This window comes from Mesocricetibacter intestinalis, from assembly GCF_004363295.1.
Classification (GTDB): domain Bacteria; phylum Pseudomonadota; class Gammaproteobacteria; order Enterobacterales; family Pasteurellaceae; genus Mesocricetibacter; species Mesocricetibacter intestinalis.
Genome location: NZ_SNYQ01000003.1, coordinates 1 through 57,671 on the forward strand (window position 1 = coordinate 1; position 57,671 = coordinate 57,671).

A 57,671-nucleotide genomic window follows, 5' to 3' on the forward strand; every position below is an offset into this window, starting at 1 on the left:
TATTAGCTACAGTTTCCCGTAGTTATCCCCCTCCATAAGCCAGATTCCCAAGCATTACTCACCCGTCCGCCACTCGTCAGCAAAGAAAGCAAGCTCTCTTCCTGCTACCGTTCGACTTGCATGTGTTAAGCCTGCCGCCAGCGTTCAATCTGAGCCATGATCAAACTCTTCAATTCAAAAAGTTTGTGCTCAAAAGTCCTGACTTCATCTGTAAGGCCTAAGCCTTACTCTTATAATGAATTTTCGTGCACTTTTAAGTCTTTTAAATGTTTTTTCACTTAAACTTAACAAGTGCCCACACAGATTGTCTGATAAGTTGTTAAAGAGCAAAAAATAACGACGCACCGGATGTTTTGTTGTTTCACAACAGCGCGTCGTTGTGTGGGGCGTATTATAGGGCTTTCGATGACCTTTGCAAGTATTTTTTAAAATTTTTTTTAAATTTTAATTCTTTTGTCGATTTTTGCACCGAAGTTAGTTTAATACGCTCAGAGAATCGAACCCCCACTGCCGAATTAATTCCTGCTGTATCTTGAAATTTTCACTTGCCTTGGTACAGAACGCTCGATAAATCATTTTTTCAGCGGCGGAAAACGCAGCATTCTTCCTGCCATCCAACAGATTCGCCACTCGTTGTGCAATGGCATAGCCGGAGTCCACAAAAAATTTTACCTGAGGCAATACCTGTCGCAATTCTTCTTTAACCAGCGGAAAATGCGTGCAGCCTAAAATAACGGTATCCAGTTTGGCGTTATCTATCCAGGGTGCCACAACCTGTCGTAATCTTGGCATATCTACATACTGAGTTCGCATTTTTTCTTCGACGATATTGACCAAATCCGTGCTACCTATTTTCTCTACTATGCAGTCTTTTGCATATTTAGCTATTAATTCCGATACATAAGGCCGCGTGATGGTGCCTTTGGTTGCCAGTAAACCGATCGTTTTAGTCTGAGAAACTGATGCTGCGGGCTTGATGGCCGGCACCGTACCTACAATCGGGAAGGAAAAATGCGCACGTAAAGCAGGTAATACTACCGTACTTGCAGTATTGCAGGCCACAACGGCCAAGTCTAAAGAGTAAAGAGCGGTTATTTTAGTAAGAATTTTTATTGCTTGTGCGATTAATTCATCCGTGGATTTTTCCGAGTAAGGAAATAATTCGTTATCAAAACAATAGAGGTAATGGGCATGTGGCAAAACCCGTCGCACATTATCATAAACGGTAAGCCCGCCTATACCTGAATCAAAAAGCAAAATCGTCGGTTGATACATATAAAGAATTCTAAAACCCACTAAGAAAAAACTGGAGGAAATAATACGCCATTAGACAGGTTAAACAAGCATTAAATGAAATTCTTCATTTTTCATTTCATTTCTCTGTTGTTCGGTGAGGTTATTATCGCCACATTCATAGCTAAAGAAAATGCTAAAAAGATATATTTAGGCATTAGAATAAATCTCGCGCTGATTTAACCAGCGACGGATAAGGCTTTCCGCAAGTTGAGGATATTGGATAATCAGTTTGGCGGCATAGTGCTGCACCATTGGGATCATTTTTCTGTCGCGCATTAAATCGGCCACTTTAAATTCCGCCATGCCCGTTTGCCGGGTTCCCAGTACTTCGCCCGGGCCACGAATTTGTAAATCTTTTTCGGCAATCACGAATCCGTCTTGGCTGTCGCGCAGAACGCTCAGGCGCTGTTGAGAAATTTTGCCCAAGGGCGGTTTATACATTAACACGCAGTAAGAAGCGGTACTGCCGCGCCCGACCCTTCCTCGCAATTGGTGCAGTTGCGACAACCCAAGTCGTTCCGCATTTTCGATAATCATTAAACTGGCGTTAGGAACATCAACTCCCACTTCGATTACCGTGGTCGCTACTAACAGATCCAACTCGGCTGCTTTAAAACTCGCCATAATCTGTTGTTTTTCTTCGGCTTTCATTCGGCCGTGCACTAAGCCGATACGCAGCTGCGGCAAAGCCCTGCGCAGATCTTCTGCGGTAGCTTCCGCAGCCTGCGCTTCCAATACTTCGCTTTCCTCAATCAGGGTACAAACCCAGTAAGCCTGACGCTTTTCCTGTAGGCAGGCACGCTGTACGCGAGCGACGATTTCAGCCCGCCGTTCTTCGGATAGTACGACCGTGGTTATCGGCGTACGTCCCGGCGGTAGCTGATCGATAATCGAAGTATCCAGATCCGCATACACCGTCATCGCTAGGGTACGTGGAATCGGGGTGGCGGTCATAATCAGCTGATGCGGGTAAAAACCCGCTTGTTCGCCCTTTTCCCGCAGCATTAAGCGCTGATGCACGCCGAAGCGGTGCTGCTCGTCAATAATTACCAGTGCCAGGCTGGCGAATTCAACCTCTTGCTGAAACAAAGCATGAGTACCGACAATCATTTGGAACTCACCGCTGCGGATATTATCCAGCGCCGACTTACGCGCTTTACCTTTCACTTTACCCGCCAGCCAACCTACTCGAATCCCCAACGGGGTAAACCAGCGGCTGAAATTCTCGGCATGCTGTTCTGCCAGAATTTCCGTCGGCGCCATCAGTGCCACTTGCTTACCGCTGTCGATTGCCGCCAGCGCCGCCAGTGCCGCCACCAGGGTTTTACCGGAACCCACATCGCCCTGTACCAATCGCATCATCGGGTAGTTGTGTTGCAGATCCGCTTCGATTTCCAGACTTACCCGCTGTTGAGCATCGGTGGGTCTAAATGGCAGAGAAGCGAGAAAGCGCTGTTTTAAATTGCTTTGCACGGATAACGGCAGGGCGGAAAAGTTGCGACTATTTAAGCGCACTTTCTGCATCGTCAGATTATGCGCCAATAATTCTTCAAAAATAAGCCGTTGTTGAGCGGGATGCTGCCCTTTTTCCAATACTTCCGGATTAACATCCGGCGGCGGACGATGTAAAAAACGCAGCGCCTGCTTCAGTTCAAAATGATGGGGATTAAACTCCGGCGGTAGCAACTCCGGCAATGGAAGGCTATCTAGCAACGCAAGCGCCTGATCCACCAGTTTACGCAGAGAGGTTTGCTTAAGCCCTTCCGTAGTGGAATAGATAGGCGTCAGCATTTCTTCCATTACCAGAGGGGCGTTATCGCGAATAAGCTGATATTCGGGATGGTGAATTTCCGCCATAAAGCGTCCGCGTTTAATTTCGCCGAAAGCCTTCACCCGTACGCCGATCTGAAAACCATTTTTCATACCCGCATTAAAATTAAAAAAACGCAGGCTAATTTTGGCGCTGCCGTCGGATAAAACCACATTGAGTACCGGCCGACGCCCGAAGCTGACTTCGCATAATTGTACGCGTCCCTCAATGCTGGCGTATTGCTCCGGTCTTAAATCCGCAATGGCGGTGATGCGGGTTCGGTCTTCATAGCGAATGGGTAAATGAAACAGCAGATCCTGAAGGTTATAAATACCGAGGCGGCTCAGTTTCGCCGCAACGGCGGCACCGACCCCGGATAATGCGGTCAGAGGTACGGCGTCCGCAAATTGTTCCTTCATAGCTGCTCGTTAATATTGCGTTTAATGGAAATTACATCGGATATGGCTTCGATTTTACGAATAATGGCGGCCAAATGTTTGGTATTTTTCGCTGTCAGCAACAGAGTAACATAATACGAGCGATTGTCGCCCTCTTCGGTCCAGATGCTGTGGATATTACTCTGCGCCGAAGAAATCGCCGCGGTGAGCGCTGCCAAAGCCCCCTGCTGGGTTAACATAACGATATGTAACTCGGTTTCAAAATCAATGCTGTTTTCACTCTGTTCCCATTGCACCGGAATATAGGTATTCTGGCGGTGGCGCTGTTTTTTCACGTTATCGCAGTTTTCATGGTGAATGACCAAGCCCTTGCCTGGACTACTGTAAGCAAGAATAGGATCGCCGGGAATCGGATGACAGCATTTGGCAAAGTCGGTCAACAGGCTGTTCATGCCTTTAATCGGCAGACTGTTGCGGTTGTTTTCTCTATCTCCGTCCGTATCTATCTCAATGGCTTCACCCAACAGACGATGGGCGATAACCGTACTCAACTGATTGCCCAAACCGATTTCCACCAGTAATTCTTGCACCGAATGCAGCTTTAACTCCGCCAGCAGATCCTTCACCAAGGCCGGATCCAAATCTTCCAAGCGATGTTCGCCCAGTGCATAACTCAGCTGAGATTTTCCTAAGATGCCCGCTTCCTCGATCCGCAGATTTTTTAGGGTTTGACGAATTTTCGCACGCGCCTTACCTGTTACCACAAAATTCAGCCAGTTTCCGTTCGGATGGCTGGTAGCGGAGGTAATTATATCCACCGTCTGACCGGAACGCAGAGATTTAAATAACGGATAAGGTTCGCGATCCACACGCGCACCGATACAATGATTACCGATATCGCTATGTACCGCATAAGCAAAATCGATCGGCGTTGCGCTCGCAGGCAGCTCGACGATCCGCCCTTTCGGAGTAAACACATAAATTTCGTCGGAAAACAGATCGGATTTTACGCTTTCGATAAATTCAAAGGAATTACCCGCACTTTGCTGTAATTCAATAATATTCTGCAACCAGCGCTGGGCTTTAATCTGAGCCGTAGTACTGTCGTTTTTACCGCCCTGCTTATAAACCCAATGTGCGGTAACCCCCATTTCGGCGATCAGGTTCATTTCTTCGGTTCGGATCTGAACTTCTACCGGTACCCCGTGCGGCCCGATCATTGAAGTATGCAATGCCTGGTAGCCGTTGGCCTTAGGCACGGCGATATAATCCTTAATCTGCTGCGGACGGGGTTTATACAGACTGTGCAGCTGTCCCAGCACCCGATAACAATTATCCACATTTTCGACAATCACGCGAAAATCGTAAATATCCATAATCGAATGGAATTGCTGCTCTCTTAAACGCAGGTTCTGATAAATATAGAACAACGGCTTTTCCCTGCCCGAAACCGTCGCTTTAATCCCCACTTCTTCCAAACGTCGATGAATATCTTCAATAATAGGTTGAATCATTTCCTGCCGGGTATTGCGCGCCATGCGAATCACTTTCTGCAATACGGCGTAGCGATGCGGGTGCATGGCCTGAAAGCAAAGATCTTCCAGCTCGTTTTTTAAATGTTCAATCCCCAGACGGTGAGCTAACGGGCTGTAAATTTCGAGGGTTTCTTTAGCGATGCGGCGACGTTTATCAGGGCGCAGAGAACCCAGGGTGCGCATATTATGCGTGCGGTCCGCCAGTTTAATCAGTACCACTCGAATATCCCGAGTCATGGCCAGAATCATTTTGCGGAAGCTTTCCGCTTGGGCTTCCTGGCGGGTACGGAATTTTAATTTATCCAGTTTAGAAACACCGTCCACAATTTCGGCGACGCTTTGCCCGAATTCTTCGGTGAGTTGGGCTTCGGTATAGGGGGTATCTTCGATAACATCATGCAACAACGCCGCCATGACCGCTTCATGATCCAAACGCATTTCGGCAATAATGGAAGCTACGGCGACGGGATGGGTAATATAGGGTTCGCCGCTGGAACGAAACTGGCCTTGGTGCGCCTGTTCGGCAATCACAAAGGCCCGTTTGATAAGTTCGATTTTTTCAACGGGTAAATAGCCCTGAATAATTTTGTCTAAAGGTTCAAAAAGAGACAAGGGACACCTACCTTCTTAGCTAAAAAAAGAAATACTGCGATACCGAACCTACAAAAAACTTTATAAAAAATGACCGCTCTTTTAACCGCCGATTACTCGGACAGCAAAGAAACCGCGCTGATTTCCGCTCTTTCCTGCTCAAGGGCGTCATGGCGTTCCTGAGCATTCATAATATCGTTGGTAATCAGTCCCATTTCGATTTCGCGCAGCGCAATCACCGTCGGTTTATCGTTTTCTTCCGGCACCAGAGGTTCGCGTACATGCAGCTGTAGTTGTCTTGCACGACGCGCCGCCGTTAAAATCAAATCAAAACGGTTACCAATTTTTTCAACAGCATCCTGCACTGTTACACGAGCCATATTTTACTCCAAGATTTCAATCAAAAATAAAAGGGTTGTTTATAATACTAAAGCCCGGGCTATTTTGCCAGTAATTGATGAATTAAGTCCGCATTTTGCCGCTGCTGATAAGCCAAACTCAGTCTTTCCGCCGCCAGAATATGCTGTAGATCCCCCAACGCCCGTTCGAAATCATCATTAATCACCACATAATCATATTCATCGTAGTGGGATATTTCGGCCATCGCCTTTGACATACGTTCGGCGATAATCTGTGCGCTATCCTGGCCGCGGCCGATTAAACGGCGCTCCAATTCGGTCAGAGACGGCGGCAGGATAAAAATGCTTTTCACCCCCGGGATACGGCGCCGGATCTGCTGCGCCCCCTGCCAATCGATATCCAAAAATACATCAATCCCGCGCGCTAAATTCTGCTCGATAGCCGGCAGCGAGGTACCATAATAATGCCCGCCGAATACGCGCGCATATTCAAGAAAAGCGCCCTGCTCGATCAGGCTTTCGAATGCCTGCTCCGAAACGAAATAATAATGCACGCCGTCCTCCTCTCCGGGACGCGGCGCTCTGGTGGTATGGGAGACGGATACCATCATCTCCTGTCCCTGACTGCGTTGCAGCAAGGCCGAGATTAAAGAGGACTTACCCGCCCCGCTCGGCGCCGAAAGGATATATAAATTGCCCTGCTTCATGAACTTTCCTTTATCGCTGATTCAAAAACCTTTATTATGCCGAGAAGCCGCTGCAAAATCAGCAAAAAACATTGATTTTTTTCTTTCAATGCGCGTTTAATAGCAAAAACGAACATTTTATCAGCGTAGAGCTTCCTTTTTATTTTATTTTCCTTTCCGTTTCAATAGCAATTTCAATAACTACTGCGGCTAAAGCCCGGAGCATAACCGTTTCCGCTTATCTCTAAAAGCGAATTTTGGCGAAAATAACGTCGAAACATAAAATGATGAACGCTGTCGGTTTCGTTATAAAAAGAAACCATGCTATAATCGCGACGGTGACGGTAAGTCGGAAAGATGAAAATCCGCCCGGCGACCCGTGATAATTTTGTTTAACTTAAATATAGGTGAAAATCTTATGGCAATTAAAATTGGTATCAATGGTTTTGGTCGTATCGGACGTATCGTATTCCGTGCCGCACAGCAGCGTGATGACATTGAAGTTGTAGGTATTAACGATCTGATCGACGTTGAATACATGGCCTACATGCTGAAATACGATTCAACCCACGGCCGTTTCGACGGTACCGTTGAAGTGAAAGACGGTAATCTGGTGGTTAACGGTAAATCTATCCGTGTAACTTCCGAACGTGATCCTGCCAACCTGAACTGGGGCGCAATCGGTGTTGAAGTTGCCGTAGAAGCGACAGGCTTATTCTTAACTGACGAAACCGCACGCAAACATATCACTGCGGGCGCGAAAAAAGTGGTATTAACCGGTCCTTCCAAAGACAGCACACCTATGTTCGTTAAAGGTGTAAACTTCGACAGCTATGCCGGTCAGGACATCGTATCCAACGCTTCATGCACCACCAACTGCTTAGCGCCGTTGGCAAAAGTAATCAACGACAAATTCGGTATTAAAGACGGTTTAATGACCACCGTTCACGCCACCACTGCAACTCAGAAAACCGTTGACGGCCCTTCTGCTAAAGACTGGCGCGGCGGTCGCGGTGCGGCTCAGAACATTATCCCTTCATCAACAGGTGCGGCTAAAGCGGTAGGTAAAGTTATCCCTGCGCTAAACGGCAAATTAACCGGTATGGCATTCCGCGTTCCTACTCCGAACGTATCCGTTGTTGACTTAACCGTAAACTTAGAAAAAGCGGCGACTTACGCTGAAATCTGTGCCGAAATCAAACGCGCTTCCGAAAACGAATTAAAAGGCGTGTTAGGCTACACTGAAGATGCGGTTGTTTCTACCGACTTCAACGGTTGCGCATTAACATCCGTATTCGACGCGGCAGCAGGTATCGCATTAACGGATACTTTCGTTAAACTGGTTTCCTGGTACGATAACGAAACCGGTTATTCCAACAAAGTATTGGATTTAGTAGCTCACGTTTACAACTACAAAGCTTAATCCTCTACTAAAACACTAATCACAAAATCAGGAAAACGCCCGTGGTTTTCCTGATTTTTTATGCCCTAAAACAGTCTAGGCAAGGCATCGCCTTGCCATAAGCCGATTAAACGCCCGTTTTATACCCTCCGTTTAATCGTAAAAAAACTTTGATTTTTTGACCGCACTTTTCCGAGTAGGCAAAATAGATTACGGAGTTCGGCTGATAAATCCGAAAAAAAATGCCTATCCGCACGGGATAGGCATTTAATTTGATATAAATTAAATTAAGAACGTTTCATAATCTCGAAGAATTCTTCGTTGGTTTTGGCTACCATCAGTTTATCGATTAAGAATTCCATGGCTTCCACTTCACCCATAGGATTAAGAATCTTACGCAGAATCCACATTTTCTGCAGTTCGTCAGGGGTGGTAAGCAAGTCTTCTTTACGCGTACCGGAGCGGTTGAAGTCAATGGCCGGGAATACGCGTTTTTCTGCAATTTTACGGGACAGATGCAATTCCATATTACCGGTACCTTTAAATTCTTCGAAGATTACCTCGTCCATTTTCGAACCGGTATCCACCAAGGCGGTTGCGATAATAGTCAGGCTGCCGCCCTCTTCAACATTACGTGCCGCACCGAAGAAGCGTTTCGGACGGTGTAAGGCATTGGCATCCACACCACCGGATAAAATTTTACCCGATGCCGGAGTTACCGTGTTATAGGCGCGCGCCAGACGGGTAATGGAATCCAGCAGGATAACTACGTCTTTTTTATGTTCTACCGAGCGTTTGGCTTTTTCGATAACCATTTCCGCTACCTGAACATGGCGTGAGGCCGGTTCGTCGAAAGTAGAAGCGATAACTTCCCCTTTCACCGAACGCTGCATTTCCGTTACCTCTTCCGGACGCTCGTCAATCAACAGCACGATCAGTTCGCATTCCGGATAGTTATGGGTAATGCTCTGGGCGATATTCTGCAACAACATAGTTTTACCGGCTTTCGGCGGTGCGACAATCAGACCGCGCTGCCCCTTACCAATAGGCGAAGCCAGATCCAGAATACGTGCGGTTAAATCTTCGGTGGAACCGTTACCGCGTTCCATTCTTAAGCGTGAATTAGCATGTAGTGGGGTGAGGTTTTCGAAAAGAATTTTGCTGCGGGAGACTTCCGGTTTGTCGTCGTTGACCTGATCGACTTTGAGTAAAGCGAAATAACGTTCGCCCTCTTTCGGCGGTCTGATTTTTCCTTCAATTTTATCACCGGTTTGTAAATTAAAACGGCGAATCTGACTTGGCGACACATAGATATCGTCCGGGCCCGCTAGGTAGGAACTGTCGGCGGAACGCAGAAAACCGAAACCGTCCGGTAAAATTTCCAGTACGCCGCCGCCGAAAATATCTTCACCACTTTTAGCGTGCTGTTTAAGAATGGCAAAAACGATATCCTGTTTACGCAGACGCGCTAAATTTTCCAGCCCCATCTGACCTTCGCCAAGGGCAACCAGTTCAGAAACAGGCGTATTTTTAAGTTCTGTTAAATGCATAATAATTGAGAATTTTAATTAAATAAGATTGGGTAATGAGTTTTGTTGAATGATGACTGAATAATCAATGAGAATGGGCGTTAGATTATCACTAAATCGGCGTCCTGTCTAGGGTTTGAAAGAAATTCATCGCCCCTCGCAACGAGCCGATTTACCACCATAAATCCCTCTGTAAGCAGAAGAATAAAAGCTATTATATTTTGGAATTGATGCGCTTCATGATATGCTTACAGGCATTTTTATCCCACTGATATTTTTCTATGTCAACAAATCATTTAACTCAGCGGCGCTTTGCCGATTTACCTTTACATCCCCACGTGTTGCAGGCGCTGCAGCACAAGGGATTCGATTATTGCACGCCGATTCAGGCGCTGACCCTGCCCATTACCCTGGCGGGTAAAGATGTGGCCGGTCAGGCTCAAACCGGTACAGGAAAAACCATGGCGTTTTTGACCGCCGTTTTCCATCATTTATTAACCCCTTCCGCCCATCACAGCGACGGGCAACCGCGCGCATTAATTCTGGCACCCACCCGTGAACTGGCGGTGCAAATCGCAACGGATGCGGAAGTGTTGGTGGAGCATAGCGGGCTGAAAACCGCGCTCGCTTACGGTGGCGACGGATACGATAAGCAGCTGAAAGCCATTGAAAACGGGGTGGATATTCTGATCGGTACCACCGGGCGTATTATTGATTATGTCAAACAGCGTATTATCAGCCTGCAACATATCGAGGTTATCGTATTGGATGAAGCGGATCGAATGTTCGATCTCGGCTTTATTAAAGATATCCGCTATTTGCTGCGTAAATCTCCGCCACCAGCACAACGGCTGACCATGCTGTTTTCAGCCACCCTGTCTTACAAGGTGCGCGAACTCGCCTTTGAAGATATGAATAATCCGGAATATGTGGAAATCGAACCCTTGCAGAAAACCGGACATCGAATTAAAGAGGAGTTATTTTATCCTTCCGAACAGGATAAGATGCCTCTACTGTTGACCCTGCTGGAAGAGGAATGGCCGGAACGCTGCATTATTTTTGCCAATACCAAGCATAAATGCGAAAGCATCTGGGGTTATCTGGCCGCCGACGGCCATCGCGTCGCCCTACTAACCGGCGATGTGGCGCAGAAAAAACGCCTCTCCCTGCTGAAACAGTTTACCGAGGGCAGTCTGGATATTCTGGTCGCCACCGATGTCGCCGCGCGCGGTTTGCATATTCCTGATGTAACTCATGTATTCAACTATGATCTGCCGGACGATCGCGAAGACTATGTGCATCGTATCGGGCGTACCGGGCGAGCGGGCGAAAGCGGTATTTCCATCAGTTTTGCCTGCGAACAATATGCGATGAATTTACCGGCCATTGAAGAATATATCGGTCATAGCATTCCGGTCAGTCAGTATGATGCCGATGCGCTGATTCGGGATTTCCCGAAACCTCTGCGCTTTAAAACCTCCAGCGCCACCAATCGCACAACACCGACAAAACGTTTTAAAAAACGTTATTAAAAATACAAAGGCCTTTCCGCTGACTTTAAACGGAAAGGCCTTTATCTTTATTCATCGTTATAGGCTGGGATTTATTCCCTTGTAGGGTTTTGTTCCCGTGCCGTCGCAATAGCATCGGCGCAGGCATAGGCGGAACTCCATGCCCACTGGAAATTATAACCGCCGAGCCAACCGGCAACATCCACCACTTCGCCGATAAAATGCAGCCCCGCCACCTTACGGCTTTCCATTGTTTTCGAAGATAGCTCGCGGGTATCCACCCCGCCCTGAGTAACTTCAGCGCTGCGGTACCCTTCCGTACCGTTCGGTTTAAAGCACCAATGATGAATAAACTCCTCCAGTCGATGTAACTGAAAATTACTCAGCTCGGCTAAGCTTATGTCCTCAATCCATTGCCGTTCCAACCATAACTCCGTCAGTTTTTTCGGAAACAGTCGGCTGAGTGCGTTTTTCAGATGTAATTTCGGCGCTTCCCGACGCAAGTGCTGAAGATATTCACTGATATTCTGCTGCGGCAGTAAATCGATAGCCAAACTTTCATTCGGCTGCCAATAATTGGAAATCTGCAGAATTGCCGGCCCGGACAAGCCGCGATGGGTAAATAATAAGGCATTAGTAAAACTTTGTCCGCAGCTCGCCGTTACCTGCACTGGTAATGAGATGCCGGATAACAGACTTAATCCCTTATCCGCCTCACAATAAGTAAAGGGTACCAATGCGGCGCGCGGTGCAATCACCTCCATGCCGAATTGCTGTGCAATCTGATAACCGAAAGCGGTCGCCCCAAGCCCCGGCATAGATAAACCGCCCGTTGCAATAACTAAATCACGGCAGTAACGTACGCTGCCATTCAACTCAAGCTTAAAGCGATTACCGTCAGCTTCGTGCATGGATTCAACGGCGCTAATATGCTGACGTAAAGCTATCTCTACTCCGTATTTTTTACATTCCGCCAGCAGCATATCCACAATATCCTGCGCACCGCGCTGACAGAACAGCTGCCCCGCCTCTTTTTCATAATAAGGAATGCCGTATTCCGCTACCAGGGCAATAAAATCCCATTGATTGAACCTCGCCAATGCGGACTTCACAAAATGCGGATTACGGGAAAGATAATGCTGCGGCCCGACCTCTAAATTGGTGAAATTACAGAAGCCGCCGCCCGACATTAGAATTTTTCGCCCCGCTTTCTTACCGTTATCTAGCAGGCTAACCCTAATCCCCCGCTTGGCAAGCTGTGCGGCGCAAAATAAGCCGGCAGCACCGGCACCGATAATAATGACATCTGAAAAATTAGCTTCCGACATAGTGGTTATTTTGGTTTCCATTATTTTGAATCCCGAGCCTGTTGCAGCATCTCCGCCATTTGCATGGCACGGATAATATCGCGGCGGTTAATTTCGCTGCGTTGAGAATCCAGCAACTGTTGCCAGAGCTTCAGGGCGGCGGCGTAATCCGTCCGTAGAAAAGCGTCGGAAGCCAGCAAGGATAAACTGGAACTTTCCGCTTGATCCTGAGCTAATGCTTCCTCGGTCAAACGACGCACTTCCGGGGTAATTTTCTGCCCGGCACGATAATAAAGCGCCGTTGCCGCCAGTCCCAGTATCGCAGGACGGGCGCCGAGTAATTTTTCCGCATTAGCATAGGCGGTCAGCGCATTCTCGAATTCATTATTCAACATATAGGCTCTGCCCAGTTCTATCCAGTCTTCGCCCTTATTCGGATCGGCGCGCAGCCTATTCTGAACCGAGAGAATATAATCGTCGTTGCGTTCCGTAACCGCCGCATCATGCAATTTCTGCTGCTGCGCCTGAAAGGAGCGCATTCCCTCTTGAACCTGTTCGAAACGGGGTAATAAAAAATAACCTGATACGACGCTGATACATAATCCCAGCCATAACCAGAACGAAAATTTAAGCGGAAAAACTACCGCACTTGGCAGCGCCAACGCTGTTTTAGCCGTTGCCTGTTCGTCATCAAGCAGGCGTTGTGCCGCTTCGGCGGCAAATTCCGGCTCCCGATAGGATTGCAGTTGGCGCTGATATAAAGCGATATTTTGCTGCTGCCGGTAATTTTTATGCCAACTCGGAGAGCCGTGCAGAGGTATACAGATCAATGCGGCAATCAGCAGCAAAACGGCGAGTAATATCCAAAATAGCACCATTATTCCTCCTCCCTTTTCTTCAGTAAGGCTTGTAGCGCTTTCTGCTGCTCGTCGTCCAGTCTGCCGGCAGAGGGGCTTTTTGCCCGTTGTTTAATATGCCGTAGCATCAATAATAATGCGATACCGAACAATAATAGCGGCCCAGCCCAGAGTATGGCGGTAGTAAGACGAAAAGGCGGGCGATAGGAAACAAAATCGCCGAAACGGGCAACCATAGCCTGTACAATCTGCTCGTCCGTTTTTCCTTCGTCTACCATGCGGTAGACCTCTAAACGCAACTCGTACGCAACGGGAGAATTAGACTCCACCAAGTTCTGATTCTGGCACTGCGGACAACGCAATGACTTGGCTAATGCCGTAGCACGGATACGATCTTCTGTCTGACGGAAAGGGTAAGTATCCACGATTTCCGCCTGCAAACAAAAGCTACAAAGGAGCAAGAAAACAGAAATAATTACTTTCATCATCACTTCCGCAATTTATCCAATTCCGGTTTTAGCACATCCCGCCAAATTCTTTCATCCATAGCGCCAGAGTAACGGTAACGGATTACCCCTTGTCCATCGATAACATAGGTTTCCGGTGCGCCTTCAATCCCCAGCGCAGGTGCCAGGCTGCCTTTGCTGTCATCAATCACCAGAGAAAAAGGGTTGCCGCTCTTATTCAGCATTTCCAATGCGCCCTTGCGACTGTCGCGATAAGCCACGCCGACAATATTTACCCCCTGGGCGGCAATTTCCATCAGCAGCGGATGCTCAAAACGGCAGTAATAACACCAGCTGCCCCATACATTCAGCAAATAAGGTTGCGAGGGTAAGTCTTTGCGGCTAATGACCCGCTCCGGCTCAAACAAATCCTGTAAATAAAAATCCGGTAGGCTTTTTTGCCCTGAGGGAGCGGATGCGCGCAATAAGTCGAACAATAATATACCTATGCCTACCGCCAGTATTAATGGCGTAAAAAAAAGCAGTTTTTTCTTCATGTTCAATTACCTGTGAAAATCTTGGTTAGCGCCCTGCCTATCATAGCATTAACGGGGCTTCTCAGCGCTCAGTTTAAAAGCAGCCAAAAAGGCGCCCGCCGCCATCATTAGCGCCCCTATCCATAACCAACGAATAAAGGGTTTATAATGCAGACGGAAAGTAAATTCATCGCTGCTCGGTTTATCTCCCATGACGATATAAATATCGCCCAGAAGTCCCCAGGCAATGCCGACCTCGGACATATTCATAGCTCTCACCTCATAATGGCGGCGTTCGGGATAAAGTGAGGTCAAAATTTGCTGATTTTTTAGAATTTCAAAATGAGCTTTTTCCGAGGTGTAGTTAGGTCCGATTTCATTACGGAATCCCAGATAGCGGAATTCGTAACCGCTTAAACTAACGCTTTGATTCGGCGCCAGACGTACGCCGATTTCAGAGCCGAAATAACCGGACATCACCGCACCGATAACCGTAACCGCCAGCCCGCAATGGGCCATCAACATAGCCAAACCACTCATGCCGCCGCTACGGCGAAAGCGGTACAGGCTGCCGAGCAATACCCAGATAGCCAAGCTTAACAATATAAACGCAAGCAGGTTAAATTCCAGCCCTTCCGTATCCTTTAAGGTCAGCCGGATCAATAGGTAAGCGAGCAATGCCGAAGGTAACAATAGCAACAGCGGTTTACCCAGCGTTGAGAGGCGATTTTTTTTCCATTTTATCAGGGCAAAAAGCGCCATCGCCACCAGCATAATAAGAATTAACGGTCGAAAAATCAGGTTAAAATAAGGCGCGCCGACGGAAATCTCTCCCAATCCCGCTGCGGCAAACAGCATCGGATAAAAAGTCCCTAATAATACGCTGGCGGTGGCCACGGCAATAAGAATATTCATTAATAAAGCGGCGCTTTCCCGGGAAAACAGGGAGAAGCGAACGGTTGTTTGCCACAATCGCCCCTTAAAGGCAAACAAACTGAAGGCGGACAGACTCAGTAATAAAAATAGCGCCAACAACGCAGTACCGCGTTGAGTATCTATCGCAAAAGCATGTACGGAAGTTAAGATTCCGGAACGCACGATAAAGGTACCGAGTAAACTGAAAATAAAGCTAAGCAGGGAAAACAACAGGCTCCAGTAAGCAAAAATACCCCGTTGTTCGCTCACCGCCAGGCTGTGCAATAAGCCTAAACCTAGCAGCCAAGGCATCAGCGAGGCGTTTTCCACCGGATCCCAAAACCACCAGCCGCCCCAACCCAGCTCATAATATGCCCACCATGAGCCGAGCATAATTCCTATGGTCAGAAAAGCCCATGACAATAGTACCCAGGGCCTCATCCAGCGTGCCAGCGCAGCATCCAGACGCCCGTCCATAAATGCGCTGACCGTTAAGGCAAAATTCAGGGCGAAGCCCACATAGCCTAGATACAGCAAGGGCGGATGAATGATCAGTCCGATATCCTGCAGCATCGGATTTAAGTCGCGACCTTCCGGCGGTAGCGGAAATTGGCGCAGAAAGGGGTTGGAATATAGGATCACAAACAGAGCGAAGGCGAAAAAAATCATACCCAGCACCGCTTGGGTCCGTGCTGCAATCAAGGGATCGATACGGCGGCTGAAAAAGGCGAAAAAAGCACTCCATAAGGCCAGAGCAAACAGCCAGAACAGCATGGAACCTTCATGTCCGCCCCAGGTTGCGGCCAATTTAAAAAATAAAGGCAAATGGGAATTAGAATGGGCGGCCACATATTGCAGAGAGAAATCGTCCGCGGCAAAACTATATGCCAGCAGGGCCAGAGAAATAAAGGTAAAAACGGCGATCAGATAACTGAAATTCCATGCCAATCCGATTAAGGCCGGCCGCCGTCCTAGGATTCCGACGGAAGGGACCAGCGCCAGCAGAAACGAACAGGCGCAGGCAAATAATAACGCAATAAAACCAAGTTCCGGAAACATAAATTACCAGTAAAAATAACCGCACTTAAATTTGCAGTACGAAAAAAGAATGCCCGCTTTACCTCTTTTGCCGCTAATCCTCTTCGGATAAAAGGGAATTATAGCGGCTTTGCCGAATAAACAGACGAACAGGGGCGATAAGAACCTTTAAACGAATAAAAGGCGTAATCCGATACGCCTTTATTGTATAGAATCCCTCGGGCTTAAGCGACGGTTAATTGCCCCGCATACAAAATAAAATAGCGCAGGCATAAAACGCCGATTAAATCGAATACGGAAACCCAGATAATAAAAGTACGGTTATATTTCAGGCTGTCTTTCGCCATCATATTGGCAAACAGCGGGATCAAAATCCCGATTAACATTACGCCAATCCAGAAAACAACGCCCCAGAATCCGCTTAACGCATTTTGTAGGGCCAGGGTTTTCTGTCCGCCGCCAAAATAAAGTCCCACAAAGAAGCAAACGATCAACCCCAGTTCGGTAACCATAATCGGCACTTCAAATTTATGGATATAATGGACTTCCTCACTATCGCCGCGCAGTTTACCCGCCAATAAAATAATCAGGAAGGTGGCGGCAATTCCGGAAGAAGTACCGGAAGCCAAAAACAGCGCCGGCAATACCGGGTTATTCAGCATCGGATAACTAATCAATGCCGAGAGTAAAAAACCGGTATATGCCCCCAGTACTGCAGCGAAAATAAACAACAATACTTCCACCGGGGTAATAATACGTTCGGCAAAGCGAATCCCTTGCATAATAAAACGCAGAGGCGGTGCAAATTTTTCAATTAAAGCTTCCAGTTGTTTTTTGAACAAAACGGCAATCCAGATAAATATCAAGGCCATATAAACCTGGAAGAGTATCACCCCCATGGACATTACGGAATTTAACTGATAATTGAACATTAATTTCCAGAATGTCCAGGGTCTGGCCAGATGGAAAATAAGCAATAACAGACCGATAATTACCGTACTCGGCCCGAGGATCGCCGCACTGCGCACTATCCAGTTAGCACTGGGTTCCGCCAACTTGTGGGTACGTTTATAAGCAATCCCCAACTGTACCGCCCCCGAGGAAATACCGAGCAGGAACAAATAGATGGCGATACTGGAATCCCACACCAGATTCGGCGTATGGAACGGAATATAGTCATTCATTATCGATGCTCTCCCTTGCCGAACGGAATATGATATAAATTCGGTTGTGTGCCCAGTTCGAGCTTGGTGCGGTAAACCGGATTTTGCCGTACTTTACGCGATACTTCGCTGTTAGGATCATTCATATCACCAAAGGTTAAGGCCTTGGTCGGACAAGACTCAACACAGGCCGGTTGTTTCCCCTGAGCCAGATTGGTATCACGACAGAAATTACATTTGTCGGCAGTTTTATGTAGCGGATGAATAAAGCGCACCCGATACGGGCAAACCGCGATGCAATACTGACAACCGACGCAAAGATCCTTATGCACGTCCACAATGCCCGTATCGGGATCCACAAAAGAGGCGCCGGTAGGGCAAACGGCGACACAAGGCGCATTGGAACAATGCTGACAAGATTGACGGAAAAATTCATATTCCGTATCCGGAAATTCTCCGTAAGGCCGGCTGCGGATAATTTCCAGTCGGGAAACCCCTTGCGGCACGCTATTAACTTCGCGGCAGGCGTCCATACAGGCGGTACAGCCGATACAGGCGGTTTCATCATGCACCATGGCATAACGGATGCTTTTTTTCTGTTCCGCAGGAATAGCTTGTGCCGATAATTTTACTGATGTTCCCGTCGTTAGGATCAAGGCTCCCATTGCGGAAACAAAGTTTCGGCGTGAGCAGGCTGTCATTTTTTATCCTTAGCTTCGGTTAGGGGTTGCATATCCTGCCCGGACTGAGCTTGTTTGCGTTTTTGCTGCTCGCCGTGGCAATCGACACAAAGTTTTACCCGTTGTTTCGGCTGAATCTCCGCCATGGCATCTTTTTTCGGATGCAGAGTATGGCAGCTGGCACAAGGGAGTTTCATGGCATGAACATCATGCGCCCAGAATTTCTCGCGTAAGTCCTGCGGTTTATGGCAGGAAAAACACACTTGGTTCTGCTCCTGAACGGAATACATAGGTTTTTCATCGCTGAAAATATTCCCCTGGAAACGCATGACGTCTTTCACACCGCGACGGTGATTTTCACTGATATTGCCATGACAGCTAACGCAATTAATAGGTTTTCCCGTGGCCGGATTATTTTTTCCCAGATGTATGCCGTGGAAACGTCCGGCATGGAATTCCCCTTTGGCCTGATCGGCTTCGGTATCAAGACTATGGCATTTAGCACAGTATTGATTAGGATCGCGTTCATTTTCCAGAGCAGGTTGATATTCTGCCGCGGCGCCGCTTTGCGCTGTCTGGGCAGGAGCCGTTAATGCTTGTGGTGCAAACATCAATAGCCCCGAAAGTGCGGTCAGTTTTAGCAGTATTTTTACTACGGAATTCATTTCGGTTACCTCAATTCTTAATTCAAAGAGACCGCACTTTGGCTTATTACATTTCTTAAAAGTGCGGTAACTTTTTTATTATTTTGCAGGCGGTATATCGTTCAGGATTAAACCTTTTTCCTTCGCTTCCTTATTCCATTGAGGAATCACCGTATTCAGGAACTCCGCTTTTGCCTTACGTTCTTTCTCAATATCAATGCCCATCACTTTCCAGGCTTGCTCCGCAGTGGAAATATCCGGGTAGGCGATCGGCTGCTGAACGCCTCGTTTAGTCAGAATTACGGCCAGTTTCTGACGGGCGTCGGCCACTCGATCCAAACCGCTGGCGATAATTTTCAGGGTAATATCCGGCGCATGCATATGGCTGCCGTGTCCTGCTGCCGAATAATCCCAGCGCCACTGAGCATGACGAATCGCCTGCAGAGCATCCTGCATTTCTTCTTTAGTCGCACCGGCATCCCAAGCCGCTTTCGCTTCAAAGTGGGCTTTCACCAGTTGATCTTCCAGTTTCAGCATCACGTCTTTAATGTCTTTTTTATGATCAGCAACGACTTTCTGTAAGGTTTCCTTGCTTTGGTCATGACATTTGGCACAGGTACTTTCAAACTGATCGAAAGGATTGCCGATCTGGTGATCCGTATAGACTTTACCGCTGGCATCCTGAACTTTCGGCATATGGCAGTCGATACAGGTTACGCCGTTTTTACCGTGGGTACCTTGCATCCAGATTTCATAGTCGGGGTGCTGCGCTTTTAGCATAGGCGCTTTGGAGATCGAATGCTCCCAGTCCTTAAATTCCAATTCGTCATAGTATTTTTCGATACTGTCTACATCCACACCTTTATACCAAGGGAATACCACATTATTCGCAACATTCTTATCAAAGTAATATTCCACATGACAGTTGGCACAAATCGCCGCCCGTTTATCGGTTCTGTCCAGCCCATCGAATTCTTTATCAATAGCTTCCAGAGCACGTAATACGTGCGGACGGGCAATGCGCAGGGCCGGTTTACCTGCGGCAAAATCCTGTGAAGCGGTATCATGGCAGTCGGCACAACCGATGGAATTCACTACTTCGGCGCCGCCTTTCGCCCATTTTCCGCTAAAATAGCCTTCTTCTCCCCATTCTGCGATCAAACGAGGAACGTCAGTCCCCTTACAACTCCAGCAGGCCATCGGTTGCGGGCCGGAATTAGCATCCATAGGCGCTCCCGTACGCAGAATATTGCGCACATCGGTTACCGCATAAAAATGGCCGCGCGGCTTATTATATTCTTTAGCAAAAGCATAACCGCCCCAGAGAACAATCATGCGTGGATCCGCTTCTACAGCGGGCGCTACTTCGGTGGAATTTTCGGTAGCTTTCCAGCTTTTATATTGCAGCGGGTACTGCTTAGCAAAGCTTTCGTTAACCGACTGAATTTTTATATCGGAATTAGGCTTCGCCAATTCCTCTTTAGTCGGCGCATAATGGCGGGCGGCCATTTCCTTGCCGTCGGTTGCAGCTACAGACGAGGTTTCGGCGGCCGTCAGATTCTGTGTCATAGCCAAACCGAATCCAAGCAGTGCCAGCGAAGAGAATGTACGTTTGAATATGTTCACGATAATCACTCCATTACAGGTTCTACCAAAAGTTAATTGTCATTACATCGGGGATGCCGAGCGTTTATCCGATGCTAATAAGAATCGTTATTAAAACAACGAGATAAACATAAAAAAAGAAGAGATTCCGGGGCAAGATTAGCAAATACATACAGTTTTTCTACGCCTATCTGAAGATTTGTTGCGTTTGATCAAGTTTATTTTGCAAAATACCTTTTTAGGGGTATGTGCAACATGGGGGTCTAAGGCGGGAGCCTATAATCCGCCGCTATTTCAGTAGGTTAATAAGGAGGACGAGGGGGTATTGAATAGCATAGAAAATACCTATTTATAGGTATTTAAATAAAATATGCTACATTGGATAAAAACAAAATGCGATCCCATAGGATCGCATTCTAGCAGAGCAGAAAACTTAGCGACCTTACTTCACTAAGCCGCCGCTGGCCTGTAAATCAGCATGATAGGAAGAACGAACGAAAGGACCGCAGGCGGCGTGTTCAAAGCCCATATCCTGTGCTTTAACCCGGAAATCGTCAAATTCTTCGGGCGGTACGTAACGGGCAACCGATAAATGATGACGACTCGGTTGTAAATACTGCCCTAAGGTCAGCATGGTTACTCCGTTTGTGCGTAGATCACGCATCACTTCCAGAATTTCTTCATTGCTTTCGCCCAAACCGACCATCAGACCGGATTTGGTCGGAATATGCGGGAACATCGCTTTGAATTCCCTTAATAATTTTAATGACCACTGATAATCCGCCCCCGGCCGAATTTCCCGGTAAAGGCGGGGAACATTTTCCAGATTATGGTTGAACACATCCGGCGGGTTATCCTTTAATTTATCCAGTGCCTGCTCAATACGGCCGCGAAAATCCGGTACCAGAATTTCGATCTTGGTATGCGGGTTTAGACGGCGGATTTCCTTAATACATTCGGCGAAATGACCGGCGCCGCGATCGGGTAGATCATCACGATCCACCGAAGTAATCACTACATAGCGCAGTTTCATATCTTGAATGGTTTCCGCCAGTTTTTTCGGTTCGTCCGCATCGGGCGGCAGAGGTTTTCCGTGCGCCACATCACAGAAAGGACAGCGCCGGGTACAGATGGCGCCTAAAATCATAAAGGTGGCGGTTCCGTGATTAAAGCATTCGTGCAGGTTCGGGCAGGAGGCCTCCTCACATACGGAATGTAATCCGTGTCTGCGCATACCGTTTTTAATACTTTCGATTTTAGCCGAATTTGCCGGTAACTTAATTTTCATCCATTCGGGCTTTTTCAGTAATTCCTGATTCGGATCAATATTTTTTACCTGAATAATCGAGGTTTTCGCCGCATCGCGATATTTAACCCCGCGTTCCATTTTAAATGCTGTTGTCACGCTAGCGTTCCTATTTTTGCCAAACTATTTTTTAATTATTAAAAAATTGTTACAAATTATACCCTAAAAATTCGGCAAAGTATTTCACTAATTTCACTGAAACCAGATCGCACTTCGCTTGCTCGGCCGGCACAAAATCCGCCAGCTGGCACATTTCCAGCCCGGCGTAACCGCAGGGATTGATATTTCGAAAGGGGTCGAGATCCATATTGATATTTAACGCCAGCCCGTGGAAAGAACAACCGCGCCGAATACGCAAACCTAAGGAGCAGATTTTTTTGCCATCTACATATACCCCCGGTGCGTCCGCTTTTGGATAAGCGCTAATTCCGTAATCCGCCAGAGTTTTCACTACCGTCTGTTCAAGGGCGGTAACCAAACGGCGTACGTTGAGCTCCCCCACCTCCGCTTTGTAACGCTTAATATCGATTAACACATACATCACCTGCTGGCCGGGACCATGGTAAGTAATCTGTCCTCCTCTATCCGATTGGACTACCGGAATCGAAGAGGGATACAGCAAATGTTCCGCCTTTCCCGCCTGCCCCTGGGTAAACACCGCAGGATGCTGAACCAGCCAGATTTCATCCGAATCCTCTTGGCTGCGGCCGTCGGTAAACTCCTGCATTTTATGCCAGATTCGTTCATAATCCTGCAGTCCTAACTGCCGCACTATCAGACGTGGTTTTGTCATAATATATCTTCTCTTAATATATGCAGCGGGAAAGCCGCGCGAATCGAATTTTATCTGCGCCCGAAAGGCTTACAGTACCATTCTGACCCCTTCGATTTTGGCCAGCTCCACATAAAGGGTTTCCACCTGCTCAATATTTTCCGCAATAATATCCACCGAAACGGAATTATAGGTTCCCTTGCTGCTGATATGTTCACGCGGATTATAATCACCCGGCGCATAACGCTGAATAACCACGAGGGTATCTTCCACCAGACCGGGACGATTTTTTCCGACGACCTTAAAGGTAAAGGGACAAGGAAATTCCAGCAAATCCTTTAATTGTTTTTGCGGAATATCGGTTAAGTTCATGGTTTTAATTTCTGTCATTATTATTCCCTAAAATTATTGAAAAAATTACCGCACTTTTCACAAAGTGCGGTCAGATTTTTAGGATTTCAACCTCGGCTGCAGCCCTTGATCAATCGAATAAGCTTTTTACCGTCAATACCAGCCAGTCCCAAGCTTTTCCGAATATGCCGCCTTCTTCTACATCCTGCATTACCTGTAGATTTACCGCCGCAATATCCTTACCGTCCAACTGATAAATCACTTTACCGACCTTTTGCCCTTTAGTTAAAGGGGCATACAGGTACTTATCATCTAACTGGAAGCGCGCTTTCACATCCGCATTCCGCCCTTTAGGTACGGTAATAAATGCGTCCTGCAACACACCGAGCGGTACTTCACCGCTGCTGCCGTAATAGACAGTCTGATTGGATACCGCTTTACCGCCTTCAATGGTTTTAAAAGTATCGAAGTTATTAAAGCCCCATTGGAGTAATTTTTTACTTTCGATTTCCCGTCCTTTAAAACTGGAAACCCCCATGACCACCGAAATCAGGCGCATATTATCGGCATTGGTGGCGGAGGCGACTAAATTATACCCCGCTTGGCTGGTATGTCCGGTTTTCATACCGTCCACATTCATACTTTTGTCCCAAAGTAGGCCGTTACGGTTCTGTTGCTTAATTTTATTAAAGGTAAATTCCTTTTCCGCATAAATTTTATATTCTTCCGGCAAGTCCCGGATAATATGTGCGCCGATAATCGCCATATCCCGTGCCGATGAATACTGATTCGCATCGTCCAGACCATGCACCGTGGTGAAATGGGTATTTTTCAAACCGAATTGGGCAACATATTTATTCATCGTATCAATAAAATTCTGCGTGCTGCCGGATAGGTGTTCCGCCATCGCCACACAGGCGTCATTACCGGACACAATAATAATGCCACGGTTTAAATCGGCCACTGAAACCTGCTGATTGAGATTCAGGAACATTTTCGAGGAATCAGGGAAATTTCTGCCCCAAGCACTATCGGTGATGGTAACCTTATCCGTGGTACGGATACGCCCCTGTTTAATAGCGTCGCCGATAACATAGCTGGTCATCATTTTAGTCAAAGAAGCGGGGTACTGGCGCTGATCCGGATTTAAAGCGGCTAATACCGCTCCCGAATTATAATCCATCAGAATAAAGGTTTGCGCGTTCAGTTGTGGCGGCGCAAGATTAAAGGGAGTTTCCTCGCCGAAAGCAGTGAAAGGGAGGGATAAAGCGAAAGCCAACCCGGCAATTACGCTCTTTTTAATTGCTTTAGGTAACATCTAAGCATCCTTTATTTAAGTCATTAATGATAAGTATAGACAATAAGCTGTTGTTTTCTGTCGAGTTTACTCAATGCTATTTTTAACTGATTAACATCCGATTTTGTCGCCAGATTTTCAAAATGAAGTTCAAATTTATTGCCGTTCCGTTTAATTTTACTTTTTATATCTTTATTTTGTACCAGCTTTTGCTGTAATTCATTCGCTTGTTTTTCTGTTTCCACATTTACGATGCGCATACTGTAAGGCATGCTCTTATCCGTTAAGGATGAGGTCAGAATACGCTTCTGAGCGGCATCGGTTCTCGCCGCCTTTGCCAATGCCGGTGCGGCGGCGCCGGAAATAGCGCCGTTGCGATCCACATGCAGCGCCTCCACTCTGACCTGGCCCACCCCGGCGCGAATCATGCCGATTTCACTTGCCGCCGCACGAGATAAATCCATAATCCGAGTTTTGGCAAAGGGGCCGCGATCATTAATTCGTACAATCACTTTTTTATTATTGGCCAGATTGGTAATCAGCGCATAGGAACCTAAAGGCAAGGTTTTATGTGCCGCGGTAAAAGCGGAAGCGTCATATTTCTCACCGCTGGCGGTACGGCGACCGTTAAACCTGCTGTGGTAATAACTTGCCGCACCTTCCTTGGAATAATGTTTTCCATGTTTATGGGTTTTGGTGGTATAGGATTTTCCTTTCACCACATAGCTGGTTGATTTGGTTACCGTCCCCTGATAAGTCAGCTTCGGACCGTTAATACCGTATTGTTTGTGCGTTTCTGCCTGGCTAAAAAAACTCACCAGTAACGTCAACAACGCTAAGAACGTTTTAAATTTCATAATAGTGTAACTCTGGTTTTCCTAACTCATCTTAAATAATACTTATCATAAGAATATCAAATTTGAAATTAGTTCCCTTTATGATAAAGGGTGCGCTTATGCGTATGCACGGACATAATCAGTCCGAACCCGGCCATAAGTGAAACGAAAGAAGTTCCGCCATAACTGATTAAAGGTAAAGGTACGCCGACAACCGGCAGAATACCGCTTACCATACCAATGTTTACAAAAATGTAAACAAAAAAGATTAGGGTCAGTGCGCCGACCAGGATACGCCCGAATGCAGTCTGAGCCTTTGCTCCTATAATCAAACCGCGCACAATAATAAAGAAATACAACATCATAAGCAGGGCGATTCCCACCATGCCGTACTCTTCGCTTAATACCGCAAAAATAAAATCCGTATGCGGCTCGGGCAAAAACTCCAGCTGCGACTGCGTCCCCAGCATCCAGCCTTTGCCCCATAATCCGCCGGAACCTATGGCAATCTTAGACTGCAGAATATGATATCCCGCCCCGAGCGGATCCTTTTCCGGGTCCAACAGCATTAATACACGCATACGCTGATAATCATGCATCAGATAAAGCCACATAATCGGAATAAATGCCGCCAAGCCGACCAATGCGGATAAAATCAGCCACCAGCTCATGCCCGCCAAGAATACAACAAATATCCCCGAAGCACTAACTAAAATTGAGGTGCCCAGATCCGGCTGAATCGCCACTAACAATGTGGGAAAGATAATAATCAGCAAGGCGATTAAGGTTTCCGAAATTTTCGAGGGCATACTGCGGTTCCCCAAATATACCGCAACCATCAGCGGTACCGCCAGTTTAACGATTTCCGAAGGCTGAAAACGCAAAACCCCGAGATCCAGCCAGCGTTGAGCGCCTTTACTGGTCGCCCCGATCATATCAACCAGAATTAGCATAATAATACCGGCGATAAACAAATAAGGAGCGACTTTCTGATAAAAGCGCGGCGGAAACTGCGCCATCACAATCATGACGATAAAGCCTAATATCACTTGGATCAGACGATTGCGAAACATGACTTCGCTGCCGCCGGCGGCACTGTATAATACGATTAAGCCGTAGCCTGAAATCAGAATAAGTCCGAGCAACAACCAAAAATCCAGATGCAGGCGCGGCCATAAATTAGAAAGTAAAGACTTTTTTTCTGTCATTCCGTTATATCCTGTCTTTCCGGCTCCGCCGCTGATTCATCTACCTTTTCCTGCGCCGCGGCGGTTAATTTAGGCAGGCGCTGATTCAGATAATAATCCATAATCCGGCGCACTACCGGTGCGGCATTACTGGAACCGCCGCCGGCGTTTTCCAAAATAATCGCCACTACGACTTTCGGCTGCTGATAAGGCGCATAAGCGGTAAACCAAGCATGATCGTGCAATTCTTTTCTTAACTGACCGGCATTATAGGTCTGATTTTCTTTCAGACTGAAAACCTGCGCCGTACCGGATTTCCCCGCCGCATCATAGGCGGCACCGGCAAAAGCCTTACGTCCGGTACCGGCCGCCGAATTAATGACGTTATACATTCCCCGCTTCGCCGCTTCCCAGTATTCTTTCTTAGGTTCGCGAATATCCTCATACAACAATGGATCATGATAATACTCAATATCGGCGCCGTGCATTTCTTTCATCAGGTGCGGCGTATTAACCTTACCGTTATTGATCAGCACCGCCGTAGCCTTGGCCAGTTGCAGCGGAGTGGCAATCCAATACCCCTGCCCGATTCCGACGGGAATGGTATCGCCGATCACCCAGGGCTTTTTATATTTCTTTTGCTTCCATTCTCTGGTAGGCATAATCCCTGCGGTTTCTTCATGCAAATCAATGCCGGTCGGCATCCCAAAACCGAAGCGCTTCATCCATTCCGCCATGCGATCTATTCCCATTTTGTAGGCAACCTGGTAAAAAAAGGTATCGGAGGATTCGGTAATAGCTTTTTGTAAATCCGTATTACCATGGCCGCTTTTCTTCCAATCGCGAAAGCGCTTAGTGCTGTTCGGCAACATCCAATACCCCGGATCGAATATGCTGGTGCTCTGGGTGATTACCCCTTCGGTCAGTGCCGCCACCGCCATAAAAGGCTTCACCGTAGAAGCGGGCGGATAAGCCCCCTGCGTTGCTCGGCTGTATAAGGGGCGATCAGGATCATTGAGCAGTTTGGTATAGTCGGAACCGGAAATACCGCCTACAAACAGATTATTATCATAACTCGGACTGGAAACCATCGCCAGAATACTGCTGTCCTGCGGATCCAGCACGACGGCAGCCCCTTTCTGCCCGTTCAGCAATTCGGTAATAAACAGTTGCAGCTCCAAATCAATGGTCAGATGAATACTTTGTCCGGCCACCGGCGGCTGTTCGCTCAGCTTACGTATCACCTTACCGCGGTTATTGATTTCTACCTGTTCATAACCTGCCCGTCCATGCAAGCGCTCTTCATAATAACGTTCAATCCCCAGTTTTCCGATATCCGCCGTACCGGCATAATTCGCTTCCTTTTCTTCTTTTTTCAAACGTTCGGCATCTTTATCATTAATTTTCGCCACATAACCCAGAATATGCGTCAGAGGCTCGCCGTACAGGTAATGGCGCTCGAAGTAGGGACGAATGTCAAGGCTCGGGAAACTGTACTGATTCACCGCAAAACGGGCGATTTGCTCTTCGCTCAAATCAGCTTTCAATAAAATCGGCGTATAGCGTGAGGAACGGCGCCGTTCCTTGTTAAACTTCAGTAAATCTTCATCGGTTAAACCGACGATTTCTCTGAGCTCGTCGAAAGTGCGGTCTAAATTTTCCACTTTTTCCGGAATAATGTATAAGCCGAAATGGGTCAAATTCTCCGCCAGCAATTTACCGCTGCGATCATAGATCAATCCGCGTGTGGGCGGCACCGGTAGCAACTTAATTCGGTTACCGTTGGAACGGGTCTGGTATTTATCGTAGTCGAGAACCTGCAAATGATATAAATTGGTAAATAAAACAAGGGTTAATACCAGAATACCGATAAAGGCGATTAAGGCCCGGCGGGCGAACAGATTGCGTTCCGCTTTATTGTCGCGGATAGGCTCGTGCTTCGGGGCGGCAAAAAATCTGATTAAAAAATTGATCTTCATTTATCGCATTCTTCGCTTATGTGCGGCTCCGTTCAATCTTATTCGCGGTGATAAGGATGGTTGGCGGTTAAAGACCAGGCGCGATACAGGCTCTCCGCCACTATCACTCTGACCAGCGGATGAGGCAAGGTCAACGGCGACAGCGACCAACTTTGCTGTGCGGCGGCTTTGCATTGTGCGGACAGCCCTTCCGGCCCGCCGATTAATAAACACAGATCTCTCCCGTCATTTTTCCAGCCTTCGAGCTGCTGAGCCAGCTGAGGGGTCGTCCAAGGTTTGCCGGGAATATCCAAGGTTACAATCCTGCCCTTACCGCAAGCGGCGAGCAAGGCTTTGCCTTCCTGGTCCAGAATGCGCTTGATATCGGCATTCTTTCCCCGTTTCTGTGCCGCTATTTCAATTAATTCCAGCGGCATATCCTTTGGAAAACGGCGCTGATATTCTTCAAATCCCGCCGTTACCCAATCGGGCATTTTTGTTCCTACCGCAATCAACTGAATCTTCATTTACGCCCACAGTTTTTCCAGCTGGTACATATCACGGCTTTCGCGCTGCATAATATGGACGATAGCCTGACCGAAATCTACCACGACCCAATCCGCCGTCGCCTTTCCTTCCTGCCCGAAGGTTTCAAAACCGGCCTGTTTGCTTTCATCAATAAGTTTCTGTGCCAGCGCCGCGACATGGCGACCGGAGGTACCGGTACAGATAATCATATCCTCGGTAACGGAAGACTTGCCCCGAACATCAATACATTGAATTTCCGCGGCTTTTAGATCGTCCAGTTTAGTTACAATAAAATCGACTAAATTCATTTCGTTTCCTATAAATCAAAGGGCATAATTTTAGCACGGGATTGGCAAAATCGGAATAAATACCGTTTTCCGTCCGAAATCCCCGCCGCCGGCTCCCTTATCCCGATCGGTAAAATTCAGATAAAAACTTTGCTTTTTTTGACCGCACTTTTCGCCGCGATAATAAACTCCGGAAAGAAAAATACCGGACCTGTAAAAGTTATCCGGTATTTGTTTTTACTGCTTACCCCTAGGCGACAAATTTACCGACGCCCAGTTCGTCTTCCTTACGGGTTCGGTACATTACCGCTTGCGGCGACTGCAGTACTCGCAGCCCCATTTGCTCTTCCGTACGCACCACTTCGCCGCGTAATGAATTAGTCCATACATCGGTGATTTTAATATCCACAAATTTGCCAATCATATCCGGCGTGCCTTTGAAATTGACGATACGATTAGTTTCAGTACGCCCGGTTAATTCCATAATGTCCTTTTTCGAAGGCCCTTCCACCAGTACGCGCTGTTCGGTACCGAGCATGGCACGGCTAAACTGCGCCGCCTGATTATTAATACGCTGCTGTAACAGATATAAGCGCTGTTTTTTCTCTTCCTCGCTGACATCGTCCGGCATATCCGCCGCCGGGGTTCCCGGACGGGCGGAATAGATAAAACTAAAACTCATATCGAAATTTACCTGCGCAATCAGGTTCATGGTTTCTTCAAATTCCTGCGCCGTTTCTCCCGGGAAGCCAACGATAAAATCCGAACTAATTTGAATTTCCGGACGTACCTTTCTCAGCTTGCGGATAATGGATTTATATTCCAATGCAGTATGGCCGCGTTTCATCATGGTCAGAATACGATCGGAACCGCTTTGTACCGGTAAATGCAAGAAGCTGACCAGTTCCGGCGTATCACGGTATACCTCGATAATATCGTCGCTGAACTCAATCGGGTGGCTGGTGGTAAAACGTAAACGATCAATACCGTCAATAGCCGCCACCAGGCGCAGCAACTCGGCAAAGGTGCAGATACCGCCGTCAAAAGTCGGGCCGCGATAGGCGTTTACGTTCTGACCGAGCAGATTAACTTCGCGTACCCCCTGTTCCGCCAGCTGAGCGATTTCGAACAATACGTCGTCAACCGGACGGCTGACCTCTTCGCCGCGGGTATAGGGTACCACGCAGTAAGTGCAATATTTATTACAGCCTTCCATAATGGAAACAAAGGCTGTCGGTCCTTCCGCTTTAGGTTCGGGCAGGCGATCGAATTTTTCGATTTCCGGAAAGCTAATATCCACCACGGAACTTTTTCCGCCGCGGATTTGATTAATCATCTCCGGTAAACGATGTAATGTCTGAGGCCCGAATATAATATCCACATAGGGAGCGCGTTCGCGAATATGTTCGCCCTCTTGGGAAGCCACACATCCCCCTACCCCGATAACCAGATTAGGGTTGCTTTTCTTCAGCTCTTTCCAGCGCCCCAACTGATGGAAAACTTTCTCCTGGGCTTTTTCCCGAATCGAACAGGTATTGAGCAATAATACGTCCGCTTCTTCAGGAATATCGGTAAGGGTTAAACCATGGGTACTGGCCAACAAATCCGCCATTTTGGACGAATCATACTCGTTCATCTGACAGCCCCAGGTTTTAATATGTAATTTTTGTGTCATATCGCTTAATTATTAATCCTTTGCAATCAAAGCAGGGGCCTCGAAAGGGCGCCCGAAAAATCAGTGGGCTATTTTACCCATTTGCACCAATTATGACCAGTTAAAAAGCATATTTTCGCCTGATTTTATCCCTTCGAGTTAGTTTCACCGGCGGCGATTTTCTTTCGGACAAGAATCACCGGCCAATTCCGGCCTTATAAAAATAGCCTAATAAGGTTTTTAGCGGGCAATAAAAAAGTGCGGAAAATTATACCGCACTTTAACTGTTTAGCTTCTCTGTTTACCGCCTCCGAGCCACTCCGGTTTAATAGCCTTCCTCATGAGTATTAGGCAGGAAGCTGGCTTTTTGAATGCGCCGCACGCGGGTTGTAATGGTTCCCTCATTATGCAATTCAATTTCACGCCAACCCGGCTGCAGCAAATCCAGACTAAAAGCGTTACTGTCCGGTTTAAATTGAATGCAAGTGGAGGGGGTGGCCATAATCTGGTAGCCTTTCCATTGGTCATCCACCTGCTGATGAATATGCCCGCACAGAATCCCTTTCACATGGCGAAAGGGAGAAAGGGTATTGGCAAATTCCTGCATATTACGCAGGTTATGCTGATCCAACCAGGCGGAATTGGTAGAAATCACATGATGATGCAATACGATCAAGGCATAGCGATCCGGATAATCTCTCAGCTTCGCCTCCAGCCAGTCAATTTGATACTGCCCGAGTTGACCGTGAGGTACGCCGAAAACCTGACTGTCCAGCATTAGAATCTGCCAGTGTTTGCCCGCCAAAATATGTTTTTTGGGTTCGATATTGCCATTACTGCGGTTCAAAATATCAAACATTTTCGGTTGGAAATCATGATTGCCCGGAATCCAAAATACGGTTTTCTCCAGTTTACGGATACTCCGGCAAAAGCGGTGATAACCTTCGTCGCTGCTGTCCTGTACCAAATCGCCGGTAGCCAGTACCAAATCATATTCATAACCGCTATCCAGGATCTCACTCAGTACCTGCTCAAAACTGGCCAGGGTGTTAATTCCCAGTAGCTCTCCCTTTTCGTCTTTAAACAAATGTGAATCCGTTACCTGAATCAATCGGACCTTATCCCTGTCGCTATCGAAAATATATGTGCTTGCCGCCACAGTAAACCTCTAAATATATTAAACTGCGATTACCTTATACTTTTCGTAAAAATTTGCATCAAAAAAACCGAAAAACTGTTAAACCGATCATATTTTAGAATTGTGTTTTTCTCAAAAATGCCCGACAGATCACAATTTCATTCTGTGGGCCTAAAGCCTGTGTTAACACCAGCGGGCTTGTAAATCAAGGTAGTTAAGCTGTAGCCACTGCAATCCTATTAGGGTAACAGCATTATTAATTTTTCCCGTACAAAGCCAGTGATAGGCAGTGCGACGTTCCAGAACATGAACCTTAATGTCTTCGTGTTCGCCGGCCAAACCGTGGATCCCGCCAGCCGTACCGCTGTCGACCTGAGCGACAAACAGATGAATACGTTCGCGACTACCGCCCGGACTGTCCCAGATACTGAAGACCGGCTCCAACCGAGAAAGTCGGATCCCCGCCTCTTCACGGCTTTCACGTATCGCCACCGCCCGAGGGGTTTCGCCCGCTTCTACCATACCTGCGATGAGTTCCAGTAACCAAGGGGATTGTTCGGAAGCCGGGTCATAAGCGCCGATTCGTACCTGCTCTACCAGAATCACCTTGTCTGCAGCGGGATCATAGGCGATAACCGCCGCCGCTTCGCCTCTTTCCAGTAACTCGCGACTGACTTCGCCGCTCATGCCGCCATTGAACAACTTATGCCGGAAACGAATTTTCTTCATTTTGAAAAACCCGTTATATAACAGGGTTTCGTCCAGAATTTCAATATCTTTTTGATTAAATTGTGTTATATCTTGCATAACTATGCCTATTAATGATTATTTAAACGCCAAGGGCTTATGCAAGGCATATCATGGCGCCAGATTCACCAAATATTCAATACCGGCGTTTAAATTTTTTTCCTGCAAACAGTTCGATTGCCATTGAAAAAAATGCGCATTAGATAAGGCTTCGCCGGCAACAAAAACGGAAAAATAAAAAGGTAACTCGGCACTGAATAATTGGCGCCCCATAGGGCAATGTCGGGAATACATTCGCTGTTGCAAGGGGTTATGCCGAACCTCGCTGAGTTTTGCAATACCGGCTCCCTGAGATTTCAATAATGCTTCGCGCAGGCACCAGATACGATAAAAGGCAGCTTCGGCATTGGCTTGCTCTTCAAACCAAGCGATTTCTTCCGGTGCGGCGAAATGCCTCAGCAGGGCGCTGAAATTTCGTTCTTTTTGCGGCGATTCGATGTCGATTCCCACCGCAACATTCTTATGGGGCTGCCCCTCTTGATAGGCGGCGGGTTTGATAATATTGAGCACCACCGCAACCCAATCCCCTGAATGGCTGATATTAAAATCCATATAGCTGATGGGCAGCTGCGGACGATCGCTTGCACTGCGATAAATATTATCCAGTAGGTTGCTGTTCTCACCTGCCTTTTTCATCAGTTGCGAAAGCAGAAAATGCGCGACTCGTCTGCTTTGACGACGACGCACAACTCTGGCGTTTTCGCCGCCGCAAAGATTTAAGCGATCGGCGACCAGCGGAGAAGATGAATTGATAGCGGGATAGTCCTGTAGAATGCTGCCCCAGGCGATTAAAGTTGTCATTTTCGTATTTGCTCATACAAAATAGCCCTACAAGCTTGTAGGGCTATCCGCACAATTAACCGGCCAGCAGGCTGTTTATGCGCTTAATAAAGGCGGTTGGATTCTCCAGACTGCCCCGCTCGGCAAGCATCGCCTGTTCGAGCAATAACTCAATCCAATCGGCAAATACCTGTTCATCACTAATATCCGCCGCTTTTTTCACTAGCGGATGTTCCGGGTTCAATTCAAAGGTATATTTCACCTCGGGTACGCTTTGACCCGCCGCGGCGAATAGTTTCGCCATTTGCGTTGTCATTTGGTCATCGGCGGTGGAAACAATCGCCGGGGTATCGGTCAGACGGTGAGTCAGACGAACCTCTTTCACCCGTTCGCCGAGCAAGGTTTTAACCCGTTCCACAAAGGATTCAAAAGCTTTATCCTGTTGTTTTTGATTTTCCTCTTCTTCTTTATCCGCCAGTTCGCCTAAATCCAGATCCGCCTTGCTGATGGTCTGTAAAGGCTTCTCCTCAAATTCGGTCAGATAACTGAGCATCCATTCGTCGATACGATCGGACAGCAGAAGCACCTCAATGCCTTTTTTATTGAATAATTCCAAGTGCGGTGAATTTTTAGCCGCTACATAGCTGTCCGCCGTAATATAATAAATGGCTTTCTGCCCTTCTTTCATGCGCCCCATATAGTCTTGCAAAGAAACGTTTTGCACCGAACTGTCATTATGGGTGGAAGCAAAGCGCAATAATTTAGCGATATTTTCCTTATTGGCAAAATCCTCCGCCGGACCTTCCTTCAGTACCAAGCCGAATTCGTTCCAGAATTGCTGATATTTCTCCCCGTCGTCCTCCGCCAGTTTTTCCAGCATCTGTAACGAACGTTTGCTCAGCGCTTTACGCAGGGCGGCGGTAACTTTATTATCCTGCAGAATTTCGCGCGATACGTTTAAAGGTAGATCGTTACTGTCGATAAGACCACGCATAAAACGCAGATAATTCGGCATAAACTGTTCCGCGTCGTCCATAATAAACACGCGCTGCACATACAGCTTCAGACCATGTTTGTGTTCGCGGTTAAATAAATCCCAAGGTGCTTTTGAGGGAACGTAAAGCAGGCTGGTATATTCCTGATTACCCTCTACTTTGTTATGCGCCCAAAGTAAAGGATCGGCAAAATCATGACTTAAATGTTTATAGAACTCTTTATATTCCTCATCGGAAATTTCATTTTTGGCGCGTGTCCATAAGGCCTGCGCTTTATTGATTTTTTCCCATTTAATGCCGGTTTCTTTACCTTCTTCATCATATTCTTTGGCGAGGATTTCCACCGGCAGACCGATATGATCGGAATATTTCCCGATAATCTCGCGCAGGCGCCATTCATTTAGAAACTCCTTTTCATCTTCGCGCAGATGCAGGGTTATTTCCGTGCCTCGTTCTTTTTTCTCAATATCCGCTACGCTGTAATCGCCTTCGCCGGCAGACTCCCAAAGCACGCCTTTATCTGCGCTTTCTCCGGCGGCACGGCTTTTAACCGTTACTTTATCCGCAACGATAAAGGCGGAATAGAAACCTACCCCGAATTGTCCGATCAACTGACTGTCTTTAGCCTGATCGGAACCGAGAGAAGAAAGAAATTCTTTAGTACCGGATTTAGCGATGGTTCCCAGATGATCGATAGCCTGGGCGCGCGTCATTCCGATACCGTTATCGCTGACGGTTAAGGTGCCTTTCTGTTCATCAAAGCTGATACGTACTTTTAAATCACCGTCGCCTTCATATAATTCCGGATTAGACAGGGCTTTAAAGCGCAATTTATCCGCCGCATCGGAAGCGTTGGAAATTAATTCGCGTAAAAAAATCTCTTTATTGGAATAAAGAGAATGTATCATTAATTGCAGCAGTTGCTTTACTTCGGACTGAAAACCGCGGGTTTCTTGATTTTGACTCATAATAATTTCCTATTTCGGTTCAATTTCAATAAAGATGGCTTATATATAGGAATAAATCATAAAATTTCAACGGGCAATTCATTTATCCGCATAATAAACAATCAATAAAAAAAAGTGCGATCAAAATGACCGCACTTTGGTGTTTGTAATTCCGTTTGTTTAGAAATCGTAACGGATACCCACTTTAGCACCGTACTGATTAACTTTGGTATCTTCGAATTTACCCAAGCGGTTATATTCCACGTTACCGTTTAAAGACCAGTTCTGTGTCAGCGGGTATTGAACCCCGGCCAGTACGCCGTAACCGAATTTATTTTCGGTTTTGCTGTTGAAATAACCTCTACCGCGGTTTTCAATATCAAATATATTATTGGCGATACGAATTCCCGCATAAGGTTTAAAGGCGGAATTCATATTGAAATCATAAATACCGGAGAAACCGATGCCGTAGATTTTAGCCGAAATATGCTCTCTTTGTTCTCTACCTTCGAATTTGCCCTGATGGGTATAATCCGCCGCTAAACGCCAGCCGCCGAAGTCATAACCGATGCTGATGCGCGGATCGAATTTGCTGTCGTCAAGTGCGGAATAAGCGCTGAATTTGGTTTTTGAATAACCTAAATCCCCCTGCGCATACCAAAAGGCATTGGCACTAGTGGCAACCGCAAGCGTACCCAATAAAACGGCTAATGTTGTCTTTTTCATAAATGTTACCTTCTTTCCATGTTGAACCGAAAAAAACCACCGAGAATATAACATAATTCTTTGAAAAAAGACAACATTTTTAATTCTTATTCGGACTGCAGGGAACAAGCTCGCCCTGACATTCACGGCAAATATAGCGCATATTCCGACGTTGAATATTATGATGACGGCGCAAGCTGAGATGATGAACCCGACAGTTACAGCGGTAAGCGAAGGTTTGTCCGCGTACGCTTTCCAGATTAAAACGATGGCAGGTATGGGGAGTCAACCCGAACAGCTCGCCCATAACGCCGCGCCATTCCTCACCGTGCGGTTTAACCCTGCCGAAGACCTGATAAACCACCAAATGCGCCACTTCGTGCGGTACCACCTGAGTAATAAATTCATCGCTATTTTCCAACATTAAAGTGCGGTTAAAACCCAGGCTATTTTTTTCCAGATAAGCGACTCCGGCCTTTAGCCCGCGCACCCTATAATGAATTTCGGGTATCGGGAAAGTGCGCTGGAAATGCTTTTCGGCCAGCGCCAGACAAGCATTGACTTTGCGCTGTACCTGCATATTGAGATGACGAAACAGAGTTTGCTGCTGCATAACAAAAACGGCACCTTAAGGTGCCGTCGAGAGGTTATCAGAAACCAGCGGCCGAACGTAACAATTCGGCGCGATCGGTTTTTTCCCAAGGGAACTGTTCCCGTCCGAAATGTCCGTAAGCGGCGGTTTGACGATAGATCGGCTGAATCAGGTCAAGCATTTTAATTAAACCGTACGGGCGTAAATCAAAATGTTCGCGTACCAGTTTAACCAATAATTCATTGCTGACTTTACCGCTGCCGAAGGTATCGATCATAATAGAGGTCGGCTCCGCTACGCCGATGGCATAAGAAAGCTGAATTTCACAACGGGCGGCCAATCCCGCCGCAACGATATTTTTCGCCACGTAGCGCGCCGCATAAGCTGCAGAGCGATCCACTTTAGAAGGATCCTTGCCGGAAAAAGCTCCGCCGCCATGACGTGCCGCACCGCCATAGGTATCCACGATGATTTTACGTCCGGTCAGACCGCAATCTCCCATAGGGCCGCCGATAACAAAACGTCCGGTAGGGTTAATAAAGTATTTGGTGTCTTTATTCAGCCAGGCCTGCGGCAATACGGGTTTGATAATTTCTTCCATCACCCCTTCATGTACCTCTTTCTGGCTAACGCTGTCCGCATGCTGAGTGGAAAGCACCACCGCATCAATACCGACAATTTTATTATTTTCATATTTCAGGGTTAGCTGGCTTTTAGCATCGGGACGCAACCAATTCAGTACGCCCGATTTCCGGACCTGTGCCTGACGCTCCATTAAACGATGGGCATAGGTGATTGCCGCCGGCATCAATACCTCGGTTTCGTCGGTGGCATAGCCGAACATAATTCCCTGATCGCCGGCGCCCTGTTCCAACGGACTTTCACGATCCACCCCCTGATTAATATCGGAGGATTGTTTGCCGATAGCGTTTAATACCGCACAGGAATGGCCGTCGAAGCCCATATCGGAACTGGTATAGCCGATATCGCAGATAACCTGGCGGGCCAGATTTTCAATATCCACCCAGGCGGAAGTAGTAATTTCTCCCCCCACCAGAGCCATACCGGTTTTCACATAGGTTTCGCAAGCAACGCGCGCTTTCGGATCCTGTTTTAGAATTTCGTCCAGAACGGCATCGGAAATCTGATCGGCAATTTTGTCCGGATGCCCTTCAGAAACGGATTCGGAAGTAAATAGATAACTTGACATAATGTTCCTTTTACAGTCATTTAGAAGTATAGACGGCTATAATACGCTTTTTTAACTAAAACTCAACGACTAATTACTCACCCTTATAGCCTTGGCTGACCGCCAAAACGTAAAAAAAGGGCTAAGCAAAATTTTACGCACGAACAAGGAAAACACCTCCGGCCAATAGTTAAAGCAGAAGGAGCCCCTGAATCCGACAGGCTTCAGCCCATATTATTTTGCTATGTGCAAAATATCCGCTTCAGTCTCTCGGACAAATTTCCGATTCGGCAAAAAAATAAGCGATTTCACGTTCGGCACTGGACGGACCATCGGAACCGTGCACCGAATTCTGAGTTTTGCTAAGTGCGAAATCCCGCCGAATCGTCCCCGGAGCCGCTTCTTCCGGATTGGTAGCACCGATAAGAGTGCGATAATCCCCTATGGCATTTTCTTTTTCCAATACAGTTACCATAATCGGGGCGGAGGTCATATAATCCACCAACCCGGCAAAAAAAGCCTTGCCTTCATGCTCGGCATAAAATCCCTGCGCCTGTGCTTCGCTTAAATGCAGCATTTTTGCTGCTACAATGCGAAACCCCTCGGCTTCAAAACGGGCAAGAATCCGGCCGATTAAATCACGCTTAACCGCATCGGGTTTAATAATTGATAATGTTTGTTCTAAAGCCATAAATTTATCCTCATTATTGTTATCCTTCTGTTTTGGCATGAGCTTTGGTTACCAATAAATTCGCCAGGGTGCGTACCCCTAAACCTGTTGCTCCCGCCGCCCATAATTCTCCCGCTGATTTCCGGAAGGTGGCCGAACAGTCAATATGCAACCAGTGCCGGCGATAATCCTTGACAAAATAAGATAAGAATGCCGTTGCGGTGCTTGCACCTGCACCTACAGGAACGGAACCTACATTGGCAATATCGGCAAAGGAAGAATTAATCTGGTTCCGGTGGAAAGGCTCAAAGGGTAAGCGCCAGAAAGGTTCCTGCTCTTCTTTGGCGGCATGGAATAAATCGGCGATCAACTCTTCGTCCATAGATAAGACCGAATGATAATCGTTACCTACCGCCACTTTTGCCGCACCGGTTAAAGTGGCGGCATCAATAATAAATTGCGCTTGTTGCCCGTCCGCTTCGATTAAGCCGTCGGCCAAAACTAAACGCCCTTCCGCATCGGTATTCAGCACCTCAACAGTTACGCCGTTTTGATAACGGATAATATCGCCCAGTTTAAACGCACTGCTACTAACCATATTTTCCGCACAGCAGAGATAAAGCTTCACCCGACACTTTAATCCGTGAGCAATGGCCAGTCCCAAGGCGCCGGTTAATAAAGCGGCGCCGCCCATATCCGAACGCATACTGTCCATACTGTTACTCGGCTTAATACTGTAACCGCCGCTGTCAAAAGTGATACCTTTACCTACCAGGCAGGCAAATACCGGCGTATCCGCTTTACCGCCCGGGTTGAAATCCAGCTGCAACATCGCCGGCGGATGCGCCGACCCTTTGCCTACCTGCCAGATCCCCTGATAGCCCTGTTCATGCAAATCTCGCCCGGAAATAATGGAAAAATCCACCGCACTTTTATCCGCGTAGGTTTCGGCCTGACGCAAAATAAAATCTGCCGAGCGCCGCGCCAATTCCAGCGGCGTAATCAAGGAAGAAGGCTGATTGGTAATCTCCCGCACGAAATCCGCACAGCTAATCCGCGCAAGTAACTCTTCATGCGCTTCGCCCAACTCCGGAAACTCAACGGAATAATCCTGTTTTGCCGAATAAAAGCCCTGATAAAAAGCCCAGCAAGTTTCCAGTTCCCAATATTCACCGGACAATTCCGCTTCATGGATCCCCTGCCCGCGCAGCTTACGCGCCGCTTTCTGAACGGAAATATAATCGCCGTCATGAGCAATATGAATCACCGCTTTATTATCGGCAAAAGAAATCAAAGCGTTTTTACCCCAGCCCGCCTGTGCCGGGGTCAGCGAAAGTGTAATTTGCATAACAATATCCTGTTACAGAAAGGTTAAAAACGGAGGGTATGATAGCTTAGAGCGATAAAAAAAAGAACAGGAAAATGAAAAGTTTCTTATTTACGTAAGAATTTTCGTTTTATTAAGCCAATCCCTTTTAATAAAAGATTTTCACTCTCAATAGATACCACCGGTATCTCTTTAATTTTAATCTGATTATGGATCAACCAAATATTAAAAAGGCGTTCTGCAATAAAACCGAAGACGCGTTTCTGGTAATTATCATAATTTTTTATATCGACTCTTTTTTCAAGCTCAAATAAAATATCAAATAACCATTGACAATATTTATCGACTGATTCCGTACGCATTATAAACATATTATAAAGATGTAAGGTTTTACCGGACATCAGCTTATGGTAAGCCGGTAAATAATCAGGATAGCTTTCTTCTAGAATCTGTTTGGTAAGCTCAAGATCATGTTCATAATGTGCATGTTTATAATGGTCATATACGGTTTCTATATAGTAATTTCGTTTTTTAGGAAGGATACAATCGAAACCTTTTATCATACTAAGTAATTCCGATTCCCCTGCAATTTGCTTGCCCTTTAAAACCAGCTCTTTACCTTTAAAATAACGGCGATAATGAACTAAGCCTACATAATCCGAATCAGCAAAAAAATTATTTTTCCATGCCCAGTAAAGTGCGGTCAATTCACAAAAAGAATTATTTTTATGGGAGATATTATTACCTTGCTCATCATCTAATATGCCTAAATCAAGATGGCTAATAGTTTTTCCTACTTGAATAGGATAGTAACAATCATCCTTAGGAAACGCATAATCTTTATGTATTGCAATTAATACTTTGATATTTGCCATAAGTTATAAATATTCCTTGTGATGGCTAAAGTCTTTACGTAATCCGTGCCACATAGCACGCCAGGTAAATTTTAATTTCGCCAAATCAGGCTGTGTAAAAGAGAAGAACCAGGTCGTTTTCAGCCAGAAGGCTAAACTATAATGTATCCCATAATGCTCGCTAAACAGCGCTATGGAATTACGACAAAAACAATATAACTTTAAATTGGAATTTGCATTATTAAAGCGTAACTTATTAAAAAACATCGGGGTGGAAGACGAACTATCCGCCGGATGATAAAAAATGGCACTGACTACAGTCAATATATTCGCTTGATGTTTTTTGGCTCGAATTGTATATTCCCGTTCATCTCCCCAGATAAAATATTCTCTATGCGGCAATCCCATTTTCTGAACTAATTTTGATGATATCAATGTTCCGTTAAAAGGTAACACGATATCTTTAATGATATTTTCCTCCCTATAAGACTGAGGAATTTTAGAGTAAAAATCAATAACATCAATACTCGCGGGTAAACGTAAAGAGAAGCTTAATTTATTTTTTGTCTGAGAGTCCAGAACAATCGGCCCAATATAACAATCATCAGAGCAATAAGGAATAAGCTGAGCTAAACTATCATTTGAAGGATAGCCATCATCATCCATTAACCAAATATAATCAAATCCCCGTTGATAAGCAAACTCAATTCCCGCATAGAAACCGCCCGCCCCTCCTTGGTTATTCGCTAAACTTATAAGAGAAAATTTCTCACTAACACCGCTAACCCAGCCATGTTCAGATAAAAAATCAACAGTGCCATCCTGACTGGCATTATCGACAACAATAATATGCTCTAACGGATAACTTTGTGCTTTCAGTGCGTTAAGACAATTTAGCAATAAATTTTTACGATTATAAGTAACGACAACCGCACATACTGTTTTTTTACCCATAAGTTCTCTCAAAATATTGATATAATATCAACTATATAAAAAGTGCGGCGACTATTAAATTTCTCTAAAAATCTAATAAAATCCAACCGCACTTCTACCAGTTATTAACATGAAAATAAGCAATCTATTATCAAATAGAACTTATCTATATTTTATACATCCATATTTACATAAAAAGGTGCCAGAACTTGATTCGAAGCAAGAGCTTCTTTTATATGTTCAGCGGTTTCTAATGCCTCTTTGATCGTTACATCCATATCCAAATAACGATAGGTACCTAAACGGCCGACAAAGGTTACTTGCGTTTCCTTATTTGCTTTATCCACATATTGTTTCAATAAAGCTTTATCTTTAACTAAACGAATCGGATAATACGGAATATCTTTCTCTTCACATAAACGACTAAATTCCCGATAGCAAATAGTTTTTGCATGCTGTTCCCAAGGAGCAAAATGCTTATGCTCGGAAATACGGGTATATGGTACATTTTCATCGCCATAGTTAATAACCGCATTTCCCTGATAATCTCCTTCCGCACGGAACACCTCAAAATCTAATGTGCGGTACCCTAGACGACCTAATTCAAAATCAAAATAAGCATCAAGCGGTCCTGACCAGAAAATATGGTCAAATTTCGCCTTCATATCTTGTGAAAACGCAGTATTTAAGCGTACTTCTATATTAGGATGATTTAGGATATTTTTTACAATAGCCGTATAACCTTCTTTTGGCATTCCCTGGTATTTATGTGCAAAATAATTATCATCGTAATTAAAGCGAACCGGTAAGCGCTTTAAAATACTTGCAGGCAATTCTTTTGGTTCTACACCCCATTGTTTTTTAGTATAGCCATAGAAAAAAGCTTTATATAAATCTTTACCTACAAAACGCATTGCTTGTTCTTCAAAAGTCTGCGGATCGCTAATCGACATATCCGCTTGACTTTCGATTAACAATTTCGCTTCCGCTGGTGAACAGGTTTTACCAAAAAACTGATTAATTGTGTGTAAATTAATAGGTAGCGAATATACTGCTCCTTGGCTAATGGTTTTTACCCGATTAATAAAGGGCATCCACTCACCAAACCGATTAATATAATTCCATACCCGCTCATTATCCGTATGAAAAATATGCGGTCCGTAAATATGCACCATAACATCAGTTTCTGAATCGCGCTCAGAATGGCAGTTACCGGCAACATGATTACGCTGATCAATAACGGTTACCCGATGGCCTTGTTCAGCCAGTTCACGAGCAATAACAGCATTAGAGAAACCGGCGCCGACTAATAAAAAATTTTTCATTTTAGCCAATTGATATAAAGTCTTAATGCATTTGCTAGCATTGCTTCCTGACGTTTAGGCTTATCAAAATGCAAAGGAATCATAGATAAGAATAATAAAATTGTCGGGGCAATAATATCTTGATTTGTAACATTTGGTAGCAATTGTTTTGCCATAAACATTTGTTGAACATCTTTTAATCTGGAATCCAAATTAAAATGTAACTTAACTCCTAATTCTTCTGATTTTTCTAATGTAAATGAATCGGCGATAATAAAATCATAAAGACCAATAAATGAATGGCAAAGTTTTGCTAAGTCATAAGTTTGATTACCGTAAATCGTCAGTTCTTGCTTAATATTTAATCCTCTAGGATCTATAACCTTTATACTATTACTGCGAGAATCAAACATAATATTGCTAAAACATAAATCGCCATGGCTTATGGTTAAAACTTCCGGTAATTCAAGTGTTTTATCAATACAAATCTTCGCTATTTCACGTAAACTTGGTAACTGTTGGCCATCGTATCTAACAGGTCTATCCAAATCTATGCCTTGATGTTTGGCATAAGATTCCAAGCGAGCATAGGTTTTATCCGCATAAAGTGCGATTGAATCTTCATGAATTTTTTGTGCTAATTCAGTATTCTCGGCAGGAAAACATTTTCTTGACTCACTCATATAAAGGGCAATAAGATTCAAAATATTTTCCCAAAAACCCACGGAGTTTTTACCATGAACAAAGATCTCATTTAATGGAAGAAACGGTAAATATTCCGTTTCATAAAATGGATTGCCTTGTTCTGTTTTACCGGCTTGAATAAGTTGTGGGGTAAAACGTTTTAAAACGGCCGGTAAGTTCTCAAACCAATGAGCTTCAGCTTCAATTTTTCTTGAAGGGGTTCCCGATTTCCACACTACACCATTTTCAATTTTTAATGAATTAAAGGCTCGTTGTGTTGTAATAGCAGAACGAGAGCGAAAATAAGTATTGATATGGCCAAGATCATACCAGTTATCAACTTCTCTATATTGTAATGTTGCTTCTTCGCTAGCATAAAGCTGTACTGATTTAGAAAAATCACCTTGTGTTGTGGCTAAAGCCCGAATAAATCGTTGTGTAGATGTAAATGAAAAATAACCACACCAAACTAGTTTTTTATCTGTTTGGTGTTCAAATTCCCATCCATATTCATCTTCTGTTTTCGCTAATGCAATACAGTCTTTCTCCTGAGGAAAAGTATTAAGTAATGTGTCACCATGCAATAAACGTAACACTTCACCATCAAATCCAACGGTATTTAATACATACAAAACTGCCATCCCTAAAGAAATACCTTCAGGGACTAATACAAATTGAATATTTAAACGTTCAAGCAGGAATTTTTCATCAATACTTAATATATAGTCTTTCGGTAAAGATACAACAATACGTTGATTAGGACCAAAACTTTCACGTAACGCTGCCACTTGATAAGTTAATAGCTTTCTATTCCCAATAGGAAGAAAACAGGGAGGAATCGCCCCAAATTCATTACGAAATTCAATATTTACATAATCAGCAGAATTAATTAGAATCATATTCACCATCCATTTTTGTTAATTTACGAATTTCTTCATAGCTTAACTTCACAAACTCATCCGGACGTAATGCTCTATCATCCACATAGAAACCATCATGCCCACACCAGGGTTTCCCTACATAAATTTCATCATAAGGAACATTATGGCGGTCTAACCATTCTATAATAACTGGTAAAGTATGAATATTTATTTTACCTACATTACCTTTATAGGTTCTCATATTACGACTGGAACTAATTACAATTTCAAAACCTCTGGCTTTATATTCTCTTAATTTTTCTACTACAGCTTCAATTGGTTTTGCATTCTTATAATCACCGTTCTCTGTTAACGTAATCGTATTATCAAGATCCATAATTAATCGCATTATATTAATACTCCTTACTTATTTAATAAATCAAGATATTCATTAGGTGTACCACAGAACAAAATCTGCTCATTCTCAATTAAATCATAGAAAACAATTGCTCCCTGAGTAATAATCTCATTATATAGCGGAGCTATATAATATTCATTTTTTGCCGTATTGCCTTTCTCTTTTGCTGCAAGAAATAGTTTCTCAAATGTAGATTTTTTCTTAAAATAATATAAGCCATCACTACATAGATCAGAAATACGCTCTTTCTCCGTTGTTTGAATAACCCGTTTAGAATTTCCCGCTGGTTTTGCAAAAGACCAATGATCTCCTTTTCCTTTAAACACTTCTAAATAACCATCACAATCTTTTACCCATTCAGGTTTAGTAAAACGAATAATTCTAGAGTCAATATTGAAAATATAAATCTCTTCATCTTGGATTAAATGAGAAATACCTTGATAAACCGTATCCGCTTGTCCTAATGTTTCTGCCGGTAAACATACTAATTCATAATCTAAAATTCCAAGTTTTTTTATCTCCTGTTCTAAGAAGTTCTTTGTTTCATACACATCACGATAAATAAATATAAATTTATCCGTTTTAAAATAATTCTCGAAAGATTTCACAGACCAGGAGAAAACACTTTCACCATTTAAGTCTAGTTGATATTTTGGCTTTGAATATCCAGCTTTAAAGAATCGAGAACTCAATCCAGCCATTGGAATTATAAACATAGAAATCCTATTATTTTTTTAAAATGTTTAAGTTAGTTGCAAGCTGATAAGCCCACAAGCATGAGTGTTTTCCTATATAGTAAAAACTACGTAGCCAATAGAAAAATGGTTTAAATGGTCTAAATATATTCTTAAGATCACGATATATATATCTGGCAAAAGCACTATTAAATACTAATAAATTCCATATTTTAGTACGTAAATTATTATTAACCCCCCAAATGTGCCCTTGAGATGCAGCTAGGATAGATGGTTTCACTATATCTAAAAATTCTTTCTGATATTTATAATTTGATAAGTTAGTAAAATCACACCTTATAATTGAAAAATTATACTTTTTCAAACTCTCTGCTAATTCTCTTGTATTATTTTCTGTTAATAAACACATTACCATTTCGAGAATCCCAAATTCACCTTGCCATAATCGATAATATAATTCCTCATATTTGTCATATAATTTAGGATTATTACCAAAAGAAGAATTCAATATTTCTCCAGTTTTAAAAATAGAATAATTATACTTTTTATTGTTTTTATAAATATAAGTTTGATATAAACAAATTTCAAAACATCCTTGCTCTCTATTTTCACTAGGTGCATTTTGATATATATAATCTACGACTGATAATGGATCCCCTAAATCATTGAACATATCATTTAGAATATTTTTATCATAGAACCAAACGAAATTTTCCAATGGCCATATATTATCATACTTTTTAACCATTTCAGTTTTTTCTAGTTTATTATCAAAAGCCTCCTTGCTAAGAACCAAAGATATATTCTCCATTACTTTTTGCTTAAACCACCCTGTTTTTGGTAAATAATCAAGCTCACAAATAGTTATAAATGGATTATTGAAAAATAAGTCAAATAAATTACTTATTCGGACCTTCCTAATAAACATTGACTCGGAATCTAGCACTAGCATCTGATCATACTCAATGTAAAGCATAGTATAAAATTTCTTTAATGTTTGATACGAAAATTTTCCGTATTTAAATAATAGTTTTTTATCTGAATACTTCAAATTAAATCTTTCTAATAATCTTTCAAAAACAATAACTTCTATTTTTAATTTACTTTTGTATTGTTCTAGAATGACAGAAATTTTATCAAAATCAGATTCTGATACTGTGAAAAAAAATGTAACATTTTCAGGATCAACAAGGTATTCAATTGCGCTATCTAAAAATTTTTTTACAAATTTGAAATGTGGTTGAAATGTTGGGGTTATTATTGCTCTTCTCATAAATTATAGTACTCTTAAATATTTAATATTGTTAAGGAATCCTTAGACATCTTATAAAATTAAAAATCTAGTATAATTACACTCTCAGTCTTCTTATAAACTCCCTTATCAGGTTTGATAACTCTCGTTCTACTCTCTTTACACTAAATAAGCATCTAACTTCATAAATTTTCCAAGTCAGAGAATTACCATCATTCAAATAACAAGTATTAGATAACGCTGGTCTATCAAAAATAATATCATTAATAATATCTACACTTATCCTATAGTTTGAATATTTTTTTAAAAATTTCTCTAAGACTCTTTTGAAAAATTTAGTTATAATTAGATTCGAATTAAATAAAATCTTATACTTTTGTATATAGTAGAAAAATATTCGATCAAACTGATGAATTTCTGAATATACATAAGGAAATCCATCTGCTTTTATACCTTTTTTATAAGCAAAAGAAGAAAATATAACTTCTTCTTGAGGATAAAAAATTTCTGCACCTAAATTCAATCTTTGATAATCTATCTCATCAATAAGAGATTTTAATAACTCCATACTATACATGGAACCTTCTATTTGTGAAGCATATATACTTCCCTGAAAATACTTCCATATATTTTCATCTTTAACAGATCTTCTTGCCACCCACCATAATGAATCAGCAGTACATTTTCGCGTTTGAAAAAGATATTTTTTATCTTTAATATATTCAACAATACCTTTTTTTACAAACATATCATTTGATGAGTGAAAAATAATTTTTTCCGCATCTCCTAATGTAATTATATATCGAATATTTTCTAAGTGAGCTTGAATAATACTTCCCCACTTAGTTTGAAATTGAATAGGGTTAACCTTAGCATTATCTACCCCTTGTGAATTTAAATAAAACTCTAATTCCGATATTGAAAATTCAGCACATTTAGATAGATGTAAAATAACTCTAGCTTCAGGAAAATACTTTTTAAAGTTATGCATCTGGTCAGCAATAACTTCAGGCTTTTCATGAACAGGTATAGATATATAAATCATAAACAAATATTAATCATATAATGGAATTATATCTTCTGCCTTACCGCAAGCTCTGACATTTCCCTTATCAATCCAAACTATATTTTTACAAAGCTCTTTTACTTGCTCGATAGAGTGAGAAACAAATAGTAATGTAGTTCCCCCTTCTAGCATTTTTTCCATCCTTTTTTTACATTTTTCCTGAAATGCCGCATCGCCAACAGCAAGCACTTCATCAACAATTAAAATATCCGGTTTTACAATTGTTGCAATCGCAAATCCCAGACGTGCCGCCATGCCCGATGAGAAATTTTTTAATGGAACGTCAATAAACTCCTCTAATTCAGCAAATTCAATAATTTCATTAAAATGCTGCTGCATAAAAGCTTTTTTATGCCCTAATACAGCGCCATTGAGATAAATATTTTCTCTAGCGGTCAATTCCGGATCGAAGCCGGCCCCCAATTCAATTAAAGGAGCAATTGATCCTTTTACCTCTACTCTTCCTTTATAAGGCTTTAAAATACCGCAAATTAATTTAAGTAATGTGGATTTTCCGGAACCATTGGTTCCAATTAAACCCCAGGATTCGCCTTTACGAATTTCTAGATTTACGTCTTTTAATGCTAAAAATTCTTGGAACATTAATTCGCCTTTTAGCATTTTTATAACGTATTCTTTCAAACCGTTATAGCTTTCCGTCGCCTTGTTAAAACGTACGGTAGCGTCAGTTACTTTTATTACAATATTGCTATCCATCATATGTATAAAATAAATTCATCCTGTTTTTTATTAAAGTACCAAGCACCAAGGGCGAGAATAACTATAGCAAGTAGCGTTCCCATAAAAATTGAATTAATATCAGGAAATTTTGCATACTGAACCATATCTCTAAATTGTTCTATATACCAGTACATGGGATTGGCGCTTTTATAAAGTTGTTGATATTCTTCAGGAATAATAGAAACCGGATAAAATAATGGTGTTAAATACATCCACATGGAAACAAACACCCCCCACAGATATTGAATATCACGAAAGAAAACCGTAGCGGCGGCCAAGAATAATCCTATTCCCATACTGAAAATAAAAACCTGTAACAGCACAAAGGGAAAAAACAGTAAATTCCATGAAAACTCCGCACCAGTAAAAATCATTACCAATACCAAAGCGCCTAATGAGAATAATAAGTTAACTAAAGAACTTCCGACTTTAGATAAAGTAAAAATATATTTAGGAACATAGGTTTTTTTAAGTAATGCACTATTACCTATAATGGAACCTACAGACATATTGGTAGCTTCAACCATAAAGTTAAAGATAACCTGACCTGAAATTAGATAGAGGGGAAAATTCGGAATATCAAAGCGGAATAAATTAGAAAAGACAACGACTAATACAGCCATTAACATTAGAGGGTTCAGAATACTCCATAAATAACCTAGATAGCTACGTCGATATTTTAATTTAATATCACGAATAATTAATTGCTTAAGTAACTCATCAAAGGCTAAAAAACGTTTTAGTTTTCCTAACATTTTAAAATCTCTAAATTTTATTAAATTGGTTTAGTATTTTTCATTCCGTTCATCCTTGTCACATATTACTTAAAATTTCAATAAAATATTATCCGATAAATACTTTATTTCACTTATTGTTAAGATACCAGCTAACCGTGGCAAGTATGCCGGACTCAAAAGTTATTTCGGGCATCCACCCGAGCTCATGGCATATTTTACTCGCATCTATAGCATAGCGTCTATCGTGTCCCGGTCGATCTGTTATAAAAGTAATCAAATCCGTATATTTATCTATTCCCCTGGGCTTATTTGGCAATAGTACTTCCATAACACGGCAAATTTCTTTTACTACATCAAGATTGTTTTTTTCATTATGGGCGCCGATATTATAGCTTTCACCAATTCTTCCTTCAATAAGCACTTTATATAAGGCTTTCGCATGATCTTCAACATAAAGCCAATCTCGGCATTGCATTCCATCCCCATAAACCGGAATTTTTTTTCCGATTGCCGCATTTAAAATAATCACCGGAATAAATTTTTCTGAATGCTGAAAGGGGCCGTAAGTATTAGTACTATTCGTTATTATAATAGGCAACCCATAAGTCCTATGCCAAGCGCGCACGAGATGATCGGAAGAAGCTTTAGAAGCTGAATACGGGCTACTTGGCATATATGGTGTTTTTTCACAGCAAAGTTCTTTACCCTCTCCAAAATCACCATATACTTCATCGGTCGAAACGTGATGGAAACGGAATCTTTCTTTCTTTTTTCCACCGAGCCCGTTCCAGTATTTACGCACAACCTCAAGTAAATTGTAAGTGCCGACAATATTGGTATAAATAAACTCCGCCGCATTATCTATCGACCGATCCACATGACTTTCTGCCGCCAAATGCATCACTGCATCGGGACAATATTGTGCAAATACCCTATTGAGTGCCTGTTGATCACAAATATCAATCTGTTCAAATTTATAACGCGGATGCTGTGAAACCGATTGCAATGCATCTAAATTTCCGGCATAGGTTAATTTGTCAATATTAATGACCTGAGCCTGAGTATGATTGATTATATAGCGAATGACGGCAGAACCGATAAAACCCGCACCACCGGTAATTAACACCTTCATTTTCTAATAAGCACCGTAACGTTTTAATACCACATTCACCGTCTTACATAGAATCACGATATCTGTCCAGAGCGACCAGTTTTTAACATACCAGGCATCAAAATATACCCTGCTTTCATAATCTACATTATTACGTCCGCTCACTTGCCATAATCCTGTCATTCCCGGCCGCGTCATCAAATAATATTCTACATCACCACAATAACGTTCTAATTCCTCTTCAACGATAGGCCTCGGTCCGACTAAACTCATATCTCCCTTAATTACGTTAAATAATTGCGGAAGCTCATCTAGACTGGTTTTACGTAACAAATGCCCCAATCGGGTGATTCTGGGATCTTGCTTTAATTTAAAATCTTTTTCCCATTCTTCTTTAGCCTTAGGATCAGCCTCCAGCAATCTATGTAAAACCTCTTCCGCATTGAGTACCATTGAACGGAATTTGAAACACTTAAAAGGTTTTCCGTTTTTTCCAATTCTCTTATGTCCATAAATAGCATGACCGCCATCTCTGCCAATCAATACATATAAGGTAAGCAATAAAGGAGAAAGCAATACTATAAGGCATATAGCGCCGCTAATATCAAAAATTCGTTTTACCGCCCGGGAAGTACGTTTAGCAAGATTATTCTTTACCCTGAGTAAAATCAAATCATGGCTGAATAGAAAGGACATATCCGTCCCGTATAAGGGCAAGCCGCGTAAGCTGGGGATAATAGATACGAAGCGATAATTTCTTTTAGAAAAAAATCTTAACCACTTATCCCGTTCTTCTATTTCATCTTCTTCTAAGGCAATAATAAATTGAATATTACGCTTAGAAAGCAAATCTAACGCATATTTTCTATTTGAATTTAATATGGGAATATGCAAGCAAGAAACTTCAGAATGCTTTTCTGAAGTGATAAAAAAACGGATATCCAAGCCCAAATAACGCTCTTCCGTAAGTGCCCGGTAAGCATCTAAAGCGTTTGGCCCGCCGCCGATAATTATTGTGCTGCGCGAATATACTTTAATTTTCAGCAAAAACCACTTCAACAAAAAGCGCCCGCAGGGTACCAATATTAGTGCAATACTCCAAGCAGAAATCCATAAATAGCGGGAAAAATACAATTTTGCAAAAGCAATTATTGACAGTTCAACAATAGCGAGAATAGCCAGAGTACGGATGATTTCCTTCAATTCAAACCAGAAGGGTTTACGATAAGTGTAATGCCGCAGCCTCACCCAGAACCATAAGACGCCGACAAAAGCGATAAACGCATGAATAAAAAAACGTTGATCCAACTGGGTATAAGGCAAATATAATTCGAGGATGCTCTCTTCAGAACCCAATAACCACAGAGCGATGATAAAAGAAAAAAATATCCAAAATAAGTCATTAAACGCCAGTAAGGGTTTATAGGATAGATGTCTTATTATGCTGTTTTTTCTTATCATCATAATATAAATGCTTATTTCACGTTCTCAGTGCAAATTATCCACAAAAGGCGTATAAAAACAAAGCGAGCCTGAGAACCGACATCACTCGCTTAAAACTATCGGTCATTCTAATCAGAACCGACGCTAAATACAATTATATTTATCTCATCCCAAAAACAACAAATATAAATAATAACTATTATCAAAATAATTCAAACATAATCAAATCACAAAAAACATACTTTATTATTAATAAGTTAGCATTTTCACGCCGCTAATATTAAAAATATAACGCTAATCAAAATTAGAAAAATAATATATTTTTTATCAAAAAATTTTTAAACGCCTTATCTAGACTAGCGCCGAAGAAGAAAACGAGGGCATACTCCAAAATTATCCCCGCAAGAATACAGCCATCCGCCTCATATAAAGCGATAAAATAATAAGCCTGAATTGTAGATTCAGGCTTATTATTTTTATACATAGAATTCGCGGTATTAGTCTATACCCAACAAATACCCACGCAATAGGCTAAAATCATTTTCCATAACCTCGGATAATAACGGTCGACGGGCATGCTCGGCCAATGCTTGCGGTAGCGGTAATTCAATATTCAGAATTCCTTCCACGCTTTCTTTAAATTTGGCCGGATGGGCGGTACATAGGAATAAACCGGTTTCCCCCGCTTGCAGATCCTGTTTCAACACCCGGTATGCCACGGCACCATGGGGTTCGCAGAGATAACCGAGTGCATACATAGAACGTAACGTTTGTTCCGTTTGTTCATCGCTAACAGCTGCGGAATGTAAATCGCTCAGAGGCCAGCGGTTACGTTTAAACAATTCTTCCACACGCGGCCAGTTATTCGGCCGACTGACATCCATAGCATTAGACAATGTAGCTACCGTTGCCTGCGGCGACCATTCTCCGCCGTTTAAATAGCGCGGTACCGTATCATTGGCATTCGTCGCTGCAATAAAGCGTTTTATCGGTAAACCTAAAGATTTAGCGATTAGGCCGGCGGTCAGATTGCCGAAGTTCCCACTCGGTACGGATACCACTAAATTTTCACGTTCGGTCTTTTCCAATTGTGCCGCAGCTTCAAAATAATAACAAACCTGTGCCAGCAAGCGGCTGATATTGATAGAATTTGCAGAATTCAACCCTATGCTACGGCGTAATTCCTCATCATCAAAGGCTTGTTTAACCAAAGCCTGACAGGCATCGAAGTCCCCTTTGATCGCAAGGGTGCGAATATTTCCACCAAGGGTACAAAACAGTTTTTCCTGCAACGGGCTAATTTTACCCTGAGGATATAAAATCACTACATCAATATTTTCCAAGCCATAGAAAGCATGAGCCACCGCTGCGCCGGTATCGCCGGAGGTTGCAGTCAAAATCGTAATTTTACCCTTACCGCGCACCGCTGCTAAAGCCTGTGCCATAAAGCGACCGCCAAAATCTTTAAATGCCAGAGTCGGGCCGTGGAACAGCTCCAGCGCATAAATCCCCGCTTCCGCTTTTACCACCGGAGCAGGAAAGCTGAAAGCTTTTTCTACCATTGTATTTAGTGTTTCCGCAGGAATCTCCGTACCTATTAGCGCCCCCAGAATTTTCTGACTGCGTTCAACTAAGGGTAATGCCAGTAAATGTTCAATCTCCGCAGCGGAAAACTGCGGTATATTTTGCGGGAAGAATAATCCTTGGTCCTTACCCAGCCCCTGCCGTACCGCCTGGGCAAAATTTACTTGTTCTTCCGGGTGTTTGATGTTGTATAAATTCATTCTGTATCCTGTTATGTCAAAAAATTAGCCTAATTCCCGCGCTCCCTGATTATCCACTTTACAGATATGCACGAAACCTTCATTGTTCTGTAAATAATGGTTTTCCAGATAAGTACTTAACTTAGTCGCGGTAATTAAATCCGGTGCGATGGAGAACATGGTCGGACCGGAGCCGGAAATACCGCTTGCCAGTGCGCCGAGATCACGCACCGCCTGTTTAACTTCGGCGAAATTCGGCAGCAGAGCTTCTCGATAAGGCTCCGCCACCACATCTTTCATCATATAAGCCGCCAATGCTTCCTGTGCGGTATGGCAAGCATGGACAAAACTGCCCAGATGACGTCCCTGCGCAATAACATCCTGCCGAGTATAGGTTTTAGGCAGAATTGCTCGAGCTTCAGCAGTAGATACTTCTATTCCCGGATAAGCCAACACCCAATACCAATTATCAAAAAACGGTAAACGCTGGCTGATATTGCCCAGAGATTGCACCATCAACTGTACGCCGCCCAAATAGCAGGGAGCCACGTTATCATAATGAATGGAACCGGAAATTCGTCCTTCCAGCTCGCCCATCATTTCCAGTAGCTCCATTTTGGAAAAGGGTTCCTGATGAAAAGTATTCAGTGCCGTTAATGCGGCAACAATGGAGCAGGCGCTGGAACCTAATCCGGAACCGATCGGCATATTTTTCTCCAAGGTCAGACGCAGCCCTTTCACTTTCACACCACGCAGTTTCAAGCGTTCGCTGAATAATACATAAGCCTGATAAACAATATTTTTTTGCGGTTCTTTCGGTAATTTACGTACAAAATAACCGGCGCTTTCCAACTCAAAGCCGCTGTTAATCGCTTCAATCTGAACCACATCGCCCAGTAATGAACCGTCAATGGGGGAAACTGCCGCCCCCAAAGTATCAAAGCCTACACTGATATTGGCGCTAGAGGCCGGTGCATATATTCTTAACATGGCTGATCCCATTAATTTTCCAGAGTACGTAAAATATCCGCAAAAATACCTGCCGCCGTAACCGCATTACCGGCGCCGTAGCCACGTAGCAGTAACGGAATCGGCTGATAATAACGGGTATAAAATGCCAGCGCGTTTTCCCCGTTTTTCACCTTATACAGCGGATCATCTTCATCTACTTCAACGATGGATACCTTACATTTACCTTCTTCTATTTGCCCTACATAGCGTAAAACCTTACCCTGAGATTTAGCTTTCTCAATACGCAAACGGAAAGCTTCGTCCAAGGACGGTAGCAGCGTCATAAATTCCGCAATACTTTTACCCTCGGCAAAACCCGCAGGCAATACACTTTCCACCTCAACCTCTTCCAGCTCAAGCGATAAACCGGTTTCACGCGCCAAAATCAATAATTTGCGGGCAACATCCTGGCCGGATAAATCTTCGCGCGGATCCGGTTCGGTAAACCCTTTTTCACGCGCCAGCGCAGTGGCTTCCGAAATAGAAAACCCTTCTTCCAGTTTGCCGAAAATAAAGGATAGCGAACCGGACAGAATCCCGGAAAAACGTAACACATCATCGCCGGCGGCAAGTAAATTTTGTAAATTTTCAATAACCGGCAAACCGGCGCCTACATTCGTATCATACAAAAACTTACGCTGGTTTTTCAGTGCATTCTCACGCAGTTCGTTATAATACTGCATTTCGCGCGTATTGGCCTTCTTATTCGGGGTTACCACATGGAATCCTTCGTTCAGCGCACGAGCATATAAACCGGAAACGCTCTCCGCCGAAGTACAGTCTACAAATACCGGATTTACCACATGATGCAGCTTAATAAAGGAAAGCAATACATCAAAATCGGAAGGCTGAGTGGCATTTTCCAAATCCTCCTTCCAGTTTTCCAGCTCCAAACCGTTTTCATTCAATAACATCTTATTTGAATTTGCCAAGGCGCAAACTCGTATTTCAATATCTTTTTTCGCCAGATAATTTTTCTGATGCTTAATCTGCTCGATTAATTCTGCGCCGACGCCGCCGACCCCCACCAAAAACATATCTACGACTTTCTTATTATTGAATAAACGCTGATGGGTCGCTCTAACCGCTTCAATCGCTTTATTCTGCGCCACTACGGCAGAAATGGAACGTTCGGACGAGCCCTGAGCAATAGCCACAATGCTGATATTTGCCTGTGCCAAGGCCGAGAAGAAACGCGCAGCAATACCCTTCGCCTGTCGCATTCCGTCTCCGACCACGGAAATAATGGAAAGATCGGCGATAACCTCGATCGGCTCCAACAATTCCTCCGCCAGTTCTTTAGCAAACTCGCTTTCCAGTGCTTTTCTGGCCTTATCCGCCAACTTGGTCGGCACACAAAAACTAATACTGTATTCGGAAGAAGACTGTGTAATTAAAATGACCGATACGCCGGCATTCGACATGGTAGAAAACACCCTTGCCGCCATACCTACCATACCCTGCATACCCGGCCCGGACACATTAAACATACAAACATTATCCAGATTGGTGATCCCTTTCACCTCTAATTCGCCTTCCTGTACCTGACCGTCAATCACAGAACCGGGGGCGGCCGGGTTCGCCGTGTTTTTGATCAAGCAGGGAATACCGGGCTGAACCAAAGGGCCGATAGTACGAGGATGAATTACTTTGGCACCGAAATAAGACAACTCCATGGCTTCGCGATAAGACAGACTAGGCAACAGACGGGCATCTGCCACTAAACGAGGATCACAGGTAAATACGCCGTCCACATCGGTCCAGATTTCACAGACGCTGGCATTTAAACAGGCCGCCAAACAGGCCGCCGAATAATCCGAGCCGTTACGTCCCAACAGCACCAGTTCCCCCTGTTCGTTACCAGCGGTAAAACCTGCCATCAACACAATATTCTCCCGCGGAATACTCAGTGCGGAGATGCGTTCGCTTGATTTAGCAATATCCACGGATGATTCCAGATAGCTGCCGCGCGCCAGCAGCATTTCAACCGGATTAATTAAGCTCACCTCGTAACCGCATGCTTCAAACCAAGCTTTCATCATCGCAATGGATAGTTTCTCCCCGCGGCAATCAATGCTGGCTTTTACTCGGTCTTCCAGTTTTCCCTGGGCGCGAATATCCGCCAACAAACCGGCAATCTGGTTAAATTCGGCATCAATTAAGGCCTTTGTACCTGCCAAATCAAATTTAGCGTTTTTAGCATGTAATCCGTTAATGATATTGTAAAAAATCTCAAGGGCTTCGCTGAAGTGGGAATCGGTATTTTGATTTAAGCAGGCTTTTTCGGAAAGGGCGACAAGGTGATTGGTTATTTTGGCCGGGGCGGATAATACCCCAGCGGACTGTTCCAGCCGATGAGATTGCTCTATCAGACCTGCCGCTTGCAGAAAGCGTTCGGGATTGGCTAAAGAAGTGCCGCCAAATTTAAGTACTCGCATATTGTTCTCCGATTTATTGTATTATGTTGTGAATAGTAAAAATTCGATAAAAAAACCCGCATTCGGATAAATGCGGGTTTTATTACGTTTATTTATGCTGCACTAACCCGCCCCATTAATCATCATCGTAATGGTCATCATAATAGCGGTGGTAATAATAGTGCTGCTTTGCATAATTTTTTCAGTTTTAAAAACGAATGTGTAACAAATACCGAAAATTTCAAAAGTTGTCAAACGGAAAATAAAAAAATAAAACAAAAAAGCAAAGTTTTTATAAAATAATCATTGATTGATGTAAAATAGCGCCATTGATTTAATCAGCCCCCAAAGAAAACAAAAGAAAAAAATGTCAGTTGCAGAAAATCTTAACCGTATAAACCTATTAATCGAAGAAAACTGTCGCCTGGCCGACAGAGAAAAAAGTGCGGTCAAATTACTGGCGGTTTCCAAAACCAAGCCCATAGAAGCGATTCTGGCCGCCTATCAGCAAGGGCAAACCGCCTTCGGCGAAAATTACGTACAAGAAGGGGTAGAAAAAATTCTTGCGCTACAACAGCTGGGAATCCGCCCCCAATGGCATTTTATCGGGCCGCTGCAATCCAATAAAACCCGGGCGGTCGCCGAGCATTTCGACTGGATGCAAACCCTGGATCGGGTAAAAATTGCCTCCCGTCTAAACGAACAACGCCCGCCTCATAAAGCGCCGCTAAATGTTCTGATCCAGATT

52 protein-coding genes, 1 rRNA gene and 1 other annotated feature (1 of these 54 running past the window's edge) are annotated in these 57,671 nt (G+C 44.1%); of the genes, 3 read left to right on the forward strand and 50 right to left on the reverse strand.

Annotated elements, in window-relative coordinates:
* The 6 genes from EDC45_RS04555 to gmk form a co-directional block, all read right to left on the reverse strand.
* A 16S ribosomal RNA gene (locus EDC45_RS04555) occupies positions 1 to 176 on the reverse strand; the annotation flags it as partial.
* Between the two features lie 298 nt (positions 177 to 474).
* Complete coding sequence (gene murI / locus EDC45_RS04560) at positions 475 to 1,275, reverse strand: glutamate racemase (RefSeq protein ID WP_133543940.1); 801 nt, start codon at positions 1,273 to 1,275, stop codon at positions 475 to 477.
* Between the two features lie 168 nt (positions 1,276 to 1,443).
* Positions 1,444 to 3,525 carry an ATP-dependent DNA helicase RecG gene (gene recG, locus EDC45_RS04565; protein ID WP_133543942.1) on the reverse strand — a complete coding sequence of 694 codons (2,082 nt, stop codon included), beginning with the start codon at positions 3,523 to 3,525 and terminating at the stop codon, positions 1,444 to 1,446.
* Complete coding sequence (spoT, locus tag EDC45_RS04570; protein ID WP_133543944.1) at positions 3,522 to 5,651, reverse strand: bifunctional GTP diphosphokinase/guanosine-3',5'-bis pyrophosphate 3'-pyrophosphohydrolase; 2,130 nt, start codon at positions 5,649 to 5,651, stop codon at positions 3,522 to 3,524. The genes recG and spoT overlap by 4 nt, the downstream gene beginning before the upstream one ends.
* Positions 5,652 to 5,743: 92 nt before the next feature.
* Positions 5,744 to 6,010, reverse strand: coding sequence for a DNA-directed RNA polymerase subunit omega (rpoZ, locus tag EDC45_RS04575; protein WP_133543946.1), 267 nt, complete (start codon positions 6,008 to 6,010; stop codon positions 5,744 to 5,746).
* Positions 6,011 to 6,069: 59 nt separating this feature from the next.
* Positions 6,070 to 6,696: a guanylate kinase gene (gene gmk, locus EDC45_RS04580; RefSeq protein ID WP_133543948.1), complete on the reverse strand. Its 627-nt coding sequence runs from the start codon at positions 6,694 to 6,696 to the stop codon at positions 6,070 to 6,072.
* A 397-nt stretch (positions 6,697 to 7,093) separates the two neighbouring features.
* Here gmk and gap point away from each other — a divergent pair, with 397 nt between their 5' ends.
* On the forward strand, positions 7,094 to 8,098 hold the full coding sequence (gap, locus tag EDC45_RS04585; RefSeq protein ID WP_133543950.1) for a type I glyceraldehyde-3-phosphate dehydrogenase: 1,005 nt from the start codon (positions 7,094 to 7,096) through the stop codon (positions 8,096 to 8,098).
* A gap of 266 nt (positions 8,099 to 8,364) precedes the next feature.
* Here the strand turns inward: gap and rho are convergent, their stop codons facing one another.
* On the reverse strand, positions 8,365 to 9,627 hold the full coding sequence (gene rho, locus EDC45_RS04590; RefSeq protein ID WP_005758416.1) for a transcription termination factor Rho: 1,263 nt from the start codon (positions 9,625 to 9,627) through the stop codon (positions 8,365 to 8,367).
* Between the two features lie 260 nt (positions 9,628 to 9,887).
* Between rho and rhlB the strand changes: the two genes are divergently transcribed.
* The gene (gene rhlB, locus EDC45_RS04595) at positions 9,888 to 11,138 is read left to right on the forward strand and encodes an ATP-dependent RNA helicase RhlB (protein WP_133543952.1); all 1,251 of its coding nucleotides are present in this window, start codon (positions 9,888 to 9,890) and stop codon (positions 11,136 to 11,138) included.
* Between the two features lie 71 nt (positions 11,139 to 11,209).
* Here rhlB and EDC45_RS04600 read toward each other — a convergent pair whose 3' ends face one another.
* The 43 genes from EDC45_RS04600 to thrA all read right to left on the reverse strand — a co-directional run bounded on the left by EDC45_RS04600 (position 11,210) and on the right by thrA (position 56,944).
* The gene (locus tag EDC45_RS04600; protein ID WP_243728766.1) at positions 11,210 to 12,466 is read right to left on the reverse strand and encodes a BaiN/RdsA family NAD(P)/FAD-dependent oxidoreductase; all 1,257 of its coding nucleotides are present in this window, start codon (positions 12,464 to 12,466) and stop codon (positions 11,210 to 11,212) included.
* Positions 12,466 to 13,302, reverse strand: a complete 837-nt coding sequence (locus tag EDC45_RS04605; RefSeq protein ID WP_133543954.1) for a TPR domain-containing protein — start codon at positions 13,300 to 13,302, stop codon at positions 12,466 to 12,468. Before EDC45_RS04605 ends, EDC45_RS04600 begins: the two co-directional genes overlap by 1 nt.
* Positions 13,302 to 13,766, reverse strand: coding sequence for a heme lyase NrfEFG subunit NrfF (nrfF, locus tag EDC45_RS04610; protein ID WP_133544495.1), 465 nt, complete (start codon positions 13,764 to 13,766; stop codon positions 13,302 to 13,304). The genes EDC45_RS04605 and nrfF overlap by 1 nt, the downstream gene beginning before the upstream one ends.
* A gap of 2 nt (positions 13,767 to 13,768) precedes the next feature.
* Positions 13,769 to 14,284 carry a DsbE family thiol:disulfide interchange protein gene (locus EDC45_RS04615; RefSeq protein ID WP_133543956.1) on the reverse strand — a complete coding sequence of 172 codons (516 nt, stop codon included), beginning with the start codon at positions 14,282 to 14,284 and terminating at the stop codon, positions 13,769 to 13,771.
* Positions 14,285 to 14,332: 48 nt separating this feature from the next.
* Positions 14,333 to 16,237: a heme lyase NrfEFG subunit NrfE gene (gene nrfE / locus EDC45_RS04620; RefSeq protein WP_133543958.1), complete on the reverse strand. Its 1,905-nt coding sequence runs from the start codon at positions 16,235 to 16,237 to the stop codon at positions 14,333 to 14,335.
* Between the two features lie 203 nt (positions 16,238 to 16,440).
* On the reverse strand, positions 16,441 to 17,400 hold the full coding sequence (nrfD, locus tag EDC45_RS04625) for a cytochrome c nitrite reductase subunit NrfD (RefSeq protein WP_166635108.1): 960 nt from the start codon (positions 17,398 to 17,400) through the stop codon (positions 16,441 to 16,443).
* The gene (nrfC, locus tag EDC45_RS04630; protein WP_133543962.1) at positions 17,400 to 18,080 is read right to left on the reverse strand and encodes a cytochrome c nitrite reductase Fe-S protein; all 681 of its coding nucleotides are present in this window, start codon (positions 18,078 to 18,080) and stop codon (positions 17,400 to 17,402) included. Before nrfC ends, nrfD begins: the two co-directional genes overlap by 1 nt.
* The gene (gene nrfB, locus EDC45_RS04635) at positions 18,077 to 18,724 is read right to left on the reverse strand and encodes a cytochrome c nitrite reductase pentaheme subunit (RefSeq protein ID WP_133543964.1); all 648 of its coding nucleotides are present in this window, start codon (positions 18,722 to 18,724) and stop codon (positions 18,077 to 18,079) included. The genes nrfC and nrfB overlap by 4 nt, the downstream gene beginning before the upstream one ends.
* 78 nt (positions 18,725 to 18,802) lie before the next feature.
* Positions 18,803 to 20,272 (reverse strand): ammonia-forming nitrite reductase cytochrome c552 subunit, encoded by a 1,470-nt coding sequence (gene nrfA, locus EDC45_RS04640; protein ID WP_133544496.1) that lies wholly within the window; start codon positions 20,270 to 20,272, stop codon positions 18,803 to 18,805.
* A 478-nt stretch (positions 20,273 to 20,750) separates the two neighbouring features.
* Positions 20,751 to 21,713 carry a lipoyl synthase gene (gene lipA, locus EDC45_RS04645; protein WP_133543966.1) on the reverse strand — a complete coding sequence of 321 codons (963 nt, stop codon included), beginning with the start codon at positions 21,711 to 21,713 and terminating at the stop codon, positions 20,751 to 20,753.
* Between the two features lie 49 nt (positions 21,714 to 21,762).
* The gene (lipB, locus tag EDC45_RS04650) at positions 21,763 to 22,407 is read right to left on the reverse strand and encodes a lipoyl(octanoyl) transferase LipB (protein ID WP_133543968.1); all 645 of its coding nucleotides are present in this window, start codon (positions 22,405 to 22,407) and stop codon (positions 21,763 to 21,765) included.
* Positions 22,408 to 22,476: 69 nt separating this feature from the next.
* Positions 22,477 to 22,776 carry a DUF493 family protein YbeD gene (ybeD, locus tag EDC45_RS04655; protein ID WP_133543970.1) on the reverse strand — a complete coding sequence of 100 codons (300 nt, stop codon included), beginning with the start codon at positions 22,774 to 22,776 and terminating at the stop codon, positions 22,477 to 22,479.
* A gap of 91 nt (positions 22,777 to 22,867) precedes the next feature.
* Positions 22,868 to 24,055, reverse strand: coding sequence for a D-alanyl-D-alanine carboxypeptidase family protein (locus EDC45_RS04660; RefSeq protein WP_133543972.1), 1,188 nt, complete (start codon positions 24,053 to 24,055; stop codon positions 22,868 to 22,870).
* Positions 24,056 to 24,078: 23 nt separating this feature from the next.
* A complete protein-coding gene (locus EDC45_RS04665; protein ID WP_133543974.1) occupies positions 24,079 to 24,891 on the reverse strand; it encodes a septal ring lytic transglycosylase RlpA family protein in 813 nt (270 codons plus the stop codon).
* A 68-nt stretch (positions 24,892 to 24,959) separates the two neighbouring features.
* Positions 24,960 to 26,078 (reverse strand): rod shape-determining protein RodA, encoded by a 1,119-nt coding sequence (gene rodA, locus EDC45_RS04670; RefSeq protein WP_133543976.1) that lies wholly within the window; start codon positions 26,076 to 26,078, stop codon positions 24,960 to 24,962.
* Positions 26,075 to 28,036, reverse strand: a complete 1,962-nt coding sequence (gene mrdA / locus EDC45_RS04675; RefSeq protein WP_133543978.1) for a penicillin-binding protein 2 — start codon at positions 28,034 to 28,036, stop codon at positions 26,075 to 26,077. The genes rodA and mrdA overlap by 4 nt, the downstream gene beginning before the upstream one ends.
* A gap of 38 nt (positions 28,037 to 28,074) precedes the next feature.
* Positions 28,075 to 28,542: a 23S rRNA (pseudouridine(1915)-N(3))-methyltransferase RlmH gene (gene rlmH / locus EDC45_RS10385; protein WP_208107248.1), complete on the reverse strand. Its 468-nt coding sequence runs from the start codon at positions 28,540 to 28,542 to the stop codon at positions 28,075 to 28,077.
* Positions 28,543 to 28,851 carry a ribosome silencing factor gene (rsfS, locus tag EDC45_RS10390; RefSeq protein ID WP_208107249.1) on the reverse strand — a complete coding sequence of 103 codons (309 nt, stop codon included), beginning with the start codon at positions 28,849 to 28,851 and terminating at the stop codon, positions 28,543 to 28,545.
* Between the two features lie 229 nt (positions 28,852 to 29,080).
* A complete protein-coding gene (miaB, locus tag EDC45_RS04685) occupies positions 29,081 to 30,505 on the reverse strand; it encodes a tRNA (N6-isopentenyl adenosine(37)-C2)-methylthiotransferase MiaB (RefSeq protein WP_133543980.1) in 1,425 nt (474 codons plus the stop codon).
* A gap of 304 nt (positions 30,506 to 30,809) precedes the next feature.
* Positions 30,810 to 31,643, reverse strand: a complete 834-nt coding sequence (cpdA, locus tag EDC45_RS04690; protein WP_133543982.1) for a 3',5'-cyclic-AMP phosphodiesterase — start codon at positions 31,641 to 31,643, stop codon at positions 30,810 to 30,812.
* 162 nt (positions 31,644 to 31,805) lie between these two features.
* Positions 31,806 to 32,429 carry an ADP-ribose diphosphatase gene (nudF, locus tag EDC45_RS04695; protein WP_133543984.1) on the reverse strand — a complete coding sequence of 208 codons (624 nt, stop codon included), beginning with the start codon at positions 32,427 to 32,429 and terminating at the stop codon, positions 31,806 to 31,808.
* 51 nt (positions 32,430 to 32,480) lie between these two features.
* Complete coding sequence (locus EDC45_RS04700) at positions 32,481 to 33,230, reverse strand: 4'-phosphopantetheinyl transferase family protein (protein ID WP_133543986.1); 750 nt, start codon at positions 33,228 to 33,230, stop codon at positions 32,481 to 32,483.
* 55 nt (positions 33,231 to 33,285) lie between these two features.
* A complete protein-coding gene (gene htpG / locus EDC45_RS04705; RefSeq protein WP_133543988.1) occupies positions 33,286 to 35,172 on the reverse strand; it encodes a molecular chaperone HtpG in 1,887 nt (628 codons plus the stop codon).
* 159 nt (positions 35,173 to 35,331) lie between these two features.
* Positions 35,332 to 35,877, reverse strand: a complete 546-nt coding sequence (locus EDC45_RS04710) for an OmpW family outer membrane protein (protein WP_133543990.1) — start codon at positions 35,875 to 35,877, stop codon at positions 35,332 to 35,334.
* A 79-nt stretch (positions 35,878 to 35,956) separates the two neighbouring features.
* On the reverse strand, positions 35,957 to 36,469 hold the full coding sequence (locus EDC45_RS04715; protein ID WP_133543992.1) for a SprT family zinc-dependent metalloprotease: 513 nt from the start codon (positions 36,467 to 36,469) through the stop codon (positions 35,957 to 35,959).
* Positions 36,470 to 36,506: 37 nt separating this feature from the next.
* Entirely contained in the window at positions 36,507 to 37,658 is a 1,152-nt protein-coding gene (gene metK / locus EDC45_RS04720) for a methionine adenosyltransferase (protein ID WP_133543994.1), read from the reverse strand.
* A 241-nt stretch (positions 37,659 to 37,899) separates the two neighbouring features.
* Positions 37,900 to 38,328, reverse strand: coding sequence for a nucleoside-diphosphate kinase (ndk, locus tag EDC45_RS04725; protein ID WP_133543996.1), 429 nt, complete (start codon positions 38,326 to 38,328; stop codon positions 37,900 to 37,902).
* Positions 38,329 to 38,347: 19 nt separating this feature from the next.
* Complete coding sequence (gene pepB, locus EDC45_RS04730) at positions 38,348 to 39,655, reverse strand: aminopeptidase PepB (RefSeq protein ID WP_133543998.1); 1,308 nt, start codon at positions 39,653 to 39,655, stop codon at positions 38,348 to 38,350.
* A gap of 86 nt (positions 39,656 to 39,741) precedes the next feature.
* Complete coding sequence (locus EDC45_RS04735) at positions 39,742 to 40,509, reverse strand: DUF4422 domain-containing protein (protein ID WP_133544000.1); 768 nt, start codon at positions 40,507 to 40,509, stop codon at positions 39,742 to 39,744.
* Positions 40,510 to 40,512: 3 nt separating this feature from the next.
* Positions 40,513 to 41,442, reverse strand: coding sequence for a glycosyltransferase (locus EDC45_RS04740; RefSeq protein ID WP_133544002.1), 930 nt, complete (start codon positions 41,440 to 41,442; stop codon positions 40,513 to 40,515).
* A 152-nt stretch (positions 41,443 to 41,594) separates the two neighbouring features.
* The gene (gene glf / locus EDC45_RS04745) at positions 41,595 to 42,746 is read right to left on the reverse strand and encodes a UDP-galactopyranose mutase (RefSeq protein WP_133544498.1); all 1,152 of its coding nucleotides are present in this window, start codon (positions 42,744 to 42,746) and stop codon (positions 41,595 to 41,597) included.
* Positions 42,743 to 44,308, reverse strand: a complete 1,566-nt coding sequence (locus EDC45_RS04750) for a protein kinase family protein (RefSeq protein WP_133544004.1) — start codon at positions 44,306 to 44,308, stop codon at positions 42,743 to 42,745. The genes glf and EDC45_RS04750 overlap by 4 nt, the downstream gene beginning before the upstream one ends.
* Positions 44,295 to 44,678, reverse strand: a complete 384-nt coding sequence (locus EDC45_RS04755) for an HAD-IIIC family phosphatase (protein WP_424960661.1) — start codon at positions 44,676 to 44,678, stop codon at positions 44,295 to 44,297. Before EDC45_RS04755 ends, EDC45_RS04750 begins: the two co-directional genes overlap by 14 nt.
* Positions 44,679 to 44,692: 14 nt before the next feature.
* On the reverse strand, positions 44,693 to 45,403 hold the full coding sequence (locus tag EDC45_RS04760) for a glycosyltransferase family 2 protein (protein ID WP_133544007.1): 711 nt from the start codon (positions 45,401 to 45,403) through the stop codon (positions 44,693 to 44,695).
* A 10-nt stretch (positions 45,404 to 45,413) separates the two neighbouring features.
* Positions 45,414 to 46,655, reverse strand: coding sequence for a hypothetical protein (locus EDC45_RS04765; RefSeq protein ID WP_133544009.1), 1,242 nt, complete (start codon positions 46,653 to 46,655; stop codon positions 45,414 to 45,416).
* A 76-nt stretch (positions 46,656 to 46,731) separates the two neighbouring features.
* Positions 46,732 to 47,679: a hypothetical protein gene (locus tag EDC45_RS04770; protein WP_166635109.1), complete on the reverse strand. Its 948-nt coding sequence runs from the start codon at positions 47,677 to 47,679 to the stop codon at positions 46,732 to 46,734.
* A gap of 9 nt (positions 47,680 to 47,688) precedes the next feature.
* A complete protein-coding gene (locus EDC45_RS04775; protein WP_133544500.1) occupies positions 47,689 to 48,417 on the reverse strand; it encodes an ABC transporter ATP-binding protein in 729 nt (242 codons plus the stop codon).
* Positions 48,417 to 49,196 carry an ABC transporter permease gene (locus EDC45_RS04780; protein WP_133544013.1) on the reverse strand — a complete coding sequence of 260 codons (780 nt, stop codon included), beginning with the start codon at positions 49,194 to 49,196 and terminating at the stop codon, positions 48,417 to 48,419. Before EDC45_RS04780 ends, EDC45_RS04775 begins: the two co-directional genes overlap by 1 nt.
* A 109-nt stretch (positions 49,197 to 49,305) precedes the next feature.
* Complete coding sequence (rfbB, locus tag EDC45_RS04785) at positions 49,306 to 50,310, reverse strand: dTDP-glucose 4,6-dehydratase (RefSeq protein WP_133544015.1); 1,005 nt, start codon at positions 50,308 to 50,310, stop codon at positions 49,306 to 49,308.
* A 3-nt stretch (positions 50,311 to 50,313) separates the two neighbouring features.
* Complete coding sequence (gene wbaP / locus EDC45_RS04790) at positions 50,314 to 51,753, reverse strand: undecaprenyl-phosphate galactose phosphotransferase WbaP (RefSeq protein WP_243728767.1); 1,440 nt, start codon at positions 51,751 to 51,753, stop codon at positions 50,314 to 50,316.
* 476 nt (positions 51,754 to 52,229) lie between these two features.
* Complete coding sequence (thrC, locus tag EDC45_RS04795; protein ID WP_133544017.1) at positions 52,230 to 53,516, reverse strand: threonine synthase; 1,287 nt, start codon at positions 53,514 to 53,516, stop codon at positions 52,230 to 52,232.
* 24 nt (positions 53,517 to 53,540) lie between these two features.
* Positions 53,541 to 54,485: a homoserine kinase gene (thrB, locus tag EDC45_RS04800; RefSeq protein WP_133544019.1), complete on the reverse strand. Its 945-nt coding sequence runs from the start codon at positions 54,483 to 54,485 to the stop codon at positions 53,541 to 53,543.
* An 11-nt stretch (positions 54,486 to 54,496) separates the two neighbouring features.
* Positions 54,497 to 56,944, reverse strand: a complete 2,448-nt coding sequence (gene thrA, locus EDC45_RS04805; RefSeq protein ID WP_133544021.1) for a bifunctional aspartate kinase/homoserine dehydrogenase I — start codon at positions 56,942 to 56,944, stop codon at positions 54,497 to 54,499.
* A 45-nt stretch (positions 56,945 to 56,989) separates the two neighbouring features.
* Positions 56,990 to 57,108, reverse strand: a sequence feature (Thr leader region).
* Positions 57,109 to 57,290: 182 nt separating this feature from the next.
* Between thrA and EDC45_RS04810 the strand changes: the two genes are divergently transcribed.
* Positions 57,291 to 57,671, forward strand: the 5' portion of a protein-coding gene (locus EDC45_RS04810) for a YggS family pyridoxal phosphate-dependent enzyme (RefSeq protein WP_133544023.1). Its footprint extends 312 nt past the window's final position; 381 of the gene's 693 nt are visible here — the first part of the coding sequence; it begins with the start codon at positions 57,291 to 57,293; its stop codon lies beyond the right edge, outside the window.

Bases quoted from the DNA above. Each gene is read 5' to 3' on its own strand.
- murI (WP_133543940.1), bottom strand. From the start codon at position 1,275: ATGTATCAACCGACGATTTTGCTTTTTGATTCAGGTATAGGCGGGCTT.
- recG (WP_133543942.1), bottom strand. From the start codon at position 3,525: ATGAAGGAACAATTTGCGGACGCCGTACCTCTGACCGCATTATCCGGG.
- rpoZ (WP_133543946.1), bottom strand. From the start codon at position 6,010: ATGGCTCGTGTAACAGTGCAGGATGCTGTTGAAAAAATTGGTAACCGT.
- gmk (WP_133543948.1), bottom strand. From the start codon at position 6,696: ATGAAGCAGGGCAATTTATATATCCTTTCGGCGCCGAGCGGGGCGGGT.
- gap (WP_133543950.1), top strand. From the start codon at position 7,094: ATGGCAATTAAAATTGGTATCAATGGTTTTGGTCGTATCGGACGTATC.
- rho (WP_005758416.1), bottom strand. From the start codon at position 9,627: ATGCATTTAACAGAACTTAAAAATACGCCTGTTTCTGAACTGGTTGCC.
- rhlB (WP_133543952.1), top strand. From the start codon at position 9,888: ATGTCAACAAATCATTTAACTCAGCGGCGCTTTGCCGATTTACCTTTA.
- EDC45_RS04600 (WP_243728766.1), bottom strand. From the start codon at position 12,466: ATGGAAACCAAAATAACCACTATGTCGGAAGCTAATTTTTCAGATGTC.
- EDC45_RS04605 (WP_133543954.1), bottom strand. From the start codon at position 13,302: ATGGTGCTATTTTGGATATTACTCGCCGTTTTGCTGCTGATTGCCGCA.
- nrfF (WP_133544495.1), bottom strand. From the start codon at position 13,766: ATGAAAGTAATTATTTCTGTTTTCTTGCTCCTTTGTAGCTTTTGTTTG.
- EDC45_RS04615 (WP_133543956.1), bottom strand. From the start codon at position 14,284: ATGAAGAAAAAACTGCTTTTTTTTACGCCATTAATACTGGCGGTAGGC.
- nrfE (WP_133543958.1), bottom strand. From the start codon at position 16,237: ATGTTTCCGGAACTTGGTTTTATTGCGTTATTATTTGCCTGCGCCTGT.
- nrfD (WP_166635108.1), bottom strand. From the start codon at position 17,400: ATGAATGACTATATTCCGTTCCATACGCCGAATCTGGTGTGGGATTCC.
- nrfC (WP_133543962.1), bottom strand. From the start codon at position 18,080: ATGACAGCCTGCTCACGCCGAAACTTTGTTTCCGCAATGGGAGCCTTG.
- nrfB (WP_133543964.1), bottom strand. From the start codon at position 18,724: ATGAATTCCGTAGTAAAAATACTGCTAAAACTGACCGCACTTTCGGGG.
- nrfA (WP_133544496.1), bottom strand. From the start codon at position 20,272: ATGACACAGAATCTGACGGCCGCCGAAACCTCGTCTGTAGCTGCAACC.
- lipB (WP_133543968.1), bottom strand. From the start codon at position 22,407: ATGACAAAACCACGTCTGATAGTGCGGCAGTTAGGACTGCAGGATTAT.
- ybeD (WP_133543970.1), bottom strand. From the start codon at position 22,776: ATGACAGAAATTAAAACCATGAACTTAACCGATATTCCGCAAAAACAA.
- EDC45_RS04660 (WP_133543972.1), bottom strand. From the start codon at position 24,055: ATGTTACCTAAAGCAATTAAAAAGAGCGTAATTGCCGGGTTGGCTTTC.
- EDC45_RS04665 (WP_133543974.1), bottom strand. From the start codon at position 24,891: ATGAAATTTAAAACGTTCTTAGCGTTGTTGACGTTACTGGTGAGTTTT.
- rodA (WP_133543976.1), bottom strand. From the start codon at position 26,078: ATGACAGAAAAAAAGTCTTTACTTTCTAATTTATGGCCGCGCCTGCAT.
- mrdA (WP_133543978.1), bottom strand. From the start codon at position 28,036: ATGAAGATCAATTTTTTAATCAGATTTTTTGCCGCCCCGAAGCACGAG.
- rlmH (WP_208107248.1), bottom strand. From the start codon at position 28,542: ATGAAGATTCAGTTGATTGCGGTAGGAACAAAAATGCCCGATTGGGTA.
- rsfS (WP_208107249.1), bottom strand. From the start codon at position 28,851: ATGAATTTAGTCGATTTTATTGTAACTAAACTGGACGATCTAAAAGCC.
- miaB (WP_133543980.1), bottom strand. From the start codon at position 30,505: ATGACACAAAAATTACATATTAAAACCTGGGGCTGTCAGATGAACGAG.
- nudF (WP_133543984.1), bottom strand. From the start codon at position 32,429: ATGCAAGATATAACACAATTTAATCAAAAAGATATTGAAATTCTGGAC.
- EDC45_RS04700 (WP_133543986.1), bottom strand. From the start codon at position 33,230: ATGACAACTTTAATCGCCTGGGGCAGCATTCTACAGGACTATCCCGCT.
- htpG (WP_133543988.1), bottom strand. From the start codon at position 35,172: ATGAGTCAAAATCAAGAAACCCGCGGTTTTCAGTCCGAAGTAAAGCAA.
- EDC45_RS04710 (WP_133543990.1), bottom strand. From the start codon at position 35,877: ATGAAAAAGACAACATTAGCCGTTTTATTGGGTACGCTTGCGGTTGCC.
- EDC45_RS04715 (WP_133543992.1), bottom strand. From the start codon at position 36,469: ATGCAGCAGCAAACTCTGTTTCGTCATCTCAATATGCAGGTACAGCGC.
- metK (WP_133543994.1), bottom strand. From the start codon at position 37,658: ATGTCAAGTTATCTATTTACTTCCGAATCCGTTTCTGAAGGGCATCCG.
- ndk (WP_133543996.1), bottom strand. From the start codon at position 38,328: ATGGCTTTAGAACAAACATTATCAATTATTAAACCCGATGCGGTTAAG.
- pepB (WP_133543998.1), bottom strand. From the start codon at position 39,655: ATGCAAATTACACTTTCGCTGACCCCGGCACAGGCGGGCTGGGGTAAA.
- EDC45_RS04735 (WP_133544000.1), bottom strand. From the start codon at position 40,509: ATGGCAAATATCAAAGTATTAATTGCAATACATAAAGATTATGCGTTT.
- EDC45_RS04740 (WP_133544002.1), bottom strand. From the start codon at position 41,442: ATGGGTAAAAAAACAGTATGTGCGGTTGTCGTTACTTATAATCGTAAA.
- glf (WP_133544498.1), bottom strand. From the start codon at position 42,746: ATGAAAAATTTTTTATTAGTCGGCGCCGGTTTCTCTAATGCTGTTATT.
- EDC45_RS04750 (WP_133544004.1), bottom strand. From the start codon at position 44,308: ATGATTCTAATTAATTCTGCTGATTATGTAAATATTGAATTTCGTAAT.
- EDC45_RS04755 (WP_424960661.1), bottom strand. From the start codon at position 44,678: ATGCGATTAATTATGGATCTTGATAATACGATTACGTTAACAGAGAAC.
- EDC45_RS04760 (WP_133544007.1), bottom strand. From the start codon at position 45,403: ATGTTTATAATTCCAATGGCTGGATTGAGTTCTCGATTCTTTAAAGCT.
- EDC45_RS04765 (WP_133544009.1), bottom strand. From the start codon at position 46,655: ATGAGAAGAGCAATAATAACCCCAACATTTCAACCACATTTCAAATTT.
- EDC45_RS04770 (WP_166635109.1), bottom strand. From the start codon at position 47,679: ATGATTTATATATCTATACCTGTTCATGAAAAGCCTGAAGTTATTGCT.
- EDC45_RS04775 (WP_133544500.1), bottom strand. From the start codon at position 48,417: ATGGATAGCAATATTGTAATAAAAGTAACTGACGCTACCGTACGTTTT.
- EDC45_RS04780 (WP_133544013.1), bottom strand. From the start codon at position 49,196: ATGTTAGGAAAACTAAAACGTTTTTTAGCCTTTGATGAGTTACTTAAG.
- rfbB (WP_133544015.1), bottom strand. From the start codon at position 50,310: ATGAAGGTGTTAATTACCGGTGGTGCGGGTTTTATCGGTTCTGCCGTC.
- wbaP (WP_243728767.1), bottom strand. From the start codon at position 51,753: ATGATGATAAGAAAAAACAGCATAATAAGACATCTATCCTATAAACCC.
- thrC (WP_133544017.1), bottom strand. From the start codon at position 53,516: ATGAATTTATACAACATCAAACACCCGGAAGAACAAGTAAATTTTGCC.
- thrB (WP_133544019.1), bottom strand. From the start codon at position 54,485: ATGTTAAGAATATATGCACCGGCCTCTAGCGCCAATATCAGTGTAGGC.
- thrA (WP_133544021.1), bottom strand. From the start codon at position 56,944: ATGCGAGTACTTAAATTTGGCGGCACTTCTTTAGCCAATCCCGAACGC.